The organism is Thioclava sp. 'Guangxiensis' (genome assembly GCF_045348365.1).
GTDB lineage: Bacteria > Pseudomonadota > Alphaproteobacteria > Rhodobacterales > Rhodobacteraceae > Thioclava > Thioclava kandeliae.
On sequence record NZ_CP155822.1, the window covers coordinates 2,432,592 to 2,489,188 of the forward strand.

At 61.4% G+C, this 56,597-nt stretch carries 52 protein-coding genes (2 of these 52 cut by a window edge); 28 read left to right on the forward strand and 24 right to left on the reverse strand.

The window, feature by feature from the left end:
- The 4 genes in view from ABEB22_RS12020 to ABEB22_RS12035 are tightly spaced (at most 49 nt apart) and all read left to right on the forward strand, a layout consistent with a single transcriptional unit that may run on beyond the window.
- Positions 1 to 713, forward strand: partial view of a murein L,D-transpeptidase gene (locus tag ABEB22_RS12020; RefSeq protein WP_406870385.1) — the 3' end only. The gene continues 925 nt to the left of window position 1, outside the view; only the last 713 of its 1,638 coding nucleotides appear in the window; its start codon lies off the left edge, out of view; it ends in the stop codon at positions 711 to 713.
- 49 nt (positions 714 to 762) lie between these two features.
- Positions 763 to 1,863, forward strand: a complete 1,101-nt coding sequence (locus ABEB22_RS12025; protein ID WP_406870386.1) for a UDP-3-O-(3-hydroxymyristoyl)glucosamine N-acyltransferase — start codon at positions 763 to 765, stop codon at positions 1,861 to 1,863.
- 7 nt (positions 1,864 to 1,870) lie between these two features.
- On the forward strand, positions 1,871 to 2,149 hold the full coding sequence (locus ABEB22_RS12030; protein WP_339112594.1) for an acyl carrier protein: 279 nt from the start codon (positions 1,871 to 1,873) through the stop codon (positions 2,147 to 2,149).
- Positions 2,150 to 2,152: 3 nt separating this feature from the next.
- On the forward strand, positions 2,153 to 3,358 hold the full coding sequence (locus ABEB22_RS12035) for a beta-ketoacyl-[acyl-carrier-protein] synthase family protein (protein WP_406870387.1): 1,206 nt from the start codon (positions 2,153 to 2,155) through the stop codon (positions 3,356 to 3,358).
- 45 nt (positions 3,359 to 3,403) lie between these two features.
- On the opposite strand, the gene ABEB22_RS12040 is transcribed toward ABEB22_RS12035, so the two are convergent.
- On the reverse strand, positions 3,404 to 4,084 hold the full coding sequence (locus tag ABEB22_RS12040; protein WP_406870388.1) for an invasion associated locus B family protein: 681 nt from the start codon (positions 4,082 to 4,084) through the stop codon (positions 3,404 to 3,406).
- A gap of 478 nt (positions 4,085 to 4,562) precedes the next feature.
- On the opposite strand from ABEB22_RS12040, the gene ABEB22_RS12045 reads away from it, so the two are divergent.
- Positions 4,563 to 6,110: a helicase HerA-like domain-containing protein gene (locus tag ABEB22_RS12045; RefSeq protein WP_406870389.1), complete on the forward strand. Its 1,548-nt coding sequence runs from the start codon at positions 4,563 to 4,565 to the stop codon at positions 6,108 to 6,110.
- Positions 6,111 to 6,113: 3 nt separating this feature from the next.
- On the opposite strand, the gene ABEB22_RS12050 is transcribed toward ABEB22_RS12045, so the two are convergent.
- Complete coding sequence (locus ABEB22_RS12050) at positions 6,114 to 6,413, reverse strand: DUF6477 family protein (protein ID WP_350935696.1); 300 nt, start codon at positions 6,411 to 6,413, stop codon at positions 6,114 to 6,116.
- 206 nt (positions 6,414 to 6,619) lie between these two features.
- On the opposite strand from ABEB22_RS12050, the gene ABEB22_RS12055 reads away from it, so the two are divergent.
- On the forward strand, positions 6,620 to 7,624 hold the full coding sequence (locus ABEB22_RS12055) for a DUF6456 domain-containing protein (protein WP_406870390.1): 1,005 nt from the start codon (positions 6,620 to 6,622) through the stop codon (positions 7,622 to 7,624).
- A gap of 46 nt (positions 7,625 to 7,670) precedes the next feature.
- On the opposite strand, the gene ABEB22_RS12060 is transcribed toward ABEB22_RS12055, so the two are convergent.
- Entirely contained in the window at positions 7,671 to 9,176 is a 1,506-nt protein-coding gene (locus ABEB22_RS12060; RefSeq protein ID WP_406870391.1) for a catalase, read from the reverse strand.
- Between the two features lie 107 nt (positions 9,177 to 9,283).
- Here ABEB22_RS12060 and ABEB22_RS12065 point away from each other — a divergent pair, with 107 nt between their 5' ends.
- The 5 genes from ABEB22_RS12065 to ABEB22_RS12085 all read left to right on the forward strand — a co-directional run bounded on the left by ABEB22_RS12065 (position 9,284) and on the right by ABEB22_RS12085 (position 15,475).
- Positions 9,284 to 10,225, forward strand: coding sequence for a LysR substrate-binding domain-containing protein (locus tag ABEB22_RS12065; RefSeq protein ID WP_339112588.1), 942 nt, complete (start codon positions 9,284 to 9,286; stop codon positions 10,223 to 10,225).
- 152 nt (positions 10,226 to 10,377) lie between these two features.
- Complete coding sequence (gene lipA / locus ABEB22_RS12070; protein ID WP_339112587.1) at positions 10,378 to 11,328, forward strand: lipoyl synthase; 951 nt, start codon at positions 10,378 to 10,380, stop codon at positions 11,326 to 11,328.
- Entirely contained in the window at positions 11,276 to 11,707 is a 432-nt protein-coding gene (locus ABEB22_RS12075) for a DUF4186 domain-containing protein (RefSeq protein WP_350935688.1), read from the forward strand. Before lipA ends, ABEB22_RS12075 begins: the two co-directional genes overlap by 53 nt.
- A 122-nt stretch (positions 11,708 to 11,829) precedes the next feature.
- A complete protein-coding gene (locus ABEB22_RS12080) occupies positions 11,830 to 14,595 on the forward strand; it encodes a Hint domain-containing protein (RefSeq protein WP_406870392.1) in 2,766 nt (921 codons plus the stop codon).
- Between the two features lie 28 nt (positions 14,596 to 14,623).
- The gene (locus tag ABEB22_RS12085; protein ID WP_339112584.1) at positions 14,624 to 15,475 is read left to right on the forward strand and encodes a bestrophin family ion channel; all 852 of its coding nucleotides are present in this window, start codon (positions 14,624 to 14,626) and stop codon (positions 15,473 to 15,475) included.
- A 58-nt stretch (positions 15,476 to 15,533) separates the two neighbouring features.
- On the opposite strand, the gene ABEB22_RS12090 is transcribed toward ABEB22_RS12085, so the two are convergent.
- Positions 15,534 to 16,706, reverse strand: coding sequence for an ROK family protein (locus ABEB22_RS12090; protein WP_406870393.1), 1,173 nt, complete (start codon positions 16,704 to 16,706; stop codon positions 15,534 to 15,536).
- A gap of 177 nt (positions 16,707 to 16,883) precedes the next feature.
- Between ABEB22_RS12090 and ABEB22_RS12095 the strand changes: the two genes are divergently transcribed.
- Genes ABEB22_RS12095 through ABEB22_RS12120 form a run of 6 tightly spaced genes read left to right on the forward strand, consistent with a single transcriptional unit; the run spans position 16,884 to position 23,603 of the window.
- Complete coding sequence (locus tag ABEB22_RS12095; protein ID WP_406870394.1) at positions 16,884 to 18,191, forward strand: ABC transporter substrate-binding protein; 1,308 nt, start codon at positions 16,884 to 16,886, stop codon at positions 18,189 to 18,191.
- On the forward strand, positions 18,191 to 19,165 hold the full coding sequence (locus tag ABEB22_RS12100) for a sugar ABC transporter permease (RefSeq protein ID WP_350936154.1): 975 nt from the start codon (positions 18,191 to 18,193) through the stop codon (positions 19,163 to 19,165). Before ABEB22_RS12095 ends, ABEB22_RS12100 begins: the two co-directional genes overlap by 1 nt.
- Positions 19,162 to 20,064, forward strand: coding sequence for a carbohydrate ABC transporter permease (locus ABEB22_RS12105; protein WP_406870395.1), 903 nt, complete (start codon positions 19,162 to 19,164; stop codon positions 20,062 to 20,064). The genes ABEB22_RS12100 and ABEB22_RS12105 overlap by 4 nt, the downstream gene beginning before the upstream one ends.
- A 30-nt stretch (positions 20,065 to 20,094) precedes the next feature.
- Positions 20,095 to 21,162: an ABC transporter ATP-binding protein gene (locus tag ABEB22_RS12110; RefSeq protein ID WP_406870396.1), complete on the forward strand. Its 1,068-nt coding sequence runs from the start codon at positions 20,095 to 20,097 to the stop codon at positions 21,160 to 21,162.
- 36 nt (positions 21,163 to 21,198) lie between these two features.
- Positions 21,199 to 21,960 carry a sugar phosphate isomerase/epimerase family protein gene (locus tag ABEB22_RS12115; RefSeq protein WP_406870397.1) on the forward strand — a complete coding sequence of 254 codons (762 nt, stop codon included), beginning with the start codon at positions 21,199 to 21,201 and terminating at the stop codon, positions 21,958 to 21,960.
- A complete protein-coding gene (locus ABEB22_RS12120) occupies positions 21,957 to 23,603 on the forward strand; it encodes a GMC oxidoreductase (protein WP_406870398.1) in 1,647 nt (548 codons plus the stop codon). Before ABEB22_RS12115 ends, ABEB22_RS12120 begins: the two co-directional genes overlap by 4 nt.
- Before the next feature lie 47 nt (positions 23,604 to 23,650).
- Here ABEB22_RS12120 and ABEB22_RS12125 read toward each other — a convergent pair whose 3' ends face one another.
- From ABEB22_RS12125 to ABEB22_RS12135, 3 genes are all read right to left on the reverse strand, one after another.
- Entirely contained in the window at positions 23,651 to 24,910 is a 1,260-nt protein-coding gene (locus ABEB22_RS12125; protein WP_406870399.1) for an amidase, read from the reverse strand.
- A gap of 100 nt (positions 24,911 to 25,010) precedes the next feature.
- Positions 25,011 to 26,114 (reverse strand): LLM class flavin-dependent oxidoreductase, encoded by a 1,104-nt coding sequence (locus ABEB22_RS12130; protein ID WP_350935666.1) that lies wholly within the window; start codon positions 26,112 to 26,114, stop codon positions 25,011 to 25,013.
- A 52-nt stretch (positions 26,115 to 26,166) separates the two neighbouring features.
- Complete coding sequence (locus tag ABEB22_RS12135) at positions 26,167 to 27,687, reverse strand: MFS transporter (RefSeq protein ID WP_406870400.1); 1,521 nt, start codon at positions 27,685 to 27,687, stop codon at positions 26,167 to 26,169.
- Between the two features lie 245 nt (positions 27,688 to 27,932).
- Between ABEB22_RS12135 and ABEB22_RS12140 the strand changes: the two genes are divergently transcribed.
- From ABEB22_RS12140 to ABEB22_RS12150, 3 genes are all read left to right on the forward strand, one after another.
- The gene (locus tag ABEB22_RS12140; RefSeq protein WP_406870401.1) at positions 27,933 to 28,622 is read left to right on the forward strand and encodes a cysteine hydrolase family protein; all 690 of its coding nucleotides are present in this window, start codon (positions 27,933 to 27,935) and stop codon (positions 28,620 to 28,622) included.
- Between the two features lie 8 nt (positions 28,623 to 28,630).
- On the forward strand, positions 28,631 to 29,539 hold the full coding sequence (locus ABEB22_RS12145; RefSeq protein ID WP_406870402.1) for a nitrilase-related carbon-nitrogen hydrolase: 909 nt from the start codon (positions 28,631 to 28,633) through the stop codon (positions 29,537 to 29,539).
- Positions 29,540 to 29,847: 308 nt separating this feature from the next.
- Positions 29,848 to 30,771 (forward strand): LysR substrate-binding domain-containing protein, encoded by a 924-nt coding sequence (locus ABEB22_RS12150; RefSeq protein WP_350935659.1) that lies wholly within the window; start codon positions 29,848 to 29,850, stop codon positions 30,769 to 30,771.
- A 60-nt stretch (positions 30,772 to 30,831) separates the two neighbouring features.
- On the opposite strand, the gene ABEB22_RS12155 is transcribed toward ABEB22_RS12150, so the two are convergent.
- The 4 genes from ABEB22_RS12155 to ABEB22_RS12170 all read right to left on the reverse strand — a co-directional run bounded on the left by ABEB22_RS12155 (position 30,832) and on the right by ABEB22_RS12170 (position 35,099).
- A complete protein-coding gene (locus ABEB22_RS12155; protein WP_350936152.1) occupies positions 30,832 to 31,827 on the reverse strand; it encodes an ABC transporter ATP-binding protein in 996 nt (331 codons plus the stop codon).
- Between the two features lie 53 nt (positions 31,828 to 31,880).
- Positions 31,881 to 32,714: an ABC transporter permease gene (locus ABEB22_RS12160; RefSeq protein WP_350935656.1), complete on the reverse strand. Its 834-nt coding sequence runs from the start codon at positions 32,712 to 32,714 to the stop codon at positions 31,881 to 31,883.
- Entirely contained in the window at positions 32,711 to 33,610 is a 900-nt protein-coding gene (locus ABEB22_RS12165; protein WP_350935654.1) for an ABC transporter permease, read from the reverse strand. Before ABEB22_RS12165 ends, ABEB22_RS12160 begins: the two co-directional genes overlap by 4 nt.
- Positions 33,611 to 33,770: 160 nt before the next feature.
- A complete protein-coding gene (locus ABEB22_RS12170) occupies positions 33,771 to 35,099 on the reverse strand; it encodes a PotD/PotF family extracellular solute-binding protein (RefSeq protein ID WP_406870403.1) in 1,329 nt (442 codons plus the stop codon).
- A gap of 343 nt (positions 35,100 to 35,442) precedes the next feature.
- Here ABEB22_RS12170 and ABEB22_RS12175 point away from each other — a divergent pair, with 343 nt between their 5' ends.
- Together ABEB22_RS12175 and ABEB22_RS12180 are read left to right on the forward strand one after the other, a co-directional pair.
- A complete protein-coding gene (locus ABEB22_RS12175; protein ID WP_406870404.1) occupies positions 35,443 to 36,498 on the forward strand; it encodes a sugar phosphate isomerase/epimerase family protein in 1,056 nt (351 codons plus the stop codon).
- Positions 36,498 to 37,622, forward strand: coding sequence for a Gfo/Idh/MocA family protein (locus ABEB22_RS12180; protein WP_406870405.1), 1,125 nt, complete (start codon positions 36,498 to 36,500; stop codon positions 37,620 to 37,622). The genes ABEB22_RS12175 and ABEB22_RS12180 overlap by 1 nt, the downstream gene beginning before the upstream one ends.
- A gap of 51 nt (positions 37,623 to 37,673) precedes the next feature.
- Here ABEB22_RS12180 and ABEB22_RS12185 read toward each other — a convergent pair whose 3' ends face one another.
- Positions 37,674 to 38,615 carry a hypothetical protein gene (locus tag ABEB22_RS12185; RefSeq protein ID WP_406870406.1) on the reverse strand — a complete coding sequence of 314 codons (942 nt, stop codon included), beginning with the start codon at positions 38,613 to 38,615 and terminating at the stop codon, positions 37,674 to 37,676.
- Positions 38,612 to 39,367, reverse strand: a complete 756-nt coding sequence (locus ABEB22_RS12190; RefSeq protein WP_406870407.1) for a hypothetical protein — start codon at positions 39,365 to 39,367, stop codon at positions 38,612 to 38,614. Before ABEB22_RS12190 ends, ABEB22_RS12185 begins: the two co-directional genes overlap by 4 nt.
- 32 nt (positions 39,368 to 39,399) lie before the next feature.
- Here ABEB22_RS12190 and ABEB22_RS12195 point away from each other — a divergent pair, with 32 nt between their 5' ends.
- The gene (locus ABEB22_RS12195; protein WP_339112564.1) at positions 39,400 to 39,801 is read left to right on the forward strand and encodes a hypothetical protein; all 402 of its coding nucleotides are present in this window, start codon (positions 39,400 to 39,402) and stop codon (positions 39,799 to 39,801) included.
- A gap of 242 nt (positions 39,802 to 40,043) precedes the next feature.
- Here ABEB22_RS12195 and ABEB22_RS12200 read toward each other — a convergent pair whose 3' ends face one another.
- The 3 genes from ABEB22_RS12200 to ssb all read right to left on the reverse strand — a co-directional run bounded on the left by ABEB22_RS12200 (position 40,044) and on the right by ssb (position 42,632).
- A complete protein-coding gene (locus ABEB22_RS12200; RefSeq protein ID WP_406870408.1) occupies positions 40,044 to 40,856 on the reverse strand; it encodes a flavin monoamine oxidase family protein in 813 nt (270 codons plus the stop codon).
- 291 nt (positions 40,857 to 41,147) lie between these two features.
- Positions 41,148 to 41,915, reverse strand: a complete 768-nt coding sequence (locus ABEB22_RS12205; protein WP_406870409.1) for a nitrilase-related carbon-nitrogen hydrolase — start codon at positions 41,913 to 41,915, stop codon at positions 41,148 to 41,150.
- Positions 41,916 to 42,110: 195 nt separating this feature from the next.
- Positions 42,111 to 42,632 (reverse strand): single-stranded DNA-binding protein, encoded by a 522-nt coding sequence (gene ssb, locus ABEB22_RS12210; RefSeq protein WP_406870410.1) that lies wholly within the window; start codon positions 42,630 to 42,632, stop codon positions 42,111 to 42,113.
- 220 nt (positions 42,633 to 42,852) lie between these two features.
- Between ssb and ABEB22_RS12215 the strand changes: the two genes are divergently transcribed.
- Complete coding sequence (locus ABEB22_RS12215) at positions 42,853 to 43,467, forward strand: lytic transglycosylase domain-containing protein (protein ID WP_406871151.1); 615 nt, start codon at positions 42,853 to 42,855, stop codon at positions 43,465 to 43,467.
- A gap of 71 nt (positions 43,468 to 43,538) precedes the next feature.
- Here the strand turns inward: ABEB22_RS12215 and ABEB22_RS12220 are convergent, their stop codons facing one another.
- Positions 43,539 to 44,090, reverse strand: coding sequence for a YSC84-related protein (locus ABEB22_RS12220; RefSeq protein WP_339112559.1), 552 nt, complete (start codon positions 44,088 to 44,090; stop codon positions 43,539 to 43,541).
- Positions 44,091 to 44,232: 142 nt separating this feature from the next.
- On the reverse strand, positions 44,233 to 45,240 hold the full coding sequence (gene hemB / locus ABEB22_RS12225) for a porphobilinogen synthase (RefSeq protein WP_339114506.1): 1,008 nt from the start codon (positions 45,238 to 45,240) through the stop codon (positions 44,233 to 44,235).
- 141 nt (positions 45,241 to 45,381) lie between these two features.
- On the opposite strand from hemB, the gene ABEB22_RS12230 reads away from it, so the two are divergent.
- On the forward strand, positions 45,382 to 45,912 hold the full coding sequence (locus tag ABEB22_RS12230; protein WP_339112558.1) for a component of SufBCD complex: 531 nt from the start codon (positions 45,382 to 45,384) through the stop codon (positions 45,910 to 45,912).
- Between the two features lie 63 nt (positions 45,913 to 45,975).
- The gene (gene mfd, locus ABEB22_RS12235) at positions 45,976 to 49,428 is read left to right on the forward strand and encodes a transcription-repair coupling factor (RefSeq protein WP_406870411.1); all 3,453 of its coding nucleotides are present in this window, start codon (positions 45,976 to 45,978) and stop codon (positions 49,426 to 49,428) included.
- A 33-nt stretch (positions 49,429 to 49,461) separates the two neighbouring features.
- Here the strand turns inward: mfd and ABEB22_RS12240 are convergent, their stop codons facing one another.
- The 5 genes from ABEB22_RS12240 to ABEB22_RS12260 form a co-directional block, all read right to left on the reverse strand.
- The gene (locus ABEB22_RS12240) at positions 49,462 to 50,685 is read right to left on the reverse strand and encodes a multidrug effflux MFS transporter (protein ID WP_406870412.1); all 1,224 of its coding nucleotides are present in this window, start codon (positions 50,683 to 50,685) and stop codon (positions 49,462 to 49,464) included.
- A 122-nt stretch (positions 50,686 to 50,807) separates the two neighbouring features.
- On the reverse strand, positions 50,808 to 51,455 hold the full coding sequence (locus tag ABEB22_RS12245) for a DsbA family protein (protein ID WP_406870413.1): 648 nt from the start codon (positions 51,453 to 51,455) through the stop codon (positions 50,808 to 50,810).
- Positions 51,456 to 51,517: 62 nt separating this feature from the next.
- Positions 51,518 to 51,853 (reverse strand): hypothetical protein, encoded by a 336-nt coding sequence (locus ABEB22_RS12250; protein ID WP_339112554.1) that lies wholly within the window; start codon positions 51,851 to 51,853, stop codon positions 51,518 to 51,520.
- Positions 51,854 to 52,029: 176 nt separating this feature from the next.
- The gene (locus tag ABEB22_RS12255) at positions 52,030 to 52,149 is read right to left on the reverse strand and encodes an entericidin (RefSeq protein WP_339112553.1); all 120 of its coding nucleotides are present in this window, start codon (positions 52,147 to 52,149) and stop codon (positions 52,030 to 52,032) included.
- Positions 52,146 to 53,987, reverse strand: coding sequence for an extracellular solute-binding protein (locus ABEB22_RS12260; RefSeq protein ID WP_406870414.1), 1,842 nt, complete (start codon positions 53,985 to 53,987; stop codon positions 52,146 to 52,148). Before ABEB22_RS12260 ends, ABEB22_RS12255 begins: the two co-directional genes overlap by 4 nt.
- Positions 53,988 to 54,453: 466 nt before the next feature.
- Here ABEB22_RS12260 and ABEB22_RS12265 point away from each other — a divergent pair, with 466 nt between their 5' ends.
- Both ABEB22_RS12265 and ABEB22_RS12270 read left to right on the forward strand, forming a co-directional pair.
- Positions 54,454 to 55,227: a 3-hydroxybutyrate dehydrogenase gene (locus tag ABEB22_RS12265; RefSeq protein ID WP_339112551.1), complete on the forward strand. Its 774-nt coding sequence runs from the start codon at positions 54,454 to 54,456 to the stop codon at positions 55,225 to 55,227.
- A 115-nt stretch (positions 55,228 to 55,342) separates the two neighbouring features.
- Entirely contained in the window at positions 55,343 to 56,392 is a 1,050-nt protein-coding gene (locus ABEB22_RS12270; RefSeq protein ID WP_339112550.1) for a patatin-like phospholipase family protein, read from the forward strand.
- 3 nt (positions 56,393 to 56,395) lie between these two features.
- Here the strand turns inward: ABEB22_RS12270 and ABEB22_RS12275 are convergent, their stop codons facing one another.
- Positions 56,396 to 56,597 carry the end of a DUF502 domain-containing protein gene (locus tag ABEB22_RS12275; RefSeq protein ID WP_406870415.1) on the reverse strand. Its footprint extends 470 nt past the window's final position, so 202 of the gene's 672 nt are visible here — the last part of the coding sequence; its start codon lies beyond the right edge, outside the window; the stop codon is at positions 56,396 to 56,398.

The window sequence follows — 56,597 nt, forward strand, 5'->3', positions numbered from 1 at the left end:
TCAATATCGCCGATTTCTCGGTCAGGGTTGTAGATGACGACAAAACCACGTTCAAATCGGTAACGGTCGTCGGCCAGAGCACGCCAGACCGCCAGACGCCGGAATTTTCCGATATGATGGACCGTATGGTGATCAATCCGGCATGGCATGTGCCGCGGTCTATCGTGACCAAGGAATATCTTCCTATGATGCAGCGCAATCCGAATGCGGCGGCACAGCTGCAGCTGGTGGATTCGCGCGGGCAGGTGGTGCCGCGTGGCGCGGTGAATTTTAGCCAGTATACCGCCAGCAGTTTCCCCTTCGCCATGCGCCAGCCACCCTCGCAGCATAACGCTCTTGGTTTGGTGAAGTTCTTGTTCCCGAACAAGTATAACATCTATCTCCATGATACGCCGTCGAAATCTCTGTTCTCGAAAGAGCAGCGCGCTTTCAGCCACGGCTGTGTGCGTGTGGGCGAGCCATTTGAACTGGCCTATACGCTGCTCGCGCCCCAGACCGACAACCCCAAGGCCTATTTCCAGCGCATTCTCGAGAGTGGCAACGAGACAACCGTGAAGCTGACACCGCCGGTGCCCGTGCATTTGGTCTATTTCACTGCATGGCCGAATGCGAAGGGCAAGATCGAGTATCGCCGCGACGTCTATGGCCGCGATGCACGCCTTTACGCCGCCTTGCACAAGGCCGGGGTGGAATCTGCCGCGCTGACGAATTAAGTCAGGGCAAAGGGCCGCAGGACGGCCCGCAAGATGGAAAGGCAGAGTTATGGCACATCGCGTTGACGCAATCGCGCAGGCACTCGGGGCAAGATTCGAGGGTGACGGGACGCTGACCGTGTCGGGCGCCTCCGAGCCGTCCAGCGCGAAAGCGGGTCAAATCGCTTTGGCTATGGATCCGAAATATGCAGCGGGCTTGGCCAAAGGTGAAGCTCGCGTCGCAATGCTCTGGGAAGATGCGGATTTTTCTGCGTTCGACCTCGATGCGGCCATTTTTGTGCCGCGCCCACGTCTTGCGATGGCTGGCCTGTCGAAAGTCTTCGATCCGGGTCCGGAAATCGCCCCGGGTATCCATCCTTCGGCAGTGATCGACCCGAGTGCCGAGATCGGCGAGGGCGCGGCAATCGGTCCCTTCACCTATATCGGGCGCGGCGTGAAGATTGGCGCGCAAGCCCGTATTTCCGCTCAGGTTTTCATTGCTGAAGGGGTGCAGATTGGCGACGATGCGCTGATCCATTCAGGTGCGCGGATCATGTCCTATGTCAGGATCGGCGACCGGTTCATCTGCAATCCGAATGCTGTCTTGGGCGGGGATGGCTTTTCCTTCGTGACGCCCGAAAAATCCGGCGTCGAGGAAATCCGCAATACGGTTGGCAAGCGCGAGGAGATTCACGCGCAACACTGGACCCGCATCCATTCTCTGGGAACCGTGATCATTGGCGATGATGTGGAAATCGGCGCCAATGCGACGGTCGATCGCGGAACGGTGCGCGCCACCAAAATCGGAAACGGGACAAAACTCGATAACCTCGTTTGTGTTGGTCATAACGTCCAGATTGGCGATGACTGTATGATGTGTGGTCAGGTGGGCATCGCGGGATCGGTAAAGATCGGGAACCGTGTGGTGCTTGGCGGGCAGACCGGCGTATCGGATAATATCTTTATCGGTGATGATGTTATTGCCGGAGGTTCAACCAAGATCTTCACCAATGCACCGGCAGGGCGGGTGTTGCTCGGCTCTCCTGCGGTCAAGATGGAGACACAGGTCGAGATCCAGAAATCCATCCGCCGGCTGCCGAGATTGTTTGCACAATTCGCCGATCTTCGTAAAACTGTTGCAGAGCTGAGAGACAACAAGGGCACCGAGTAATCATCTCATGAGGTCTGACGTGCAAGAGCAAATCATCTCCATCATCGCGCGCGAAGCTGTCATGGCACCCGCCGATGTGCAGCCGGATATGACGCTTGAGGATCTGGGGCTCGACAGCCTCGGGCTCGTCGAAATGATTTTCGCGATCGAGGAGACTTTCGATATCTCAGTGCCTTTTAACGCCAACGAGCCGAGCCAGTCCGAGTTCGATATCTCTTCGGTCGGTGCGATCGTCAACGCCGTTGAGCGGATGATTTGCGGCCAGAAGGGCGAGGCCTTCGTGTAAGCCATGCAGCGCGTTGTCATTACCGGCGCTGGCACTGTCAACGCGCTTGCCTTGGATGTTCCCGGAACATTGCGCGCCATGCGAGAGGGGCGCTGCGGGATAGGGCCGCTCGATATCCCTGATCTCGACCGGTTGCAGGTGCGGATCGGGGCGCAGATCACGGGGTGGGATGCGGAAGCCCGTTTCAGCCGCGTGCAGCTCGGCCTCTATGACCGGTTCACCCAGTTTGCGTTGGTGGCAGGGCAGGAAGCGATGTCGCAAGCTGGTTTAAGATCGGTCAGCAATCCTCTGAAATGGGGGTGTATTATGGGAACGGCTGGTGGTGGGAACAGCACCGTGAACGACGCGTTCCACACGGTTTTCGCTGAAGGCAAAAGCCGTGTTCATCCGTTTACCGTGCCTCGTTTGATGAATAATGCCGCCGCCTCGCATCTGTCGATGACGTGGAACCTGCAGGGCCCGTGCTTCTCGGTCGCCACTGCCTGTGCCAGCTCCAACCACGCCATCGGGCTGGCCTATCAGATGATCCGCTCGGGTATGGCGGAGGGAATGTTGGCAGGCGGCTCTGAATCCATGCTGAATTTTGGCGGGCTCAAAGCGTGGGAAGGGCTCCGCGTGATGTCCAGAACCGGGTGCCGGCCATTTGCGAAGTCCCGCGACGGGATGGTGCAGGGCGAGGGCGGCGCCGTCTTCGTGCTCGAAAGCCTCGAGAGCGCCAAGGCCCGTGATGCCTCGATTTTAGCCGAGATCTGTGGTTTCTCCATGACGTCGGATGCAGGCGACATCGTCATGCCCTCGCTCGAAGGGGCCACGCGTGCCATAAGTGGTGCACTTGCCGATGGCGGTATAGCGGCCGATCGCGTGGGCTATATCAACGCGCATGGTACCGGCACTGCAGCCAATGACAAAACCGAATCCGCAGCCATCCGAAGCGCTTTGGGAACACAGGCGGATTATGTTCTGGTGAGTTCGACAAAGGCCATGCATGGTCACTGCATAGGTGGCACTGGCGCGATCGAAGTGCTGGCCTGCCTCATGGCGCTGAACGAAGGCGTGATCGCGCCGACAATCAATCATGATACACCCGATCCCGATTGCGACCTCGATGTCGTGCCGAACGAAGCCCGTGAGGCATCGATCGATATCGCACTCTCCAACGCTTTCGCCTTTGGCGGTATGAACGCGGTGCTCGCGCTCAAGCGGATATGAAAAAGGCCGCCACGGACGGGCGGCCTTCACGGGGATTTTCCTGGCTTACTGAGCTGCCGCAGGCTTGTCTTTGGCCTGCGCCTTGGTGTTCGAGGCTTTCACCTCGTCATAGGCGGCCGTGAAGCCTGCAAGCGAGATCGCCACATTGACTTTCTGGTTCGGTGCGGCGACCGGAACGATAGTCATCTCGATCTTGCTGCCCTTTTTATATTGCGTCAGCTCGTCGGCAGTCAGACCGATACGGGCAAAACAGCCCGCCTGCGCGCAGAAGGTGAAGGGGTAGACCTTAGGCTCGTTACTATCGAGCTTCATCACCATATTCTGCGTCAGCAGCGTTTCGAGCGGCACCATGATGGTCGCACCGACAGCCGCGCGATTGTTCTCGGGCAGGGGGAACATCGAGATATCGGCGACATTATTGCCGCTCTGGTCTTTCAGGAGTTGATAGAGCTGGCAGGGGTCGGAGCCGTCTTCGGTATGGACGCATTGCACTTTCCAGTCGCCATGAGTCGAGGCGATATAGGTCGTGCCGGGGCCGTCCTTGGCAGGGGCTTGAGCGGCCGGAGCCGCTGCATCGGGCGCACTCGCCGCAGGCGCATCGGCCGCAGGCGCGGTCGGAGTTGCAGGAGCATCGGTTGTTGGCGCAGTCGTATCCTGTGCCATAGCGAAAGAGGCGGACATGCTCAGCGCGGCGGCGAACATCAATGTCTTGTTGAGATTGGTCATACTGCCTTTCAATCCTTCATTCTGGCCGGTTCGGGGCCGTCGGCTCACGCATATCACGGTGCGTTGGGACTGTCAGGGCAAAAACCTTGTGATCACCTGTGGACGACAGAGATGTGATCTGGGTAAGGTGTTGTTTAAATGAAGAAAAGGGCCCGATATTTCGGTGCCCTTTTCAATAGGTTCCCCCTGTCGGACTTGGCCGACTTCGTTCTTTGATTGGACGCTACGAGGCGGACACAATGTCGTCAACAGGGTTTGTGTCATTCGCACGACATGGCTTCGATTTTTTGGTCGATTGCACAAAAAAAAGCCGCACTTTGAAAGCGCGGCCAGTCTGACAGGGAGGAAAAGTCGGAAACTGGCGCGATGCGCAGCTGATCCGACAAATATGACATTGCCCCGAATTGGCTAATTTTCCGTTGTTGCACAGGAGCGCACGACATATTTTCAATTAAGATTTTTTGCCGGAGGCCCTGTAATGACTGCATCCCGCCCAGAGACTGCCATAAACACGCTCGTTGGTGACGCCCTTTTCATCGGCGGTGGCGGACCGGATTACGGGGTCGTGCAATCGCTGCGGCTCGACAAGGCCAACCGTCACGGGTTGATCGCGGGAGCCACGGGGACGGGGAAGACCGTGACATTGCAGACCCTTGCAGAAGGGTTCAGCGATGCGGGCGTTCCGGTCTTTCTGACCGATGTGAAGGGGGATCTGTCGGGGCTTGCGGCGGCGGGTGCTCCCGTGGACAAGCTGAAATCGGCATTCGAGGCACGCGCAGCGCAGATCGGCTTCGATCTCTGCTATCGGAGCTATCCGGTCGAGTTCTGGGATATCACAGGTGCTAAGGGCATACCTGTGCGGATGACAGTGTCCGAGCTCGGGCCAGTTCTGCTATCGCGGCTGCTGGATCTGTCTCCTGCTCAGGAAGGGGTGCTGCATATCGCCTTCCATCTGGCCGATGAAGAGAAGCTGGCGCTTCTCGATCTCTCGGATCTACGCGCCATGCTTCACCATGTGGGCGAGCGCGCGAGCGAGCTGACCATGCGTTATGGCACTGTCGACAAGCGTTCGATTGGCGCGATCCAGCGGCAGCTCCTGATGCTGGAAAGCGAAGGGGCCACCGGATTTCTGGGCGAGCCGGCACTCGAGCTGGCAGATATGATCCGCATTGCAGAAGACGGGCGCGGGCAGGTGAATATTCTGGCGGCAGACAAAGTGATCAATACGCCCAAAACATATGCAACCTTCCTGTTATGGTTGCTTTCGGAGCTTTTCGAGACCCTGCCCGAAATCGGGAACCCCGAGAAGCCGGTCTTCGTACTGTTTTTCGACGAGGCGCATCTTCTGTTCGATGACGCGCCGAAGCCGCTTCTCGACAAGGTCGAGCAGGTTGTCCGACTGATCCGCTCGAAAGGGGTTGGCGTCTATTTCGTGACGCAGAACCCGACCGACATTCCGGAGGATGTGTTGTCCCAACTCGGCAACCGCGTGCAGCATGCGTTACGCGCCTTTACGGCCAAGGACCACAAAGAGCTGGAGCAGGCGGCCAAAACCTATCGGGCGAATCCGGATTTCGGGATTATCGAAGCCATTCGAGATGTCGGCACAGGCGAGGCGGTGACGTCGTTTCTCGATTCAAAAGCCGTTCCGGGACAGGTGGAGCGTAGTCTGATCCGCCCACCCGTTTCGCTGCTCGGTCCGGTGCCTGCGGCAACCCGTGAGCGCGTGATCGATCAAAGCGCGCTTTATGCCAAATACCGGACGGCGCTCGACCGTGAGTCCGCAGCCGAACTCCTGCAGGCGCGTATGGTCGCGGATGATCCGCAAGCGCCCCGGAGTGCCCCGGAGAGCCTGAGCCGTGGCCGCCGCTACAGGGGTGCAAATTCTCCCGAGGCAAAACCCCAACGCCGGAGCAGTTCCGATACGCTCATGGAAACCTTTGGAAAAAGCATTGTCCGCCAGATCGGCACCCAAGGCGGAAAGGCCATCGTGCGCGGGATATTGGGCTCGCTTTTCCGCAAGTAACCGCTAGAGCGCGCGCAATTGCGCCGTGTCCCGCGCTTCCCAAATGATCGCGGCAAGTAGTTCGATATGGCGCGCAGGGTCGTATTTGCGCCACTGGGTGGCAACGCGGCGACGGACACTGTCAATTTCGGCCTCTTTCTCGAGGAGTTGCGTCAGAATGTCTGCTGTATTTGTGATCTGGTAGAGAACCATGATCCTGCGCAGATCGCGCTCCGGTTTATACAAAGCCGCACCTATGCGAGCTGCGCGCACCAGAAGTTTCGGGCGTTTGAGCTTCTCCAGCCGATTGTCGAATTCTGTCACTTTTACCTCCATCCAAAGATGAAGCAGTCTGAATACAACTCTAGGTAGTGTTGCGTATTATTGTGAAGGACCGTTCGCAGGCATTGGTAATCTTTATACTATTCACGACGAACATTCTCTCGAAACATAGTTAACTAGATGGCTTTGCGATTATTTTCTAGCACTTATTCAACCTGCGCGTGCCATCCAGTTTTGGGAGAACCGAAATGCATTCTGACCTGCGTCATGGCTCGATACCGAATTGGCTAACGACTTACGCAAAGCTTTATCTCACCCATGTCGAGGAAGGCGTCTCCATCCGTCAACTCGCACGCGAGGAGGGCTGCCATGCCTCTACGATTCTTCGCCGGATCCGCCGCATAGAGGAGCGGCGGGAAGATCCGCTCGTCGATCAGGCGCTTGACCACATCCGCGAAGGCGCGCCGGTCGCAACGCCCGAAGTCAGGGATCCGGAGCGCCCCGACACACCGGCGTTTCTGGCTGAGGCGCGGCGCGTTCTGCAGCGGTTGACCGAACTTGGTGCATTGCTGATCATGGCCCCGAATATGGAGAAGGCGGTCGTGCTGCGTGGCACGGTGCGCCTCCTTGTGGTGGACGTCGCGCAGGCCGAGACCTTCGCGCTTCGGGGCTGGATCGCGATCAAGCACAAGGGTAGGGTCACCAGCTACGAGATCACCCGCAGCGGACGGGACGCACTGCGCAGCTTGGCGGACGATACCCCGAGAGGCCGCCGCCGCGACGGGCCGGAGGGCGTGGACCGCAAGCCGGTCGTGAATACTTCCGAAAGCCCGCTGGCAGTTCTGGCACGCCGCCGTGATCGGGATGGCAAGCTGTTTCTGGAGCCCCAGCTTGTGGCGGCGGGCGAGAGGTTGCGCGAGGATTTCGAACTGGCGCAGATGGGACCCCGCGTCACGCAGAATTGGGACCGGTTCCTCACGGCAGGCGTTTCGGGCGGGTTCTCGGTGCAGGGCAATCTAGAGGCGGGATCCGAGGCGGCCAAGCTGCGGGTCGGCGCGGCGCTTCAGGATCTGGGGCCGGGGCTTGGAGATATTGTGCTGCGCTGCTGCTGTTTTCTCGAAGGGCTGGAGACGACCGAGCGCGATATGGGGTGGTCCGCGCGCTCCGGCAAGATCGTGCTGCGCATCGCGTTGATCCGGTTGCACCGCCATTACGAGGAACGCTATGGCGGAAAAAGCCCGCTGATCGGATAAAAAAGGCCGCCGGAGAATCCGGCGGCCTTTTCCTTTTCTCGCGCCCTTACTTGGTCGGCACGGGACTGTCATTGGTGACTGGCACCGCGTTCACGTCGCTGCCATCTGTCGCCAGCGCCTTGCGCACGCCTGCCTCGTAATCGGGATGGACACGGCCCAGCACGGCCAGCCAACGCTCGGTCACAGCTTCCGAACAGGGGCCCATCGCCTCAGCCATGTTGTGATGCAGGCGGTCACGTTCGGCATCATCCATTACCTCGGCATAGAGCGCGCGCGGCTGGATATAATCGGCGTCGACATCATCCTGCACATAGCGGTCGGCATCGCCATTGATCCGCAGCGGCGGCTCGGCAGCTGCCGGATCGGCAACGGCCGCGCTTTCATACTGGTTGGGCGAATAGTAGGCATCGGGATGGCCGGTCTCGGCGGGGAAGAACCGCATCGGACCATCCTTATGGTAGTGATGCACCGGACATTTGGGCGCATTCGCAGGCAGAGCCTCGTAATGCGTGCCCAGACGGTAGCGATGTGCATCGGCATAGGAGAACACCCGCGCCTGCAGCATCTTGTCGGGGCTGTAGCCGATGCCCGGCACCTTGTTCGAGGGCGAATAGGCCGCATTCTCGACCATCTGGAAATAGTTGTCGGGGTTGCGGTTCATCTCCAGAATACCGACCTCGATCAGCTGATAATCCTTATGCGGCCAGACCTTGGTCAGATCGAAAGGATTGAAATCAAGGTTCTCGGCTTCTTTCTCGGGCATCACCTGGATCATGAAGCGCCATTTCGGGAAGTTACCTTCTTCGATCATGTTGAAGAGGTCTTCCTGATAGCTCTCGCGCGTCTTGCCGATCAGCGCCTCTGCCTCGGCATTGGTATAATGCTTATGGCCCTGCAGGGTCTTGAAGTGGAATTTCACCCAGAAGCGCTCGCCATCCGCATTCCACATGGAATAGGTATGCGAACCATAACCGTTCATATGGGCGGGGTTCTTGGGAATACCACGGTCCGACATCAGGATCGTCACCTGATGGATACATTCAGGGCTACGGCCCCAGAAATCGAACATCGCCTCGGGCGAGCGCAGATTCGTGCGCGGATGGCGTTTCTGGGTATGGATGAAATCGGGGAACTTATAGGCGTCGCGGACGAAGAAAACGGGGGTGTTATTCCCCACCATGTCCCAGTTGCCGTCTTCAGTGTAGAATTTCAGGCTGAAGCCACGCACGTCACGCTCGGCATCGGCCGCGCCCATCTCGCCGGCCACCGTCGACCAGCGCGAAAGAACCTCGGTCTGTTTACCGATTTCGGAGAAAAGCTTGGCGCAGCTATATTTCGTGATGTCATTGGTAACCGTGAAGGTGCCCTGCGCGCCCCAGCCCTTGGCATGGACGGTGCGTTCGGGGATCCGCTCACGGTTCTGATGGGCCAGTTTCTCGATCAGCTGGTAATCCTGCATCAGGACAGGACCGCGCGGGCCTGCGGTCTCCGAGGTCTCGTTGGACACCCAAGGCGCGCCGGCACTTGTGGTAAGTTTTGTGCGGTCTGACATTTTTTACTCCATCAGCGGTTTTTATTTGGCTTCCTACGACGGAACTATGTAGCGGTCGCGTGATAAAGGGAAATCGGTAATACTATGAGTAATGATAAGGCACCCTTATGAACATCACCCTGCGCCAACTGCAATACATGTTAGCCCTGGAAAAATTCCGGAATTTTTCCAGGGCCGCTGAATCCGTGCATGTAACGCAGCCCGCGCTGTCGATGCAGATTCGCGAGCTGGAACAATCCCTTGGACTGACATTGGTCGAGCGGCGGCCACGCGACATACGGCTGACGCGGGCAGGGCGGATGGTGATCGACCATGCACTCCGCATCGATGCCGAGCTGAAATCGCTCGAGGCCGATCTGCGCCGCGGGCAGGGACAGGTGAATCTCGGCGTCATTCCGACGGTTGCGCCCTATCTGATGCCGCGCGCATTGCCCAAGCTGCAGGCGGTGCAATCGGGCTTCCGGCTGCGCGAGGCGCAGACCCACGAGTTGCTGGAAGACCTGCGCAAGGGGCGTCTGGATGCGGCTGTCATCGCGACCCCTGCGCCCGATACGGAGGAAATCACGCTCTTCGAGGACCATTTCCTGCTGGCGGGCCTGCCAGAGGCGCTCGAACGGCTCGAGGGGATCAGTCCCGATGCGCTCGATCCGGGCGAGTTGTTGCTGCTCGAAGAGGGACATTGCCTTGCCGACCAGACGTTGAAGATCTGCAATGTGAATCGCGATGCGCGATCGGTCGATCTGGGCGCTGCCTCGCTCACGACGCTCTGTGCGCTGGCCTCGGGCGGCATGGGCGTGACGCTCATCCCCGAAATCTCGGCTGTGGCAGAACAGCATGCCAGCCCGAAACTTGCGGTGACGCGCTTTGCGAAGGAACCCGGTCGCGTGTTGCGGCTGGTGCGCCGCGCTGATGCGGTCGATGATGGTGAATGGTTCGAGTCCGTGGCGAACATCCTGCGCGAGGCGGGTCAAAGCGTTCTGGATGATGCGCGCCGCGATATTCCGGTGCAACCCGCCGCGCCGCGCATGAAGATGCAAGCCGCACAATAACCTCGCATAACCGGCATGCCGGAGCCTTTTCCGGCATGCCACAGACGCAACCGTGCCTTTCCACGAGGGAGAGGCAAACTGTCGCACTCTCCGTTGCATTCGGTCCCGTTTCGGAATATGGGGGTGGGCAAAGCCGAAAGGATACCCATCCCATGCGCGATCTCAAAATCCCCGACCAGCGCCACCCGGAAAAGGCACACCGGCCCGATAACGCCCAGCCGAAGAAACCGGACTGGATCCGCGTGAAGGCCCCCACCTCGGCCGGCTACAAGCAGACCCGCGACCTGATGCGCGAGAACAAGCTCGTCACCGTTTGCGAGGAAGCGGGCTGCCCGAATGTCGGCGAGTGCTGGAGCCAGGGTCACGCGACGATGATGATCATGGGGGATATCTGCACCCGTGGCTGTTCCTTCTGCAATGTCGCGACCGGTCGTCCCGATGCGCTCGATGTCTTCGAGCCGGGCCGGGTCGCGCATGCGGTCGAGAAGCTGGGTCTTAACCATGTCGTGATCACCTCGGTGGACCGTGATGATCTGGAAGATGGCGGGGCCGAACATTTCGCCCAGACCATCCGTGCCATCCGGCACCGCAGCCCCTCGACCACGATCGAGATCCTGACGCCCGACTTCCTGAAATGCACGCCCGACGTGCTCGAGAAGGTCGTGGAGGCGCGCCCCGATGTGTTCAACCACAACCTCGAGACCGTGCCCTCGCTCTATCCGACCGTGCGTCCGGGCGCGCGCTATTTCCACTCGCTGCGCCTTCTGCAGCGGGTGAAAGAGCTTGATCCGGCGATGTTCACCAAATCCGGCATCATGGTGGGTCTGGGCGAGGAAGCGCAGGAAGTGCGCCAGGTGATGGATGATATGCGCTCCGCCGATATCGATTTCCTGACCATCGGCCAATATCTGCAACCCACGCCGAAGCACCATGCGGTGGCCAAATTCGTCACGCCCGACGAGTTCAAATCCTACGAGAAATCCGCCTATTCCAAGAACTTCCTCATGGTTTCGGCGACGCCTCTCACGCGCTCGAGCTATCACGCGGGCGATGATTTCGCGCAGCTGCGTGCCGCGCGTCTGGCCAAGCTCGGCCGCGCCTGATCCCGTGCCCGCGCAGGCGGATCTCTTCGCACGGCTGGCCCGTTCAGCCTTCAGATCCCGTTTTCATCTAGGCCCGCGCGAGCGGGCCTATTGCAACGCGAAAGGGCGGAGCACGATAGAGCGCCATGCCCGCGACTTCATCGCACAGCGTATCGCGCCAGCCCAGCCGAGAAATGACGGCAAGCAGACGCCCATGCGCGGACATCCGGTCTTCATCGCCCAGCACGCCACCGCCTGCTGCTGCCGTGGCTGTATCGCCAAATGGCACCAGATTGCTGCGGGAATTCCGCTCGGGCCCGATGAGCAGAGCCGGCTGGTCATTACCTTGATGACCTGGATTGACGCGGAAATGGGCCACCAACCCGCGCCTCCGCTTTGAAATAAAGGCAAAATTTTGGAAACTAGGCAGAATTTGACAGAATAAGTTAACCAGACTTTCGAACATTTGGGGAACAATGGCCGCAGGGCAATCTGCGCCAGTTTGACTCGAAGTGAGATGGTATGGCCACTTATACATTCGTTGGATATAGCACGAGCGATTTCCAACTGGTCAGCGGCGGTTACCGGCTGCGGCCGGATTGGGAAGCTGCGACCAACGGCCTGACCTATACCTTCACCGATGATGACACGCAGATCTCGGGCGATACCGTCACCGATAACGTCAGTAACGATACCAGCCAGCAGACCGTTGTCATCCGCGATTCCAGCGGGACGATCGTCAATTCCGGCACGGCCTATATCGAGGATGCGTATAACTATACCGACGCACAGGGCAATCCGCAGACCTTCTATACGATCAAGATCGGCAATACGGTCGTTGGGTATCTCGCAAGCTCCGAGATCCAGCCCGGCGTTGTCATGTCGCCCAGCTCCACGATCAATACCGCGGGCGTCAACTATTCCGCGATCCATTCCGCCACCTACAGCTCGACCGGCAATAACACGATCACCGGCGCCTCCTACGGTGACTCTCTGGCCGGCGGCGCGGGTGACGATTCCATCTCGTCGGGTGCGGGGGCCGATACCATCTCCGGCGGCACCGGCAACGATACCATTCTCTACGGGCAGGGCGGTGCCACCTCGCTCGATGGTGACAGTGTCTCGGGCGGCGACGGGAACGATTCCATCGATGATGTGAGCGGCGATCCGAACTGGGTCTATAACGACACGATCGATGCGGGTGCGGGCAACGATACCGTCTGGTCGGGCAGCGGCAACGACTCGATCCTCGGTGGCACGGGCGATGACCGCCTCTATGCGGAAGGTGGAAATGACACCGTTTACGGTGGTAGCGGTAATGACTGGATCGGCGGCGGCGCGGGCAACGACCTCATCTATGGCGAGGCGGGCAGTGACACCATCCTCGGCGATGATGGCAATGACACGATCTATGGCGGGGATGGTAGCGACCATATCGCAGGTGGCAATGGGAATGACAGCCTGCTCGGTGGCGCCGATGCCGATACCTTCTATCTGAGCGATAACTGGGGCGTCGATACGATCCTCGGGGACAACACGACGACCACAGGCTCCGATAACGACAGTCTGAATTTCTACTACATGACGCATGGCGTCACCATCACCGCAACCGACTGGGAAGACGGTACGGCAACTGATGGCACCAGCTCGCTGACCTATGACAATATCGAGGGATATCGCGGCTCGGAATATAACGACTCACTGCGCGGCGATGCCGATGGATCGGGCTTCTATGCCGATATGGGCGCGGGCGATGATACCGTCGGCGGCGGCTCCGGTGATGATACGATCTATGGTGGTGCCGGCAATGACAGCCTCTTCGGGGGCGATGGCAACGACTATATCGAAGGCGGTGACGGCAATGACGGCCTGAACGGCTGGAACGGCAATGATACGCTCTGGGGCGGTGCGGGCCAGAACACCCTCTGGGGCGAGGCGGGCAACGACCTCTTCGACCTGCGCTCGACCGATGGTGGCAGCAGCATCTTCGGTGGCACCGACTATGACACGGTCTCCCTCTCGGGGGCGGCGGCGAATGTCACATGGACCTCCGATACCGGCGGCGTCGGCACGATCTCCTATGATGGCGGGGTCACCACCACCTATTTCTGGGAAATCGAGCAGATCGACGGCTCAAGCTATAGCGACAATTTCAATGCCGCTCTCGCGGGTAGCCCCGTCCATATCCTCGCCGGAGCGGGTGACGATACGATAACTGGCTCTGCCGGCAGTGACACACTGTCTGGCGGCACCGGAAATGACAGCATCACCGGCAATGCCGGTGATGATACGATCACCACCGGCACCGGTGCGGACCGGTTGATCCTCGATGATGGTTTCGGCAACGATGTCGTCACCGATTTCGACATGACCGATGATGGCGCAGGCCGCTCGATCGACCAGCTCGATGTTTCGGCGCTGACGGATGCCGAGGGTAATCCGGTCAATGCATGGGATGTGGTGATTACCTCGGACGGGGCAGGCGGCTCGATCCTGACCTTCCCCAACGGCGAGACGCTGAGGCTGCAATCGGTCGACCCTGCCTTGCTGTCCACCGCGCCGCAGCTCTACTCGGTGGGCATCCCCTGTATCGCCGCTGGCACTCTTGTGGCCACACCTGCCGGTCCGCGCCCGATCGAGACCCTCATGGCAGGTGAGGAAATCATCACGCATGACGGCTGCGCGCGTTTGGCATGGTGCGGTCAACGAAGCCTTGGCCCTGCGGAGCTTGCCGATCGCAGGCTGCGTCCTGTCGAGCTGCGCGCGCAGGCTCTGGGGCAAAGCGCGCCGTTGGTCGTGTCGGGACTGCATTGCCTCTGGCTTCGGGTCGATGGCACGTCGTGCCTGATCCGCGCCCGCCATCTGGCCGAGAGCGGCTGGAACGGCGCGCGGATCATGAATGGCAAACGGCAGATCACCTATGTCCATCTTCTTCTCGAGCGCCACGCGGCGATCCTTGCCAATGGTGTCTGGGTGGAAAGCTTCTGGCCGGGCCCTATCGGTTTCCGCGCACTGTCGCGCAGGGACCAGATAGCCCTTCTGGGGGCCCGTCCTGATCTTGCCGCGGCCCTGCTTGGCAATCGTCCGGTCGAGGAAGTCTACGGGATGCGCCTCGCCCCCGTTCTGCCTCGCCGCGCCGTTACCCGAGGCGCCCTCGCACGCTGGTTCGGCGCGCCACGCCCCCCCCCTGAGACAATTTGCCCTGCCTTCGTAGACATCCCGAGCCTTGTGAACGGACGCGCAGCTATTTACCGCAACGCGCATAGTCCACGCCATGCCGGCGCGTGATCACTCATTCAGGCAAAAGGGGATCATCGTGATCGTCCGCAAACGCCCCACATTTCTGGGGTTGTTCTTTATTCTGCAAGGTTCGGTAATCCAGATCATCTGGCCCCAAATCCTGCTTGTATTTCTTATCGGTATCGGGGTTATCGCGGGCCACGACTACTTTCCGTCCTATGTGACGGGGCTCGATCCGTCGCCTTTCGCGCTGATCGGGATCGCGCTCTCGATCTTCCTGAGCTTCCGCAATGGCGCCTGCTACGACCGCTGGTGGGAGGCGCGCAGACATTGGGGCGTCATGATCCAGTCCTGCCGCGACATCCAGCGCCAGACCAGCCATCTGCCCGATAATGACGACCGGCGCGCGCTGTTCCACGCACTTATCCGTTTCGGCCATCTCGCCGAGGGACAGCTGCGCGGGCGCAACCCCTATTGGGAAACCGATGCCGCTCTGGCCGAGGCGGAACAGGCGATCGGGCGGATGGAACGGGCAGGGCATCTGACCCATGTCGAAGCCTTGGTGCTGCATGAAAGCATCGCGCGGATTGCCGCGTCCATTCTGGCCTGCGAGCGGCTGGCCAATACGCCGGTGCCCTTCGCCTATTCGCTTCTGCTCCATCGCACGGCCTATATCTACTGTATCATCCTGCCCTTCGGCTTCGTGGATACGCTCGGCGCGATGGCGCCTTTCGTCGCGGCATTGGTGGCCTATGCCTTCTTCGGTCTGGATGCGCTGGCCGAAGAGCTGGAACAGCCGTTTTCCGACCGTCCGAATGCCTTGCCGCTCAGCGCCTATGCCACAGCGATCGAGATCGCATTGCGCCGCGCTTTGGGGGAGACGGAGCTGCCGGAGATGCCCGCGACGGTCCGCTATGTCCTGAGATAGGCCGGTCCGCCGGTTCTTGCATAAGCAGACACTGTAGGCGGCCCCGAAGGGCCGCCGCTCACCCCTGCAGACGCAGGCCGGAGGGTATGACCGGATCCTCCCCGAACAGCAGATCGAATCCCAGATCGGCCGCACCGCGTATGGCCGCAATCTCCTCCAGCGGGCCGTCCTCGATGCGCAGGAGCGCCGCGAGGGCAGGCGGCATGCGTCTGGTCAGGCTTTCCCGTATCCCTGCCTGCAAATGCCCGCCCGCACGTCCCAGCACCCCGCCGACCATCACTACATCAGGGGCAAGCGCAATGACCGGACCGGTCAGCGCCTCCCCGAGATTGCGTCCGGCCTCGCGCAGGGCAATGATCGCCTCGAGATCCCCGTGCTCGACCAGCTTTGCCAGGGCAAGGGGATCCGCTACGGGGCGCGCCACCGTCGAGACCTGCCGGACAAGCGCGGGGTTCGAGGCCACCGCTGCGACGCAGCCCTCACTGCCGCAGACACAAGGCATCCCCGCCGCAGCGGCCACCGGTATATGGCCTATTTCTCCCGCCCATCCCTGCGCGCCACGGTGCAGCTCACCCGAGAGCGCCAGTCCCGCACCGATCCCGATATCAATAAAGACATAAAGCAGGCTCTCGTCGGGCCTCGCCTGCAGGCGTGCCCCCAGCGCCATGAGATTCGCGTCATTCTCGATCAGCACCTCCATGCCCATTATTTCGGCAAGATTTTCCGGCAGCACGCCGACTTTCGACCACGGCACGGTCCGCGAGCGCCCGTGAACCGGCCCCGGAACACCCAGCACGAGCGCGGCGATACAGGAACGGTCTATGCCGGTTTCGGCAACGAGCCGCGCCAGCATGGTCTCGATCTCGCGCACTGTTCCTTCTGCCGTAAAACCATGCGGCAGGGCCGAGCGGGCCTCCCCCAGAACCTTGCCGCGCAGAGTCGAGATCACTCCCATCAGCGCATCCGGTCCGAACCGGACGATAAAGAAAAATCGCCCGTTCGGATTGAGTTCATAGAGGTTTGAAGGGCGTCCACGTTCCGCACGCGGCGCGTCACGGCGGGCAAGCCAACCCTGATTTTCGAGATCTTGCAAACGGGCTGCGACGGTATTGCGCGACCAGCCGGTTTCGACCACCAGCTGGGCGCGATCCTTGGCCTGATCGCGCAGCGCGCGAGCCAGCTGCCGGTGTCCTGAATCGAGCCGTGCGAGAGGCTCTGCATGCTTGGCCATAGACGCTCCTACTGAGGTTTTTTCAGCCCTAACGATAAATGTTCAATATTGACGCATTAATGTCAATCGAGGTCATAATTCAAGTATCGTCCGATTTCCCGGATCCGCAAGCCCGGTTCTAAACGCCCGGGTCCATGCGCCCCGACGAGGGGTCCATCTTCACTGGAGTGACTGACCGTGATTAAGCCAACCCGTTATCTTGCAACCACCTCGCTGCTGGTCCTGACCGGCATCGCTCCCGCTTTTGCCCAGGACAATCCCTATTACGATGCCGCCGTCGCCGAGGCCAAAAAGATCGCCGCGGGCAAGGATCTTGCCGGCAGTCTTGAAATGATCGGGCAGGCCTCGGGTGCCGAGGGCCAGACGCTGCAGACCGTCTATGATGCCTTCAAGGCAGGCACGGGCGTTGATGTGCGCTATACCGGATCGCCCGATACGGCCACCGTGGTGCAAAGCCGCGTTCAGGCCGGCAATCCACCGGATGTCGCCGACATCGCTCTGGGGGCCGCACTGAACTACGCCAAGGAGGGCGTGACACTCGATCTGTCATCTTTCATGGGTGACGAGCTGTCGGCGAATTACAATTCGATGCTCCTCGATACCGCCACCTATGAGGGCAAGACCTTCGGGATTTTCCAGCATATGAACACCTTCATGGTCTGGTATAATCCCGAGACCTATACCGGTCCGAACCCGCCCGAAAGCTGGCAGGCGCTCTCGGACTGGGCCGACGGGGAGGCCGCCAAGGGCAATCCGGTCTGGTGTGCGGCGCAAGGCGCGGGAGGCTCGTCGGGCTTTCCGGGCGCGCAGATGGTCGACAATATTTTCCTCAAGACCTATGGCCCCGAACTCTATGCCCAATGGGGCAAGGGCGAGCTGGCCTGGACCTCGCCGGAGGTCAAAGGGGCGTTCGAGGAATTCGGGCGCACCATTGGCGCGGCCGATCATCTCTCCGGTGGACCGATCGGCGCGATTTCGACCCCGATCTCGGTGGGCTATAACGGCCTGACCTCCACGCCGCCCACCTGCCAGCTGGCGCTCTGGGCCGCATGGGTGCCGGGGCTGATCGGTGAAACCGCCAAACCGGGCGAGAATATCGATTTCTTCCGTGTGCCCGCCGCCGATCCGGCCTTCGCCAATTACGAGCTCTATCAGGCCTCGATCTCGGTCGGCCTGACCGATACACCCACAACCCGCGCCTTCCTCGAATTCATGGCCTCCGATGCGGCGCAGAGCTATCTGGCCTCGCAAAACCGCTGGCCTGTGGCAAACAAAAACGTGCCTGTCGATGCCTATTCCAGTGTGACCCTGCATGAGGTCGCCCAAAAATTCTTCGCCAATCCCGATGTGGAATTCGTCGCAGGCCCCAACACGCTGAACGCGCCGGCCACCTCCTCGGCCTATTACAAGGCGGTCGTGGGCTATATGCAGAACCCCAAGAAGCTCGATAGCCTTCTGCAATCGGTTCAGGCGACCGTCGAGTGATGGAGAGCCTGTCCTATATCCCCCTGCTGATCGCCATAGGGGCGATCGGCCTGCCGGTCCTCGTCTATGCGGGGCTCGGCATGGGCGAGGCGATCCTGTCGATACTGCCCATGCGCACGGGCCGCGGGTTGCGCCCCTGGGTCTGGCTCTCGCTGCCGATCCTTCTGGTGCTGCTGATCCTCGTCTATCCGGTGATCGTGACGCTCATTACCTCGCTCAAGGGCGCGCGCGGCACCGAATGGGTAGGCGGGGCCAATTATGTCTGGGCTTTTTCGGGCGAGATGGTCGATGTGGTCTGGAACAACGTGATTTGGCTTATCGGCTTTCCGCTGGCGGTGCTGGTGCTGGCGCTGCTGAGTGCGGTCCTGTTCGACAAGATCTCCTACGAGCCGCTGGCGATGACGGTGGTCATCCTGCCCACCGCGATCTCCTTTACCGCCGGTGCGGTGATCTGGACGCAGATGTATTCCTACCAGCCCGCGATGATGGCGCAGATCGGCACGTTCAATGCGGTGCTGAAACTCTTCGGGATCGCGCCCGTGCCATGGCTGATCCAGCCTGTGGTCAACAATCTCGCGCTGATCTTCATTGCGGTCTGGCTGCAACTCGGGATCGCCACGCTGATCCTGTCGGCGGCGATCAAGAATATCGGCACCGATATGGTCGAGGCCGCGCGGCTCGATGGGGCGGGCGAAGTGCGGATCTTCTTCTCGATCATCCTGCCCAATATCCTGCCCTCGATCCTTGTGGTCTTCACCACCATGATCATCGCGGCGCTGAAGGTCTTCGACATTGTCTATGTCATGACGAACGGCAATTTCGGCACCGATGTCATCGCCAACCGGCTCTATTACGAGTTGTTCTCGGTCAATGACCTCGGCCATGCCAGCGCGATCGCAGTGATCTTGCTGTTCTGCGCGCTGCCCATAGCCTTCATCAATATCTTCCAGTTCAAAGCGGAGGCCGCCCGATGAGCATGGCCACACCCGAGATCGACCACCTCTCCGAAAGCCGTGTGCAGGGACAGGCCGCGCGCCGGACCCGGCAGCTGAAAAGGCTGGCGCTCCACGTGCTGATCATCGGTTTTCTCATATTCTGGTTCATGCCGGTGCTGGCGCTCTTTGTCAGCTCGGTCCGCCCGCAGGCCGATACCGCGACCTCGGGCTGGTGGATGGCCTTCGTGCGGCCTTTGCTGAGCGCGCAGAATTACGCCATGGCCATCGACCAGCTGAATGTGGGCGCAAGCCTCGCAACCTCGGTGGCCATCGCGATCCCGACAACGGTGCTGACGGTGCTTTTATCGGTGATCGGCGCCTATGCTTTGGTACGGATGAATTTCGCGGGCCGCACCTCTCTATCGCTGATCCTCGTGGCGCTGCTGGTCACACCGCCGCAGATCACGCTGGTCCCGCTTCTGAAATTCTACAATAGCGTCGGCTTTTCGGGAACCATCCCCGGGATCTGGCTCTATCAGGTGGGCTTCACGCTGCCCTTCGGCATTTTCCTGATGCGCGGCTTCATCGCGTCCATCCCGCGCGATCTTTACGAAAGTGCCAGCCTCGACGGCGCGACCGAACTGCGCACCTTCATCTCCATCGTGCTGCCGCTCTCGCGCCCGATCATGGCCTCGCTAGGGATCATGGCCTTCCTGTGGAGCTGGAACGACCTCCTGATCCCGCTTCTGTTCATGGGCGGCTCGGCGATGTCACCGCCGATCACCGTAAACCTCGCAGGGCTGGTCGGGCAGACGACACAAGGGCAGGGGCCGCTGATGGCCGCCACCTTCCTGTCGGTGCTCGTGCCGCTGATCCTCATCCTGTCCGCCCAGCGATATTTCGTCCGCGGCATTCTTGGCGGCGCTGTGAAGGGCTGAGCGCCCCGCGCCTGCATGAAGGAGACTGATATGTCCACTGTAACCATTCGCGACGTCACAAAGACCTATGGCACCCAGCAGGTGATCCATGGCGTCGATATCGAGATCGAGGACGGCGAGTTTGTCGTGCTGGTCGGCCCCTCGGGCTGTGGCAAATCCACCCTGTTACGCATGATCGCGGGGCTCGAGGAGATCTCGGGCGGCGAGGTGGCTATCGGGCCTCGCGTCGTCAATGATGTGGTCGCGCGCGACCGTGACATCGCCATGGTGTTCCAGAGCTATGCGCTTTATCCGCATATGACCGTGGCCGAGAATATGGGCTTCGCGCTGAAACTGGCGAAACTGTCGAAATCGGATCGGGCCGCGCGGATTGGCAAGGCGGCCGAGATCCTCGGCCTCGGACCTATGCTTGGCCGCTATCCCCGCCAGCTCTCGGGCGGGCAGCGCCAGCGGGTGGCCATGGGCCGCGCCATCGTGCGCAACCCGCAGGTGTTCCTGTTCGATGAGCCGCTGTCCAATCTCGATGCCAAGCTGCGCGTCGAGATGCGCTCCGAGATCAAGGCGCTCCAGCACCGTCTGAAGACGACGACGATCTATGTCACCCATGATCAGGTCGAGGCGATGACCATGGCCGACAAGATCGTGGTCATGCGTGACGGGCTGGTCGAACAATGCGACACGCCGCTCAACCTCTATGATGCGCCCGCCAATATGTTCGTGGCGGCTTTCATCGGCTCGCCCTCGATGAATTTCGTAAAGGGCCGGGTCGAGCACCGCGAGGGCACCCCGATCTTTGTGAGCGAAGACGGCATCGTGCTGCCGCTTGCCGCGGGCTGCACGGTCGCCCAAGGCACGCCGGTCATCTACGGTTTCCGCCCCGAACATATGGTGCTGTCGGATACCGGCATCCCCTGCGGGGTGAAGCTGGTCGAGCCCACCGGCTCGGAAACGATGGTCTTTCTGGCGATGGGCGGCACCGCCATCACCGGCGTCTTCCGCGAGCGTGTGGCGGATGCCGAGGGCGCGACCCTGAAAGTGCTGCCCGACCCCCTGCGCGCCCATCTCTTTGATCCCGAAACCGAACTCCGGATCGGCTGATCCGCGAAAGGACTTCTTATGTTTCCCAATGGTGATATGTCATTCCAACTCTTCTCCTCGCGCGAGGCGGAGAGCTTCGATGAGCAACTGATGCTTCTGAAAGAGCTTGGCTATACCGATGTACAGCCGTTCTTCTTCGGTCCCCCCGAGGATATGGCCGAAGTCGAGCGTTCGGCGCAGGCGATCAGGGACCACGGGCTGACCGCCAAAACCGGCCATTTCACACTCGATATCTTCGACACCGATCCCGATCTGGTGGAACGGATCGCCAAACTTTACGGCATGTGGCTGGTGGTGGTGCCCTATATCAACCCCGAGGATCGCCCGACGACCTCTCAAGGATGGCGCGCGCTTGGCGAGAGGCTTGCCGCCCACACCGAGGATATGAAGGCGCGCGGCCTGACATTCGCCTATCACAACCACGAGTTCGAGATGGTGCCTCTGGAAGATGGCAGCTATCCGATCGAGCATCTTCTGGGCGAGAGTGTCCCTTTCGAGCCAGATCTGGCATGGATGGTCGTGGGCGGCGCGGACCCGATGGCGTGGATCAAACGCTATGCGGGGCGCATTCCTGCCGTGCATGTGAAGGATATCGCCCCCAAGGGCGAGGCGCTCGACGAGAAGGGCTTTGCCGATTTCGGCTGTGGTGTGATGGACTGGCAGCCCCTCTGGGAGGCCTGTGTCGCGGCCGGATCGCAGCTGATGATTGTCGAGCATGACCAGCCCTCGGACTGGCGGCGCTTTGCCACGCGCTCGGCCGAGGGGCTCAGGCGCATTGCCGAAGGGGTGCACGCATGAGCCGCCCCTATGATGCCATCGTCGTGGGCTCGGGCGCCTCGGGAAGTTTTGCCGCCCATGAGCTGACCGCTCAGGGCCTGCGGGTCCTCCTGCTGGAGGCGGGGCGCGAGGTCACCAGATCCGAGTTCGACCCCGCCAAGAAAAAGCCTGTGCCGCCCATCAACATCATGGAGCGCGCCCGCGCCACGCTGGGCGGGCAGGGTGTGCAGGCCAAAGCGGCTTTCTTTCGCGGCATGCTCGCGCCCTTCTATGTGAATGACCGCGACAACCCCTATACCACCCCCAAGGACGCGCCTTTCGTGTGGATCCGCGGCCGTCAGGCAGGTGGGCGCACCCATACATTCGGGCGGGTGCTGATGCGCTGGTCGGATGACGATTTCAAGGCGAAATCGGTCACCGGCAAAGGCTGCGACTGGCCCGTCAGCTATGCCGATATGGCGCCCTATTACGACGAGGTTGAACGCCTTCTGGGGATCTATGGCGATATCGATGGCCTGCCCCAGAACCCCGATGGCATCATGAAGGGCCCCGCGAAGATGAGCCCCGCCGAGATCGATTTCAAGGCGCGTGTGAAGGCCAAATGGCCCGAACGCGAGATCATCAGCTGGCGCTCGGTCGCGCCCACGCCCGAGCGCGTCTTCGCGCCTCTGGCGGCCGCCAAGGCCACGGGCCTGCTGACCATCCGCTGGAACTCGGTCGCCCGCCGTGTGCTGACCGAGAACGGTCTCGCCACGGGGGTCGAGATCACCGACACGCGCACGGGTGAGGTGCTGGTGCTCGAGGCCGCACATATCGTGATCAGCGCCTCGCCGATCGAGAGTATCCGCCTGCTCTGGCATTCGGGGCTCGGCAACCGCCATGATCAGCTCGGGCGCTATTTCATGGACCAGCTGCCGATGCTCGCGATGGGCCACTACGCGCCGGTGAAAGGGCAGTGGACGGGCGATGACAGCCTGCCCAAGGACGCCTTCTATGAGCCCCAAGGCGGGATCTTCATCACCCGTTCCTCTGGTGATCCGAAAACCCGTGGCCAGTTCGATTTTCAGGGCGGTATCGGACGCTCGCCCGTGGGGGCCGATGATCCGGCGAAACTGCTATTCTTCGGCTTCGGTCAGATGCAGCCAAATGCCCGGAACCGCGTGACGCTCGATCCCAAGGTCAAAGATCGCTGGGGGCTGGCGGGGGCGCATATCGTCTGCCGCATGTCCGCCGAGGACGAGGCGCTTTTAGAGCGGCAGGAGGCATTCTTCCTCGAGACGATCAACGGCGCGGGCGGCGAGGTGCAGTTTCTGGGCTCGGCCAAGCGCATTCGCGAATGGGGCAAGGGCGCCTATCCGGAGGCAGGTCCCCTATCGCGTTTCCTCTTCCGGCGCTATTTCAAGGATGTCATGGTCATGGGGGCGGCCATCCATGAAACCGGCGGGGCGCGGATGGGGACAGATCCTGCAAGCTCGGTGGTGAACCCGATAGGCCAGCTCTGGGAGGCCCCCAACGTGCTGGTGACCGATGCCAGCACCTTCTGCGGCTCGGGCGTGACCGGCACCACGCTGACCATCATGGCCCAGACCGTGCGTGCCTGTCGCCATCTCGCGCAGTCGAGCAACAGCCTTCGGGCCGAGCCGGAACTGGCGGAGGCCAACTGACAGCAGACAGGCCGCGCCTTTACCGGGCGCGGCCCCAGGCCCGTCTTTCACAGATAGGGAAGCAGTTTCGGCGCAGCCTCCAGAAGACGCCGGTCATCGGCGCGCCTTGCGATCAGCGACACACCAAGCGGCAAGGTCTGACCCGATACGGGCAGGTTCAGGACCGGAAGCTGCAGCGCGGTCCAGAGCGCGTTGAACCGCGGATTGCCCGCACCGCGCCCGAGCGGGGCGAAGCCCGGCGCAGAGGGCGCGATGATGAAATCGACCTCCTCGAGCATCGTCTCGACCGTCATCCGGTGACGGGCCAGCGCATCATAGGCCTCGAAATTCTGGCGCTGGGTAAACCCCTCGCGCAAGTCGACCCGGGCGTGGAAATCGTCATGCAGAAGCGTGCCACGCGCGCGGGCCAGATTGAGAAAGGCCGATGCGCCCTCGCAATGCTGCACAGAGCGGTGCAACGCATCCAGCTCCGCCATGTCTGCCGGAAGGTCGAAGGGAGTGATATCGGCAACCGGTGCCAGATCTTTGGCCAGACCATCAAGCACCGCGCGCATCTCGGGGGCCAGTTGATCGGCATAGGGGGTGGGGCATAGGCCGAGCCTCAACCGGCCTTCGCGCAACGGCGCGGCCTCGGGAAGATTGTAGACATCGGCCAGAAGCACCAGATCGGTGATCTCGCGGGCAAACAGACCGACCGTATCGAAGCTCACCGCATAGCGTTTGACTCCTTCGGTCGAGATAAGCCCCCAAGAGGGTTTGAGCGCTGGGATGCCGCAAAACGCGGCAGGACGGATCGTGCTGCCTCCGGTCTGCGTGCCAAGTCCCAGCGGCACATGGAAATCGGCGACCGCGGCGGCGGTGCCAGCCGAGGAGCCGCCCGGGGTGCGCGCGGGATCAAAGGGATTTGCGGTCATCGCATCGCGCCCACAGGCGGCAAATTCGGTGGTGTCGGTCTTGCCCAGAATAATCGCGCCTGCGGCCCGCAACAGCTCGACACAGGGCGCATCGGCAGCAGGGCGGAAGCCGCCATAGAGCGGCGAGTTATGGGTCGTGGGCAGATCGCGCGTCTCGATCATATCCTTCACCGCCACCGGAACCCCCGCCAGAGGGCGCGGGTCATCTGCGGTAATCGCCGCAGCCTGTGCCTCGGCCTCGGGATTGAGGCTGATCCATGCTCTCACCATCGGATCACGCTGCGCGATCCGGCCAAGACAGGCGCGGGTAATTTCAAGCGCTGTGCGTTGACCTGAACGGATCTGGTGACGGATCTCGGTGGCCGAAGGCAAGGAAAACGAGAGATCTTTCATGGAATACTCCTGTAAGGCGCCGCTTAGGATCTTGCGCCGAAAGGCGTAACCGCCGGGCAAAGGCTCCGGCGGTTACGAGGTCTCGTAGCAAGGGCAAAGATCAGGCGGCGAAAGACGCTTTGCGCGCGGCGCCATTGCGGGTCTTCATCAGGGGCTGGATATACTGTCCGAACTGTTCCATCCCGATGATGAAATCGTCGAAGGTCAGCATGATCCCCTTGAGGCCCGGCACGCTGGCGATCTCGTCCAGCATCGCGGCCACCTGCTCGTAGGAGCCGATAAGCTTGAGCATGCCGGTGGGTTGCGGGTTGTCGATGGCGCGCACGAGCGCGGCTGCCGTCGAGCCGTCCTTGGCGACCTTGTCCTGGCCGGCCTGCGAGGCCTGCCATTGCAGCGCCTCGATATCGGTGCCCTGTTTGTAGAGCTCCCATTTGTCGAAGGCGAGCTTCTCGGTGCGGTCGGCGATGATCATCAGCAGCAGGAAGGCTCCGGTATCGCGGCCATGACGCTGGGCTGCGGCATTCACGCGGGCCACGGTGTCACGCGAGGCGGTGGTATTGTTCAGATCGCCACCCGAGCCCACGAAATTGTAATCGCCATATTTGGCCACGAAATCCATGCCGGCCTCGGATTGGCCCGCCCCTACGATGGGGATGCGATTATTGGTCGGCAGCGGCTCGAGGACGCAATCATCCATCTGGAAGAAATCGCCTTTGAAATCTGACCGACCGGTGGCCCACAGCTCCTGCATGACCTGCACATATTCCCCCGCATAATCATAGCGGCGCGAGAAATGCTCGGGGGTCAGCTCCAGTCCCATCTGCGAATATTCCTTGGGCTGCCAGCCGGTGACCATATTCACCCCCACACGGCCCGGAGCGATACTGTCCATCGTCACGGCCATCCGCGCGGTAATCGCGGGCGGCAGGGTCAGCATCGCGCAGGAGGCAAAGAGGTTGATCCTCTGCGTCACCGCCGCGATGCCCGACATCATGGTGAAACTCTCCAGCGCCTCGTTCCAGTAGCGTGACGGCCCGTTATAGCCGCGGAACTTGATCATGGAGAGCGCGAAGTCCAGACCGAAATGCTCGGCCCTTTGCGCGATCGCCTTATTGAAATCGAAGCTGGGGCGCGTGGCGGGCGAGGTGGTGGAAATCAGCCAGCCTTTGCCGCCGATGGGAAGGAAGACACCGATCTGGGTCATGGGGAGGGTCCTTTCGCTCTGTGTCGGATGGGCCGGCACGCGTTGTCCGGCGTCAGGCGGCCGTATCGGAGGCACGCTCGGGGGCGCGCTCACCGGCCTTGGTCGTAGTCTCTATCGATCGCGCAATCGCGCCAATCGACTTGTTCTCCTTCTCGGGGTTAGTTTTTCTCAGCGGCGCTGCGGCGGGCTCCTGCCTGCCCCCCGCGCGTGTCATCAGCAGTGGCAGTGACAGCAGCGGCAGCACGGCCATGATCAGGAAGGCATGGTTGAAATCGCGCATACCCACCCCCGCGGCCTCTCCCTGAAGCGCGCTCAGGAGGGCGGCGGAGAGCGAGATCCCGAGCCCCATGCAGAGCTGCTGGATGACACCTGCTGTCGCGGTGGCCGAAGACAGCCGCTCTGCGGGAAGTCCGGTGAAGGTAATCGATTGCACCGAGTTGAAATAAAGGATGCGCACCGCCCCCGCGAGGAAGGACATGCCCACCAGCGCCATGACCGGCCAGCCGGTGCTGACGGTGGCATAGGCGGCCATAGAGAGACTGCCCGCGACTGTCAGCGCCACCAGAGTGCGACGGAACCCCAGCCTGCGGATCACATGTTTGAGCACCGGCTTCGAGGCCAGAGAACTGAAGGCCGCGAGCGCCGAGATCAGCCCCGCCTGCAGCGGACGGAAGCCCAGACCGAGCTGCAGGAAAAGCGGCAGCAGGAACGCCATCGCGTTCAGCCCCGCGCGGCCCAGCCCGCCCGCAAGCACACCGATGCGGAAATTCTCGAAGTGGAAGAGGGAAATATCGAGCGCCGGTTTCTCGCGCGTCCGCGCATGGCGGGTATAGACCCAGAACACGAGAGCGGAGACCGGCAATAGCGTCAGACCGATCCCGCCCCACAGCCCGAGCGCCTCGATGGCCAGCTGGAAGGTCACCAGCGCGAGCCCCGCCAGCAGGAAGCCACGCGTGTCGAAGCGGCCTGCGGCAACAGCAGGCAAAGGCGGAACGAGCCGGAGCACGCCGAGGATGGCCGCGATGGCAAGCGGCGTGTTCACCACAAACAGGAGCCGCCAGTCGAACATCTCGACAAGCACCGCCCCCAAAAGCGGCCCGATGAGCGGCCCGACCATCGTCGGGATCGCAAGCCATGTCATCGCATCGATCGTGCGCCCGGGCCCGAAGGCCCGCAGCACGATCAGCCGCCCCACAGGTGTCATGAGCGCCCCGCCGAACCCCTGAAGCATCCGGCACGGGATCATCAGCCCGAGCGTGGGCATGAAGGCGGTCAGGACCGAGCCCGCCATGAAGATCAACACGGACAGGCAGAACAACCGCCTCGGCCCGAGCCGGTCGGAGAACCAGCTGGCCACCGGCATGAACACCGCAAGCGCCAGCAGATAGGCGCTTACCAGAAGATGCAGCGACAATGGCGAGCGCTGCAGGTCGGCGGCAATTCCGGGAATTGCGACGGTCAGGATCGTCGTGTCGATGCCCTGCATAAGAAAGACAAGCGAGACGGTACAGGCAATGGCGATACGGTGACGTTCCGATCGTGTCGGCACCGCATGGGGATCTGGATGGGTCATAGGATCTAGATCCGCCCAACCGCCCACCGGGTCAAAGGAGTTAAACTTTGGCACGGCGCAAGGTTTTCTCATGCCGGAGCTGGCAGCCCCGCCGATGAGCCCCTCGGAGGCCCGCCCGACAGACCAGCAGGCCGCGGGCTGAGTGTTTCTCAGCCCGCGGAACAGAAATCCGCACTATCTGTCCGGGTCGCGCCGCGCCTAGGCTTTGTGCAATGCCCGTTGAGGGGCCCGAAAAGGAGAGCGACATGAACAAGGTCTGGGAAAATTTTCTGACCGAGGATGACAGGAAACTTCTCGCCGCGCGCCATAATCTGCGCCAGCCGCACGGGCCGGGCAAAGTCAATGCGTTGCTTGTGATCGACATGCAGGTGACTGCGATGGGCGAGGACCGTCCGATCCACGAGCAGATCGACCGCTTCCCCGGCGCGTGCGGCCCGCATGCGTGGAAATCCATTCCGGTGCAGCAACGTCTGCTGGCGGCGGCACGCGCATCCGGCATGCCGGTAATCTACTCCAAACATGTCTTCCACGGCTATACCGGCATGGCACGCGCCGAAAGCGGGACATTTGCCGCAACCGATTTCCGCTCCGAGATTCCGGCCGAGGTAGCGATGGTCGAAGGCGACATTCTCGTCGAGAAACAGACGCCGTCGTGCTTTGCCTTCACCAATCTGCACCTGATCGCGCAGGAGAAGGGCATCGACGGCTTCCTCGTGGTCGGAAACTCCACCTCGGGCTGTGTGCGCGCCACCTGCGTGGATGGCGAGGCGATGGGCTACAAGATGCAGGTGATCGAGGAGGGCGTCTTCGACCGGATCGAGATGAGCCATGCCGCAGCCCTGTTCGACATGCAGTTCAAGATCTGCGATGTGATCGACGAGACCTCGGCGATGGAGATCATCGAGGGCCCCGACACGCTGAGAAAATCGGCCTGAGGCCTGCCATGACCACGTTCAAGGCCGCAGCCCTGCAGATGGGTCCCGCAAGTGCCACGCCCGACGAGACGGTCGGGCGTATCCTGTCGCTCATGGGCGCCGCGGCAGAGCAGGGCGCCGAGATCGCCGTCCTGCCCGAGCTGGCCCTCTCGCCCTATTTCGCGGCAAAGGTGCAGGACATCTCTGAATGGGACGATGTCCGATCCGTCACTGCTGCGATGGGCCGGATCGGGCAAAAGGCGCGCGAGACGGAACTGGCCATCGTCGTATCGCATCAGGAGCCCACGAAGAACGGGCTCTATAACTCCATGAGTTTCCTCGGACGGGATGGTGCCACCAAGGGCGTGTTCCGCAAGGTGCATATCCCCGGCCAGTTGGACCCCGATCCTGAGAAGGAGATCACCATCCTCGAGAAGCGCTATTTCCAGCCGGGCGATCTGGGCTTTCCGGCCTATCCGCTGGAACTTCGGGGCGGGGCGCGCTGTGCGGCGGGCGGGCTGATCTGCTATGACAGGCGGTTTCCCGAGAGCTGGCGGAGCCTTCTGCTGAACGGGGCCGAACTTTTCTGCTGTTCGTACAATACGCCGGTGATGAATGGCGGCACGCTCGAGGCCGCGCGCCATGCCAGCCAGTTGGCAATCACCGGTGGCGCCTATTCCAACGCGACATGGACCATTGCCTGCGGCAAGGCCGGCGAGGAGAACGGCACCACCTTCATCGGCGCGAGCTTCATCTGCGGCCCTGACGGAGTGATCGTGGCGCAAGCCGCGACCATGGGAGACGAGGTCGTGTTGGCCGAGGTGGATATGGCGCAGCAGACAAAGATCCGCGACCGCTGGGCCTTTATCGAGAACCGGATGCCGGGATCCTACAGGCTGGATCGGGCGGCCGCCACCGAAACCCGCGGCGCCGCATGAGCCGCAGGACCGACATGCAAGAGGGCGCCTCCGGGCGCCCTTTTCCATACCGGCCCCTCCCGCCTGCGAAAGCCTCTGCCCGCGGCCGGAAAGGGCTGTGCGACAGCCCCCTCGGACAGGCCCGAAAACGCGCCTGACCCCGCCCATAAAAGGCCGAAAAATCATGCGATTTCCGACTATTCTGCCGGATTGCGGGCATAGTCCGGACTGCGGGCGCAAAGGCCGCCCACAGGCGCGGCGGCAGGCTTTACCGAGGCCCCAAACGGGCGCCTAATGCAGGAGAGGGAAACGTCATTGAGGTGATCAATATGCGCAAAAGAATTCCACTCAACGCGATCCGGGCCTTCGAGGCGACCGCCCGCAATTCCTCCGTTGTGAAGGCCGCAGACGAGCTGTGCGTGACGCCCACCGCCGTCAGCCACCAGATCCGCCAGCTCGAGGAGTTCCTGCAGGTGCGGCTGTTCATCCGCAAGAACAGCCGGATCGAACTCACGACCGAGGCGCGCGCCAATGTGCACCGTATCGGTCGCGGGCTCGATCTGATCAATGACGCTATCCTTGCGCTGGAGGCTTCAGATTATGACGAGCGCCGCCGTTTGACGGTCTCGGCCTCGACCTCGGTGGCCACCTTCTGGCTGATCCCGATCCTGTCGGAATTCACACGGCAATCGGAGGAGGTGGATGTGACGATCAAAACCTTCCTCACCCGCAAGGAGGCCGAGGAGCAGGAAAGCGATCTGCGGATTGTCAACTGGTTGAGCCAGCTTGACTGCCATAGCGAGCCGCTGCTCGAAGAAGAGATCATCCCCGTCTGCTCGCCCGAGCTTGCCGCGCGATTTGGCAATGACAGCCGCACCATATTGCAAAGTGCACCGCTGGCCCATGTCGATCGCGCAACGGGCGGCATGGACGGGACCTATCCGGACTGGGCGCGCTACCTTGCCGATTTCGGCATCAGCCGCAAAGGTGTCGCCCACGGGTCGCGCTTCAATCAGGCAGGCACGGCGATGGAGGCGGCAAGCGCGGGGCTTGGGGTTATTCTGGGCCGCTCGCTGCTGATCGCCGATGCGCTCGAGAAGGGACGGCTCGTGCCCGTGGCCGACCCCTATCACATCCGTTCGCCCTATTATCTCAATGCCTCGTGGAAGCAGATGGAGAGCGAGCCGCTGGTGCAATTCCGGACATGGATCACCGAAAAGGTCCGATCCAAAGAACTGGCCAGGGTCGCCTGAGCGGTCCGGACCACTTCATGCCTGACGAGGGGCACATCGACTGATATGCCCCTCGTCCGTTCAGCCCTGAAGCGGATGTTCGTCTGCCGCATTCCACGAGAGGGTGCAGGCGCTGCCCAGTTCGAGCGCATGGTCGAAATAGACGGCTGTCGGGACCAGCGCGGTCAGATCGTCATGGCCCGCAGCCTCGAGGGTGATGCGCACCGATGTGCCCTGATACTCGATCATCGCGACCTTGCCGTCGAGCGCGCGCATGCCAGCGCGTTTACCGATGACGCATTGATCCGCCCTTACCGAGGCCCGACCCGTCGCGGTCTCCACCACATTGTGCCCGCCCAGAAACTTGGCGACAAAAGCGTTTTGCGGGGTCTCGAATACCTCTCGGGCGGTGCCAGCCTGCATAATGACCGCATTGTTCATCACCACGACCAGATCGGCCAGTGCCAGCGCCTCGTCCTGACTATGGGTGACATGGATGAAGGAAATGCCCAGTTCCTTCTGGATCCGTTTCAACTCGGCCCGCATCCGGATACGCAGGAACGGGTCGAGCGCGGAGAGTGGCTCGTCGAGGAGCAGAACCTTGGGGCGGGTAATCAGCGAGCGCGCGAGCGCCACCCGCTGCTGCTGGCCGCCCGACATCTGGTTGGGCAGACGGTCGGCGAGATGGTCCATCTGCACAAGCTGCAGATACTCCCGCGCGCGGGCGCGACGTTCCAGCTTGGAAACGCCCTGCACCTTGAGCGAGAAGGCCACATTATCGAGTGCCGTCAGATGCGGAAAAAGCGCATAATCCTGAAACATCATGGAGGTTCCGCGTGCCACGGGGGCCGCCTTGGTGATTTCGGCGCCATGGATGAGGATCGCGCCATCACTAACCTCCTCATGGCCCGCCAGCATCCGCAGCGTGGTGGATTTTCCGCAACCCGAGGGACCGAGAAGGCAGCAATAGGAGGCGCGCGGGATCCGCAGCGAGATCGCATCGACCGCCGGTGCGCCATGGCCGTATCGCTTGGTGACGGCCACAAGCTCCGCGTCGAAACGATGGCCCTGTGTCACCTGCCGGAGCGCGGGTGCGGGACGACGGGCGGGGGTGAGATCATGCGCAAGGCTCATAGGGGTTTCCTCATGCTACGGCGTTTTGCGATATGCGACATCACAAGCAGCGAGATGATGATCAGGGAGAAGGAGACCAGTGTCGTCATCGTGCCGATCGCGAACAGCACCGGCGTGGAGGCAGCGTTGAGAAGGCCCATGACTTCCATCGGCAGGGTGTTTCCCGTGCCGACATTGAGCGAGGTGCGCATGGTCTCCTCATAGGATGAGGTGAAACCCGCCATGCCGATCCCGATCACACCGGGAAGGATGATCGGCAGGATCACCCATTGGAAGCGCTGGCGCGCGCTCGCGCCCAGATCAGTCGCGGCTTCCTCGTAGCTGGTGTTGAAGCGGCCAAGGATGATGAACATGATCAGTAGGCCGAAGGGCAGGGTCCATGTCAGCTGCGCGCCAATACCGGAGGTGAACCAGTTGCTCTGCCAGCCCAGCATGTTGAAGGATAACGCGATCCCGAAACCGATGAAGATGCCTGGAAGGACCATTGAGGCAATCGCCGAATAGAAGACGAAATTCGCCCCCGGAAAGCGGCGCCGATAGGCCAGTCCCGCGGTGACCGAAATCACGAGTGTCAGCGCCCCCACACAGACGGCCAGCCGGATCGAGCGCTCGAAGGCGGTGGGGATATCGCCAAGCCCCTGACCCGAGCCCGAGAACAGCATGCGGAACCAGTCAAGCGACCAGCCCACCATCGGGAAGGACATACCGCCATCGGGCCCCTGGAAGGACAGGATATAGAGGCAGGCCATCGGCGCGTAGACATAGGCGATGAAGAGGACGGTCAGCGCGCCCAGAATATAGAAGGAGAGCGGTCTGCTGCGGCGGGTCATTGGCGCAGCTCCTTGCGGATATCGGCAAAGCGCAGCAGAGCCAGAACGATGGTCAGCACCACGAACAGCAGCAGCACCGATTTGGCCGCAGCGGGCGGATACATGAAGGCGTTGAGATCGGTGATGATCGACATGCCCACCGTGTTCACCTGACTGCCGCCCATATATTTGACCATGAACACATCGCCCATCACGGCGGTCACAATAATCACCGTCCCGATGGCAAGGCCGGGCCGCACCAGCGGGAAGATCACATCGCGCACGATCTGCCATTCGGAGGCACCGGCATCCTCGGCGGCCTGAATGACCGAAGGTTTGATCTTGGCCATGGAGTTGAGCGAGGTCGCGATCATCGGCATGGTGAGCATCTGGACATAGGCCACGATCACGGCAAATTCCGAATACATCAGCCAGCTCACCGGCTGGTCCACAAGGCCCAGCCCCATCAGCGCCTGGTTCACCAGACCCTCACGGCCCAGAAGCGGCACCCAGGACACCATGCGGATCGGCCCCGAGGTCCAGAACGGGATGGCGATGGCCGCCACCAGCAGGGTGCGGACCCAGTTGGTGCGGATGTGATAGGCTAGGAAATAGGCGATCGCGAAGCCCAGCGGCGCACAGATACACCAGACGATGATCAGGAATTTGAAGGTCTTGAGATAGAGCGACAACGTCAGATCGGAGGTCAGCGTATCGATCCATGTCTCGAGATAGAGTTCGGGGAAGACCTGCGCGAAATTGTAATCGAGGAAGCTGACCACGAAGATCAGCCCGAGTGGCACCAGCACGAGGGTGATATAGACAAGCGCCATCGGCGTGACCTGCAACACGGAGACAAGCTTCGGCGAGAGCCCGCGCGAGGGGAGGATGCGGGGGAGACGGGGACTGGAAAACATGGCAGGGCTCTGCCTCTTCTGGCTTGGAGACGCATCGTCCCGTGGCGGGGCGATGAGGCGCATTTACAAAAGACATTCCCGAGGCAGGGCCCGAGGAGCGCCCGAGGCAGAGCCTAGGGCGCAGGGCGCGCGGGAGGGCCTGCGCGCCGCTGTCGAGGCCTCAGGCGGCGAGGAAGCTCTGCCACTGGCGGGTCAGGTAACGATCCTCGTCCATCACCGTGTTCCAGATGCCGATATTGCCCATCCGGTCCCAGAGCGAGCCGCCATCACGGGTGATACCGGCCTTCTCCATGACCTTGCCGAACGGGTTGAGGATGTCTTCGGTCGCCGGTTTGCCCTCGTACCAGTAGCCGTATTCGTTGTCGGACATGAAGGCTTTCACATTCTCGGGCACCGAGTTGTAGAAGCCCTGCCGCGAGATGAACGCCCCCGCCCAGCCGGAATTGACCCAGTTCATATATTCGATCGCGCAATCGCGCTTGAGCCCTTCCAGATGGCTCATGGCGGTCATCATGATATACCAGCCGCGATAGCCTTCCTTCATGCCGTTATATTTACAATCGATGCCGCGGGTGCGCACCTCGGTCACGGCGGGCGACCACATCGATTGCAGCACCACCTCACCAGAGGCCATCAGCTGCACCGACTGGTCGAAATTGGTCCAGAACGAGCGGAACTGGCCGGATTTCTTATAGTCGATCAGTTTCTTGATCGTGGCATCGATCTCGGCCCGGGTCATATTGCCCTTATCGGCATAGTCGATCTCGCCAAGCGCCTGAAGCGCCATGGCGCTATCGGCAATGCCGGTGGCGGTGCCATCCTGCAGCGCGACCTTTCCGGCAAATTCGGGATTGAGCAACTCCGCCCAGCTATCGACCGGACGCCCGATCAGATCGGGACGGACGCCCAGCGTATCGGCATTGTAATACATCGGCACGCCGACCAGCCATTCGGTGGGGGCCAGCGAATAGTCTTTGGCGTCCTGCGTGGCCCAATACTGGGTCTTGATCGGCGCCATCCCCTCCATCGTGGCGGAGGTGCCATCGGGGTATTTGCCCGTGGTCAGCAACGGAATGGTCTTGTCGAACCATTTGTAATCCGAGGTCTTCACCGGCATCAGCACGCCACGGCCCTGAAAATATTTCAGGTTGGTATTGGGCATATCGGTCACATCGACCGAATTGGGCTGGGTGAGCAGCCGGTTGATATGGGTCGTCTGATCCGGCGCGGTCTGCATCTCGACCCTGAAGCCCAACTCCTCGTTCGCGCGCGCGCCGATCTCGGGGATGGTGGAGTAGGACTGGCCGATATGGGTGATCGTAATGTCCTTGATATTCTGCGCCCAGATCATGGGCGCGGGGAAGCCCGTGGCCACGGCGGCAGCGGCGCCCGTTTTCAGCAGGGCGCGGCGCGAGATCCCTTTTGTAGCGGAGGCTGCGGGAGACGGTCCGGCGGCACCGTGGCCTTTGGTGCAATCCTTATGGGGCATCTGGTTCTCCTGATGGAACTTGGTCAGTGGTCCGGCGAAGGGAGGGCGGGCCGGAAGGATCGGCCCCGTTTGTCGGGGCATCTTGTAGCGATGCCCTTAGGATCGGCCCCGAGAGCCCCGAACCGCAAATGAGAAAAATTGTGACGGCAGATGAAATAACCTCGCGTTTCAAAGGGCGGGTTTTCTGTTTCACTCGCGGGGCTGCGCTTTATGGTCCCATACGGGGACCCGCATCGGGTGCCGGCCGGCATGTTCGAGCAAGGTTCACGGCGCCTCCGATCAGGGGCATCCTGACGGTTATGGAACGCGGCCAGGGCCTGCCCCCGAACAGGAGACGGAAGTCATGAAAACGATCAAGGGGCCCGGCCTCTTTCTGGCACAATTCGTAGGGTCGCATGCGCCCTTCAACGACTGGCCGGCCATCACCAACTGGGCTGCGCAGACCGGCTATCACGGCGTGCAGGTGCCCAGCGGCGAGGCGGGGCTGATCGATCTCGATCTTGCCGCAACCAGCCGGACCTATTGCGACGACTGGAAAGGACAGGCCGAGGAAAATGGCGTGACAGTCACCGAACTGTCCGCGCATATCCAGGGCCAGCTGGTGGCGGTGCATCCAGCCTTTGATCTGGCCTTTGACGGCTTTGCGCCGGTGCCGCTGCGCGGCAACTCCCGCGCGCGTCAGGCATGGGCCGTCGATCAGGTGATGAAAACCCTGACCGCCTCGAGACATCTCGGGCTGACAGCGATGGCCACTTTTTCGGGGGCGCTGGCATGGCCCTATCTCTATCCGTGGCCGCAACGTCCCGCGGGACTGATCGAGCGCGCCTTCGATGAGCTGGCCGCACGCTGGCGTCCCATCCTCGATCATGCCGAGGAGTGTGGCGTGGATGTCTGCTACGAGATCCATCCGGGCGAGGACCTTCATGACGGGGCCAGCTACGAGATGTTTCTCGAGCGCGTGGGCGGGCATAAGCGCGCCTGCCTGCTCTATGATCCCTCGCATTTCGTGCTGCAATGTCTCGATTATCTACAATATCTGGATATCTATCGCGACCGGATCCGCATGGTCCATATCAAGGATGCCGAATTCAACCCGACCGGCCGTCAAGGTATCTATGGCGGCTTCCAGTCCTGGCTCGACCGCGCGGGGCGTTTCCGCAGTCCGGGCGACGGTCAGGTGGATTTCGGGGCCATCTTCTCGCGACTGGCCGCGATGGATTTCGAGGGCTGGGCCGTGGTCGAATGGGAATGCTGCCTGAAACACCCCGAGGATGGGGCGCGCGAGGGAGCGCAATTCGTGAAAGACCATATCATCCGCGTGACCGAACGCGCATTCGACGATTTCGCAGCGGCGGGGCTTGATGATGGCGCCAATGCCAAGATGCTGGGGCTTGCGTGATGGAGCGGATCAGGCTGGGAATGGTTGGCGGCGGGATCGATGCCAATATCGGTCGGGTGCACCGCCATGCGGCATGGCTTGACGGGCAGTTCGATCTGGTGGCCGGTGCACTTTCCTCTACCCCCGAGAAATCGCGCGCCAGCGGTCGGGCGCTAGGGCTCGCAGGCGACCGCTGCTATGGCTCTTTTGCCGAGATGGCCGAGGCAGAGGCCGCGCGCGAGGACGGGATCGAGGCGGTAGCGATCGTCACGCCGAACCATGTACATGGCCCCGCCGCAGCGGCCTTTCTGGAACGTGGCATCCATGTCATCTGCGACAAGCCGCTGACTGCGACGATAGAACAGGCGCAGACGCTCGAGCGGGCCGTGCGTGGCTCGGACGCCCTGTTCATCCTGACCCATAACTACACCGCCTATCCGATGATCCGGCAGGCAAGGGAGATGATCGCGGCCGGAGAATTGGGGGCGCTGCGGGTCGTGCAGGTGCATTACGCGCAGGACTGGCTGGCCCAAGCGGGGCACGGCAAACAGGCCGAGTGGCGCGGAGATCCGGCCCGTGCAGGGCTTGGTGGGGCAGTCGGCGATATCGGCACCCACGCCCATAACCTCGCCTGTTTCGTTTCCGGTCTGCCGGTAGAGCGGCTCGCCGCTGACCTGCAGGCTTTCGTGCCCGGACGGGCGGTGGATGATAACGGCCATGTCCTGCTGCGGTTTGCGGGTGGGGTGCGGGGGATGCTCTGGTGCAGTCAGGTGGCGGTTGGCCACGAGAACGGATTAAGCCTGAAGATCTATGGCGATGCGGGCGGGCTCGACTGGTCGCAGGAAGAGCCTGACCGGCTCTGGTTCACCCCCTACGGCCAGCCCAAGCGTCTGCTGACGCGGGGCGGCGCCGGTGCCACCGCTGCGGCACGGGCGATCAGCCGCGTGCCGGGCGGCCATCCCGAAGGCTATCTCGAGGGATTTTCCAATCTCTATACGGAAGCCGCCACCGCGATCCGCGCCGCGCGCCATGGCAGCCGCGATCTCGGGCTGCTCCCCGGGCTCGAGGAAGGGCTCGCAGGGATGCGCTTCATTACCGCCTGCGTCACCTCTTCCGCGCAGGATGCAACCTGGGTGACGCTCTAGCCGCGCGACTGCCCGCATCCTCCCATGATCCGTGGAAACGGGTATCGAGGCTCAGGAGACCTCCGAGATCTCGCCGGGCGTCGGCCTGCGTTCGAAATGGGAAAAGACCGCCGGTCCCAGATAGATCGGGGCCTGCATCGCGGCCACAAAAAGCGCCAGATGCGGGTCGAAGGGCAGGGCCGCCAGAACCAGTCCCGTATTGCGGTTGCCAAAGACCAGACCAAGCGCGCGGCCCCCGCCGCTCAGCTGTCCTGCGACCCAGCGCAGCGCCAGATTGCCGCCGATATTCAGGATCAGTGCCAGCGCCAGATAGATCGCGGCACGCGCAGGGTCCTGCGCGACCAGATGCGCCATTCCGCCGATCAGCGGGATCAGGAAGGCCAACATGAACAGCGCGGCAATCCCGTTGAGCGCATCTGCTCCCTGCCGGATGCGTTCCATGCCGAGCCATGCCTGAAGGGCGGCGCCAAGCGCGATGCCACCGGCCAGCATTCCCAGAAGACGCAGGGCGACCTCGCTGATGGAGCCGGTAAAGTCGAGCCCCGAAAGCCAGAGGCTGAGCGGCATGGTGAGCGGAGCCAGAAGCGTACCCAGCAGCGTGATCCGCAATGCCTGCGGAAAGTCGTAGCGCAGCATCAGCGCGAGGTTCGGCGCGGAACTGAGCGGCGGGGCAGCGCAGAAGGCCGCAACCGGCAGGGCGATGGCCAACGGCCACGCCACCCACAGCCCCGTGAGCCGGAAGAGCAGCGCCAACCCCAGCTGGCTTGCCGCCAGAAACAGCACGCCGCGCAGCACCGCCATCCACCCGAAGACCCGCGCAATCTCGACGCGGGTAAAGGGCTGGCGCATGATACCGAGCGCCGTAACCGAGATGACCAGAGGCGCCAGCACAGGCCGCAGGGCCTCGGGCGAGACGGGCAGGAACGGGATGACACAGAACCCCGTAAAGAGCAGAGCCCGCGCATGTCGGCCCAACCAAGTAAGAAGGATCATGGCTCGCCCTTTCTAAGAGTGGGTCGCGATGTGGCGTGCTCGGGCAAGAGCGCGAGACTGGCGAGCATCGCGATCATGATGGCACATATCGGATGCCTCGTGCAGGCAATATAGCCCGGACCATACTGCGTCCACCCTTGCAGCAAGAGGATGCCCCCCTCCAATGCCGTAATCTGCGCCAGTGCCTCGGGCGCGCCGGTAAAGCCCATCGCAAGCGTCAGGAAGCCGGCACCCATCGGGATCGGGGCGATGGCGGGGAACCGCAGGGCCGAGGGCCGAGGTTTCGCGCATGGAGACCTCCTGCCGACCGTGCCCAGCATCGCCGCCGACAGAATGGGCGCGCCCGCCACCATTGCAATCTTCAAGATCCCGAGCGGCGCGCGGTCCTGCCCCTGCGAGATATCGTGGATATTGTGGCTCGAAAGCGGCGCCTGGATCGCATATCCTGCAAAGAACAGCGCCAAGACTACGGTCATCGCAGAGACCCGGATCTCGGAGCTGCGGCGCAGCGGACGGTATGTCCTGATCCCCTTGATGACGCGGACATGCACGGTTCGCCAGAACATATCTGCCAGCGCCATCCGCGAGGCGGCCGCCATGGCATGACCCGCATATTGTGCGGATCGCAAAAACACCGGCCCCAGCCAGAGGCAGACCATCTGCGCAACGATCAGACATAAGATGGCGATCAGAGCGACAGGGACACCGGGAGTGGCGGTCGAATAGAGCAGGTCGAGACCCCGTCGTATCAAGCTGCTCTCCTGCTTCTGCCCCGGGCCGGGGCATGGTCGAGCTCAGGGAAACTCTGGCTCCTCCTTGCCGCGAAAACGCTCCGGTCTGCAAGAGCACGCATCGGGCGGAAGAGAGTAGCGGATCGGCCTCCATAGCCCTTCTTCCGCGACGGACGGCCGATCTCGAGGCCGCCCGACAGCTCTTCGGCCTTGTCGCAGCCGCAGGTCCGGGCCATATCGAGCACCCGCGCAGTGGTCATGTTACGGGCGCGGCATTTCACGTCTTCGGTATGGATCGAGAGGAGACGCCCACCGATCCGTGGCTCGACCGGTTGCACCGCAGGTTTGATCCCGTCGTCTTTGAAGAGCGAGCCCTTGGCATGAATATTGATCGAGGGAACGCCGCCGATGCGGGGGGCACATCCTCGGCAAAGCTGACGCCATTCTGGGTCTGATGAGATATCCCGGGATAGGCCACCGGTCTATCCCGGGTCTCGGCGCGGCCCATGCCAGCCAAGGCGATGCTCGGGCCAAGGGCGGTTGCGAGCGGGGATGTTATGGGATGTCCTTCTCTCTCTTGGTTAGATGATCCGGCCTTTTGCAACCGGGGTCTTTGGCCCTGCGCACGAGCTTGGCAGATGTTCAACCTGACTGGAATGCGGTTTAGCCGTGGCACCCCATGACAAAAACTCATCTGTCATAGCTCACTCCGATGACTGGCGGCGCTTGTTCCGCAACGGGTATGGGCCCATAGAGCGGATAGAGTTTCCCCCGGTCCGGGGCTATCGGGCGTCCAGCTGACACCGTCGCCGGCCAGAAACAGCCCGCGTTGGGCTTCGGGCATATGCTCCTGCATGAAATGGCCATAGATGCGGTGGTTATAGCGGTAATGACCGGGCAAAGCGCCCTTGAAAGCGCCGAGGAAGTTCTCGTCCGCCTCCCAGCTGACGCAGATCGGCGCGCCGCGGATATGGGAGGCGATATCGACATCGGGATAGATCTTGGCCAACGCCTTCAGCGCCAGATCCACCCGTTTTTCGGCCGGAAGCGGCAGCACCTTCAGCGCGTCGGTCATCCACGAATAGCTCAGGCAGATTACGGCGGGCTTATCCGGCCCGTTATCGAAGAAATAGGTGCCACGGGTATGACGGTCGGTCAGGGTCATCGACATGACGGGCCTGCCCGTCGCATCTGTATCGTTCCAGAAGGGACGGTCCACCATCACGAAGGTCTTGGCCGCCTGCATATAGCGGGTGCGGTCGAGCGCCATCCATAGCTTCTGGTCAAAGAGGCTCTCCTCGACCTCGATCGCGGTGGTCAGAAGATGGGTCTGGCAGTTGCTGAGCACCGCAGCATAAAGCGTCTCGCCTTCAAGCTCGATCACGGTCGAACCTGCCGCCGGAGTCAGCGGGTTCGGGCAGGGGGCGGTTTCGCACCCCATGAGGTCCAGATAATGGTAGAAAGTGCGCGAGGAGACCGGAAAGCGCATCCCGCCCAGTTCGACCACCACGCCACAGGCGCCCTCGAAGACCTGTGAGCGAAGCCGCCAGCCGAAGGCTGTGGGAGCGGCGGCAGTCGCAAACTCGAGCAGCCCCGCGACCCGCGAAGGCAGATCAATCTGTCAGGCGCCACGGTCGGTCTGAAACCAGAGCGTAGAAACACAGTCACGCCATACTTCGCCCGAAGCGGGATCAATGCCCGGATCTCTCCCCGTGAACCCCACCGAAGATGCCGAGTTCAACCAATGGCTAGATCGCCAAGCCCACGCGTTCCGCATCCCCGAAAAGACGTATCCCGGCAATCACCTTGCCTGCCCTCCGCGCAGATCCGCGATCTGGGTGGACAGATATTCTCCTTCAAAGAGGTTATCGCCGATCTCGGCGATCAGCAACGCATCGCCAAGACCGGCTTTCGCAACCGGCTGTCCATCGGGGCTGCAGATGATCGAAAGCCCGCCAAAGCACAGACCATGCTCCTCGCCACTGTAATTGGCATAGGCCACGACCATACGGTTTTCATAGGCGCGGGCAGGGACCAGAAGATCGGGCACATGCGCATAGCCTATCGGATTGGCCGTCGGCACCAGGAGTATCTCCGTGCCCTGCCGCGCAAGCGCACGCGCATGTTCGGGGAATTCTATATCGTAACAGATGAGAAGACCGAAATTCCGACCCCGATAGCGGAAGACGACCGGTGCCTGTTGCCCATGAGAGAAGTTTGCCTGCTCCATCGCGCCGAAAAGCTGGATCTTGCGGTAATGGGCGAGGCGCGTGCCATCCGGCGCAATCACGGAGACAGAATTGTAGATCCCGTCCGTGCCGCGCTCGGCCCAGCCGTAAACAATGGCAATCCTGTTGTTTCGGGCCTGTTCTGCGACATAGGTGGCCCAGATCCCGTTCAGGGGCTGGGCCTGCTCTCTGTGGCCATCGGGACGGTTATAGCCGGGAAGGGCAAGCTCGGGGAGAAGAAGGAGATCACATCCCGAAAGGGACGCCTGTCTGGCATCCCGCGCGATCCGCGAGAGCCTGTCTTCCACGCAGCATTGCCATTGCGAAACCGCGATTTTCATAAGCAGTCCTCCAACGCGACCCAAAAAGAGGCAAGGGATCTTGGATACTTGCGCTCCGGAACTCCCGCCGAAGCGGCATTTGATGGGGCGTCTCAGGGCCTGGATTGCGCCTCAACCGGAGAGAATGGGGCGGGTGTCTCCCTGCCGGTTGAACGGCAGGGAGAGTATTCGGGATTCAGCCCCGGAACGGGGATCTCAGAACGGGATCTCGTCGTCGAAATCGGGACGGCTGGAGCCGCCGCCGCCATGCGAGGGGCCGCCATAACCGCCCGAGGACGGGCCATCGTCATAGCCACCCGAGGAGGGGCCACCATAGCCGCCACCGCTCTGGCCGCCGCCATAGCCGCCGCCCTGACCGCCATCATTGCGGCCATCCAGCAGTGTCAGCTCGCCACGATAGGGGCGCAGCACGACCTCGGTCGAATAGCGGTCCTGACCGGACTGGTCCTGCCATTTGCGGGTTTCCAGCTGGCCCTCGATATAGACCTTGGACCCCTTGCGCAGATATTGCTCGGCGATTTTGGCCAGCGGTTCGCTGAAAATCGCGACCGAATGCCACTCGGTGCGTTCCTTGCGCTCGCCTGTCGCGCGGTCGCGCCAGTTTTCCGAGGTCGCGATCCGCAGGTTGCACACTTTCCCGCCATTCGAGAAGCTGCGCACCTCGGGGTCACGGCCGAGGTTACCCACGATAATGACCTTGTTGACCGATCCTGCCATCAAAAAACCTCCGCTGGCTGACCGACATGCGCTGCATGCCGCGTGATTCAAATTGGTTCGGCTGGGTATAACAGACCGCGCCCGCATGCAAAGCAGGAAACCGACGCGGGCGCGGTGAATTCGGAAAGCGGCCCTCTTTCCCTTGCGGCACACAGAAAGGGTTTTCATCTGCCCCGTGATGGGTATAGTCCTGCCTAAGCAAAAAATCCGGGGACAGATGATGATACGAAAAGGGACCGTCGCAGCGATCCTTGCGCTCACCGCCTGTGCGGCCATAGCGCCCGTTTCCAGCGCCTATGCCGAAGGGCTTCGGCTGAATGGAGCATCGAGTTCGAACCGCGTCCAGCTGTTCAGGAACCAGACCAGCATTCTCGACAAGCGGGCGGCGGGACAATATGCCCATAGCTCGCGTCTGCGCCCCGATGGTAAGACCGTCGCCGCCGCTCTGATCCCGAGCTATAGCGGAAAATATCGCGGCAAATATATGTCTGCCGCGCAGCAGGCCGCCCAGAAAAATGGCATTCCGACGGATCTGTTCCTACGCCTGATCCAGCAGGAAAGCGGCTGGAATCCCAATGCCGTCTCCCATGCCGGCGCGCGTGGTCTGGCCCAGTTGATGCCTGCAACAGCAGCCAAACTGGGGGTCGATATTGCCGATCCGGAGGAAAATCTTGATGGCGGTGCGCGCTATCTGCGCATGATGTATGATCGCTTCGGCAACTGGCGCCATGCTCTGGCGGCTTATAATGCGGGTCCGGAGGCGGTGGCCAAATATAACGGTATTCCGCCCTATCAGGAGACCATGAACTATGTGAAGGTCATTCTGGGAAGCTGATCAGGCAGCTACGACCGGACATTAAAAAAGCACGCGAAAATCGCGTGCTTTTCTTTTGGAATACATGGATTTTACGGGATGATGCGGGTGTATTTTGCACCGGCCAGCGAGGCCCCCGCGATCAGACCTGCCTGACCGAAGACCAGCGCGATCACAGGTGCGCGCGAGGTCGTGGTATCGGTGCCCAGCGAGCCGCCACGATCGGGGAGTGCATATTTCGCATCCGCGCCAATCTGCCAGCCATCGGCGCGACGGAACCCCGAAAGCGCCTCGGGGGTCATGAAGAACAGCGCATGGGCATATTGCTGCGCGCCGATCTGGAAACCCACGGAGGCCGATGTGATCGCGTAATAATCCACGGTTACGCCGTTGATGCGCAGCGCGCCGCGCCCGTAGGCGCCACCTATACCGAAACCGGCTTCGGTCACCAGCGGCATATAGAGCACGCCGACCGCCTTATCCATCAGCTCCTGCGTGCCGGGGTAGCGGCTGATCAGGAAGTTCCGCGTTGCATCGACGCGCGCATCGATCTGGGGCCCTGCATTGGAGCCCACACCATTGCCACAGGCCGCCAGCCCGCAGGCGGCGCCGCCCATTGCCAGAAGGTTACGTCTGGAAATCATCTCACTGCCTCTCGCTCGATTTTGCATCGGGCTTGACCGCCCGTCTTGATGGGACATGCCCTTGGTTCCCTGAAAGAGTAGCCCGAAAATTTGACCCTGTCACTTCCCATCGGATGAAACCAGCCTATATCCAGAGGCTTGTTCAGCCGCCATTGGCCAATGCGCGGGCAGCCGCCGGTGCGAAATAGGTCAGCACCCCGTCACATCCCGCACGTTTGAACCCGATCAGGCTTTCAAGCATCACTTTGTCATGATCGAGCCAGCCATTGCGGATTGCAGCCATCGCCATCGCGTATTCGCCCGAAACCTGATAGGCGAAGGTCGGCACACCGAACTCGTCTTTCACACGGCGGCAGACATCAAGATAGGGCTGCCCCGGCTTGACCATCACCATATCGGCGCCTTCGGCCAGATCGCGGGCGACCAGTCGCAGCGCCTCATCGGAGTTTGCGGGATTCATCTGGTAGGTTTTTTTGTCCCCCTTGAGCGCGCCGGAGGCACCAACCGCGTCGCGGAAGGGGCTGTAATAGACGCTGGCGAATTTCGCCGAATAGCTCAGGATCGAGACATCGCGGCCATAGCCCGCATCCTCGATCGCCTTGCGCATCGCGGCGATACGGCCATCCATCATATCCGAAGGCCCAAGGATATCGGCCCCGGCCTCGGCCTGCGCAAGAGCCATTTTCACAAGCGCCTCAACGGTTTCGTCGTTGAGGATGATCCCGTCTTTCACCAGCCCGTCATGGCCGAGCGAGTTATAGGGATCGAGTGCGATATCGGTCATGATCGCGATCTCGGGGACGCGCTTCTTGATCTCGCGGATCACGCGGTTGGTGATATTCTCGGGGTTCCACGCCTCTTCGCAGGTCTCGGTCTTCACCGAAGGATCGGTATAGGGAAAGAGACAGAGCGCCGGAATGCCCAACTGGGCGGCTTCCTCGGCGGCGCGCACAGCCCCCTCGACGGTCTTGCGGAAGACACCGGGCATGGAGGGCACCTCGACATCCGCCCCTTCGACATCGGTAATGAAAATCGGCCAGATGAGGTCTTTGACGCTCAGGCGGTTTTCTTGCACCAGATCGCGCAGCGCAGCCGTGCGGCGCAGCCGGCGCATACGGTTATGCGGGAAGGAGGGGAAAAGAGGTGTCATCATAAGTCTCCATTACTGTCGCTGACGTGCCATGCAGACGCCAGAAACTCAAGCCTTTTGGGTCCATGGATGCTTCCCTCTATGCGTTGAATCGGCTAGGAAAAGGACACATCCACGCGAGCCAGTAAAAAGAAGACAAAAGTGGACCTTAGCCAGACGCTCTTTTCGCTGATCGATATGCGGTCATTTTCCAGTATTTGGTATTGGGTGATCCTTGCTGTCGCGTGGTCTACCGCCTCGCATTTCATCATGGGCGTGCCCTATGATCTGGTTACGCAATATCGGCGCGACACCAGCCTGGCACCCGATCTCGTGGCGCTTGGCGGCGTGAACGCGCGTCGCCTGCTGCGTTTTGGCCGCGCGCGCACGGCGCTTACGGCGCTCTGGTGGTGTCTGACGAGTTTTCTTGTGTTCAGCGGGTTCTATTACGGGGCCGAGCTCGCGCAGGCCTGCCTGTTTTTGGTGGTGCCATTGAGCGTTGTGATGATCATGGCGATGCGTAATGCCGCCACCCTTGCCGCACTGGCAACGCGCGCGGAGGCAGGGCAGATCGCCGATTTGCTGCATCGCATCCGCTTCCGTGTGCAATTGCTTGGAATGGCCTCTATTTTTCTCACCGCCATCTGGGGAATGCTGATCAATCTTCTCCATCACAGCATTCGACTTTGGTGAGCACGGCCCCTATCTAACCCCCGACCGGCGCGCACGGCGCGCAACAGACAAAGGCTGCACAAGATGACGCATTTCGTTCTTTCCGGCGCCCCCGAGGGCTATGACGCCAGATTGCTTCTGCGCGAGCTGGAACGGGGTCAGAGCGTCGTGCATGTGGCACGCGATGACCGCAGGCTCGAAGCGATGCGGCTCGCGCTCGGCTTCTTTGCCCCCCATATCACCGTGTTGAGTTTTCCGGCGTGGGACTGTCTGCCCTATGATCGCGTCTCGCCCAATCCCGAGATTTCCGCGGCGCGGATGGCCACGCTCGCGGCCCTGCAAACGGGAGTTCCGGGACCCTTCGTGCTGCTGACGACAATTTCGGCTGCCATGCAGAAAATTCCTGCACGTCAGGTGCTTGCCGAGAACTCCTTTACCGCCAAGGTGGGCGGACAGCTCAAGGACGAGGCATTGCGCGGCTTTCTGACGCGGATGGGGTTCTCGCCGGTGCCGACGGTCTCGGAGGCGGGAGAATTCGCCGTGCGCGGCGGCATCATCGACATCTATCCACCCGGTGAAGGCGGTCCGGTGCGGCTGGATCTGTGGGGTGATGTGCTCGATGGGGCACGCCGGTTTGATCCGGCCACCCAGCGCACGACCGAGAAGTTGACCCGGATCGAACTGGCGCCAGTATCGGAAGTGATCCTCGACGAGCCTTCCATCACCCGTTTCCGCCAGAATTACCGGATCGAATTTGGCGCGGGCGGCGCGGAGGATCCGCTTTACGAGGCGGTCTCGGCAGGGCGCAAACATGCCGGAATGGAGCATTGGCTGGGCTTTTTCCACGAGAGGCTCGAGACGATTTTCGACTATCTTCCAGAGGCTTCGGTCATGCTGGACGACCAGACTACGGTGTTGCGCGACACCCGCTGGGAGCAGATCTCGGACCAGTATGACACCCGCCGCGAGGCGATGACGCGGCGCGATCGGGTGGATAGCGTCTATAAACCGGCCGCGCCCAAACTTCTCTATCTGGATGATGCAGCATGGCAAGAGGCGCTGAAAGACCGGCGCGTGATTGCGTTTCAGGTGCTGTCGGCACCGCCTGGCCCCGGCATTCTGGATGCGGAAGCGCGGATCGGGCGCAGCTTCGCGCCAGAGCGTCAACAGGAAGAAGTGAGCCTTTTCGGTGCCTTGCGAGACCATATTCAAGCACGGCTGAAATTCGGGCCGGTGGTGATTGCCTCGTGGTCCGAAGGCGCGCGCGAACGCCTGCAGGGGCTGATGGAGGATGAGGGTCTCCAGATCGCACGGCTTATCACCGATGCGCGCCAGATCGGTCCCGGGGTCAACCTGACGGTCTGGACGCTGGATCAGGGATTCGAGGCGCCGCCCAAGGGCGATGATCCGGCGCTGACCGTGATCTCCGAACAGGACGTCCTGGGCGACCGGCTGATCCGAAAACCCAAAAAGAAACGTAAAGCCGAGAACTTCCTGACCGAAGCTCAATCGCTGTCTCAAGGGGATCTGGTGGTCCATGTGGATCATGGGGTCGGGCGTTATAAGGGGCTCGAGACGGTTTCTGCCCTGGGCGCGCCTCTGGATTGTGTGCTTTTGGAATATGCCGGTGGCGACAGGCTGTTCCTCCCGGTGGTCAATATCGAGCTGCTCAGCCGGTTCGGGCATGAGGACGGGCTCCTCGACAAGCTCGGTGGCGGCGCATGGCAGGCCAAGAAAGCGCGGCTGAAAGAGCGTATCCGCGAGATTGCCGACAAGCTGATGCGGATCGCGGCGGAGCGCTATCTGCGCAAGGCCTCCATTCTCGAGGTGCCGCATCACGAATGGGAAGCCTTCGCCGCGCGCTTTCCCTATAGCGAGACCGATGACCAGTTGGCGGCCATCGAGGATGTTGTGAACGACCTGAAATCCGGCACACCGATGGACCGGTTGGTGGTGGGCGATGTGGGCTTTGGCAAGACCGAAGTGGCGATGCGCGCCGCCTTTATCGCCGCCAGTGCGGGCGTGCAGGTGGCGATCATCGCACCCACGACGCTGCTGGCCCGCCAGCACTACAAGACCTTTGCCGAACGGTTCCGCGGCACGGCGATCAATGTCCGGCCCCTGTCGCGCTTTGTCTCGGCCAAGGAGGCTGCAGCCACGCGCGCAGGGCTGGCGGATGGATCGGTCGATATCGTCATCGGCACCCATGCGGTGCTGGCCAAGGCGGTGAAGTTTATGAACCTTGGCCTCCTCGTCATTGACGAAGAACAACATTTTGGCGTTCAGCATAAGGAGCGCCTCAAAGAGATGCGCTCGGATATCCATGTGCTTACGCTGACGGCAACCCCGATCCCGCGCACCCTGCAACTTTCGCTGACCGGAGTCAGGGATCTATCGGTCATCGGCACGCCGCCTGTGGACCGTCTGGCAATCCGCACCTATGTCTCGGAATTCGACACCGTCACCATCCGCGAGGCACTTCTGCGCGAGCGTTTCCGTGGCGGGCAAAGCTTCTATGTCGTGCCGCGCATCACCGATCTGGCCCCGATAGAAGACTTCCTGCGCAACGAGGTGCCCGAGGTGACCTTCATCACCGCGCATGGGCAACTGGCGGCGGGTGAACTCGACGAGCGGATGAATGCCTTTTATGACGGTAAATATGATGTCTTGCTGGCCACAACGATCGTTGAATCGGGCCTCGATATCCCGACTGCCAATACGATGGTCATCCACCGCGCCGATATGTTCGGCCTGAGCCAGCTCTACCAGATCCGCGGGCGGGTCGGGCGGTCCAAGATGAGGGCCTATTGCTATCTGACGACCAAGCCGCGCATGCCGCTGACACCGCAGGCGACCAGACGGCTGCGGCTACTGGGCTCGCTCGACAGCCTTGGCGCAGGGTTCAATCTTGCAAGTCAGGATCTGGACTTGCGGGGCGCAGGCAACATCTTGGGTGAAGAGCAATCCGGCCATATCAAGGAAGTGGGCTATGAGCTTTACCAGTCCATGCTCGAGGAAACGATCTCGAAGCTGAAATCGGGCGAGCTGGGCGAGGATGTGTCCGATGGCGAATGGTCGCCCAATATCAATATCGGCGTTCCGGTGACGATCCCCGAGAGTTATATCCCCGATCTGGATGTGCGTCTGGGTCTTTACCGCCGGTTGAGCCAGGTGGTGACCAAGGTCGAGATGGAAGGCTTTGCCGCCGAGCTGATCGACCGGTTTGGGCCGCTCCCCAAGGAGGTGAATACGCTCCTGCTGGTGATCCGCATCAAGGGCATGTGCAAACGGGCCCATATCGGCAAGCTGGATGCCGGACCGAAAGGCGTCACGATCCAGTTCCATAACGATAAGTTCCCCAATCCCGCAGGCTTGGTCGATTATCTTACGACGGAACGTGATTTGGCGAAGCTGCGCGACAACAAGCTGATGATCCGCCGCGACTGGACCAATGACGCCGACAAGATCAAAGGCACATTTGCAATTGCCCGCGATCTGGCAGCCAAGGTGCGCGAGGCCGAGAAGGCGAAGAAATAAGAAAGCCGGGGATTTCCCCGGCTTCTCTATTATTTACACGTCGCTGTTGGTCCGTGTCATGAGGATCGCGGCGATCCCCGAACAGAGGCAGGTCGCAATCACCAGCGGCATCACGGTGCCGTTGAAGGCCAGCCCGACAGGTGCCGCAATCAGCACTGACCCGAGCGTCGAGAGCGCGGTGATGACCGAGGCCGCCATGCCCGCCAGATGGCCCATATTCTGCATAGCCAGCGCGTTGAGATTGCCGAAGGTAATCCCCGCCATCGCGAAAACCGACACGAAATAGAGGAAGAACACCGCAAAGCCCCAACCCGATTGTGGCATGCCGGAAAGCTCGAGCCCCAGCATGACGAGCGAGATCACCACTTGGACCCGGTAAGCCACCGACACGATGCGGCGCATCCCCAGACGCACGACGAGGCGCGAGTTGATGAAGGAGAAGCTGCCTGCCATCAGCGCGCCGAGCGCGAACCAGAGCGGGAAGCGGTCGGTCACGCCATAGGCCTTGTAGAGCTGCTCGGCCGAACTGACCGCCGAGAACATCTGCGCAAAACCGAGCGTCATGATGATGATGAAGAGGCGCACCTGACTGTCGGAGATCACTTCGACGGCCCCGGCCAGAAGCGGCTTGAATTTCAGCGGGCGGCGACGCTCGGGGGGCAGGGTTTCGGGCTGGCGCAGGAAGAGCCAGCTGACCCCAATCAGGCCGAAGACGCAGAAGACATAGAAGATCGCGCGCCATTCGGAGAAAGCGATGATCACCGCACCGATCGAGGGCGCGAGGGCGGGCACGATGATGAAGATCATCATGATGATCGAGGTGACCTGCGCCATCTCTCGACCCGCATACATGTCGCGCACCAATGCCATCGGCACCAGACGCGGGGCGGCGGCACCAAGCCCCTGGATGAAGCGCGCGAACAGAAGCGCTTCCAGCGTTTGCGCGGAGGCCGCGATCAGTGCCCCGATGATATAGACGACAATCCCGCCCGCGATCGTGATCCGGCGCCCGAACGCATCCGAGATCGGCCCGACGAAGAACGTGCCTGCACCGATCCCGAAGACGAAGGAGGTCAGCACGAGTTGTGCGCGGTTGACATCCTCGGGGGTAAGGGCTGCGGCGATATCGCCGAGGGCAGGGAGCATCGCATCGATCGAAAACGCGACGGTTGCGATCAGGGAAGCCAGCATGACGGTGAACTCGCGCAGCGACAGGGTTCGGGCCGTCTGGGCAACGCTGTGGTCCAGATGAGTCATGAATATCTCGATAAATGGGGTAGATTCTAAGGCTGACTATAGTAAGCAGCCTCAGGTCGTCCATCTTTAAGCCCGCGCAAAAAGGCACAGGCCCACACGGAAATGTGCGAGAACTGAAACGCTCAGTTCAGAACGGTGCCATCCGGTGCGCCCGACAGTTCGTCGATCACCTGAAGCCAGAGCTCTTTGGGTTGCGCGCCCGAAATGGCGTGGGTGTTCGAGACAATGAAGGTCGGCACCGCAGTGATCCCGCGTTCGCGCGCATGGGCGTCACGGGTGGCGATGGTGTCGCAATCGGCATCGCTCGCCAGAAGCCGCGCCGTCATCTCCGCATCGAGCCCCGCATTCTTGGCGATTTCCACCAGCTCCCGCAGATCGCCGATATCACGCCCCTCATACCAATGGGCGGTCATCAGCCCCGACATCACCGCCGTGCCACGTTCCTCGAGCCCCGCCCAATAGACCAGACGCAGCGCATCAAGTGTATTGGGCTGGCGGATCACTTTCAGGGGGTCGAGCGGCAGATTGTCGGCCGCGGCGATATCCAGAAGCTGCTGGTGCATCCTGACCGCGCCGTCCTGACCGAATTTGGCCTGCAGGTAATCGGCGCGGTTCATGCCCTCGCGCGGCATCGCGGGGTTCAGCTGGAAGGGGTGCCATGCCAAACGGAACGGATGGTCGGGCCGCTCCGCCAGCGCACGGTTGAGCCGCTCGTAGCCGATCAGGCAGAAAGGGCAGACCGGGTCGGCAAAGATATCTAGCGCGATCATGAGGTTCTCCTAAGGCATATCAGCCCTCTGTCTCAGGCCGCGCGCGGATGGTCAAGGGGGGCTCAGGCCGAGCCATCCTCTTCCTCGTCATCACCGAAGCTCTCGTCACGGTCATACTCGTCCTCGCCTTCGCCGACATATTTGGACGAGTTGCGCATGGACTGATTGTCATGGGTGGGATCCATCACAACATCCGAGGGCAGCTCGCCCGCAAGCCATTCGCGCAGCTGCTCGACCACATCCTCGGGCTCCTCGCCCGTGGCCTCGACAATCGCCGCGATGAAGGCGCGCCGGTCACCGTCGATCTCCTCGAGATCCTCTTCGGTCAGCTCCGGCCAGCGGTCGATGATCGCTTCGTTGAACGCGGTCCAGTTTTCTTCGACATGTGCCCATTTCATGGCAGCCTCCTTCGTCTCGGCGTCACGCGCGGTGGCGCTCCATTTCCTTGAGGAGACAAGCCGGAACGCTCTGGTCCGGTTCCAAAAATTCTCACGCTCAGGCGCGGATTTCCGCCATAGGAAAAGGGCCGGTGCCCGCGGCACGGCCCTTTCCGATCCTGCTGCATCCGAGGCTGTCAGTACATCCAGCCCTGAACCGTGCGCGCACCGCCCGAGACATCCTCTCCCATGCCCGCAACCGTGTTGCACGCGCTCAGGGAGACCATCAGCAAGCCAAGCAAAACGAGTGTTTTCATTTTTTCGCCTCATACCACCAAGTATCGGGCATGAAGCCCGGCCAATCACCGTAAACCGGCAGGGTTTCCGGATAATGAAGGCTGGATTTATGCGCAAGCCTCGAGGTCTTGGAATACCATGCGGGGATCACATAGCGGCCTTCGGTCAGGATCCGGTCCAGCGCACGCACGGCAGCCACATAATCCTCGCGATCGGTGGCCTCCAGCATATGGGTGATCATCGCTTCTGCCGCGGGGCTGTCCATGCCCATCCAGTTCCAGCTACCGGGCTGCTCGACGCCGTTCGAGCCCCAATAGAGCATCTGCTCGTTGCCTGGGCTCAGCGAGAGCGCGCGCCAATACCATGTCATATCGAACTGGTAGTTCCGACTGCGCTGCACATATTGCGCGTCATCGATCGTGGTCACAGTGGCCTCGATACCCACGCGCTTGAGCGCCTGAACATAGATATCGACCACCGATTGCGGATCATAGGGGCCGCTGCCATAGCCGCCGCCCTGACGCAGCAGGATCTCGAAGCGGAAGGGCTGGCCCTGCGGGTTGCGCAGAACCCCGTCCTGACCAACCTCCCAGCCCGCATCCGAAAGGAGTTTCAGTGCCTTACGGGTGTTCTTTCGATTCATTTCGCGGCCATCCGAAACCGGCAGGGGATTGCCCTCCATCGTTCCGGGCGCAAGATCCTTGGCGAAGGGTTCAAGCAGCGCCTTCACCTTGCCGGTCGCGGGCCCTTCCTGCATGCCTAGATCGGAATTGGAAAAGAACGACGTCACACGGGGTTCGGCGCCATTGTTCAGTGTTTTGTTGATGAACTCGAAATTGAACACCTCGGTCAGCGCCTCGCGCACGCGCCAATCCTTGAAGAGCGGATTACGGGTGTTCATCACCAGCCCGTCAATGCCGGAGGGGCGGGCATTGGGGATCTCGTCCTTGACGATCTCGCCCGATTGGGCTGCCGCAAAATTATAGCTGTTCTGCCAGCGGGCATCGCTGGCCTCGCGCCACGCATCTACATCTCCGGCTTTAAAAGCTTCGAAGATCACATTGCCATCCTTAAAATAATCGTGACGGATCTCAGCAAAATTCCAAAGGCCGTGATTGAAATTCACATCCTTGCCCCACCAGTTGGGGTCTTTCTTGAAGCTGATGAATTTGCCGTTCGACACCTGATCAACCACATAGGGGCCCGAGCCCACGGGGATCATATCGGTGGTCGCCTCGAAATCCTTGCCCTCCCATTGCGCCTTTTCCAGAATGGGACGCATCCCCATCAGAAGCGCTAGCTCGCGGTCGGGCGCGTTGAACGTGATACGGACCGAGCGCGGGCCGGTCTGGGTGATCTCTTTCACCTTGGCCCAGGCGTTGCGATAGCGCGGGTGTCCGCTTTCGCCGAGCGTCTTGTAAGACCAGATCACATCCTCCACCGTCACGGGCTTGCCATCGGAGAAATGCGCCTCGGGGCGGAGGGTGTATTCCACGTAGCTGCGCGCATCATCGGTCTCCACCGATTGCGCCAGAAGGCCATAGAGGGTGAAGGGTTCATCGATCGAGCGCGCCATCAGCGACTCGGTCACATACTGGGTGATTCCCGTCGCCGGACGGCCCAGCAGAATCCACGGGTTGAGCGAATCGAACGTGCCAACCTCACCCAGTTTCAGCGTTCCGCCCTTGGGTGCATCGGGGTTGGCATAGGGAAGATGGTCGAAATTATCGGGCAGGGCGGGCGCACCAGTCATGGCGATCGCATGCTGCGGTGCTGCAAGCGCCTCATGCCCAAGGATTAAAGGGCTTGCGGCAAGCATAGCGCCCAAAAGCATGCGTCTGAGATCGGGGTTCTGCATCGCGATAATTCCGTTTCTGCTCGTGTTATTTACAGGAAATCTAACCGAGCAACGGGACTTACGCAATTTTCCCTTTGAAACTGCGCGCAGAACGGCCTATAACAAACTCACTGCTCGATAGGTTTCTTGCCTGTATGAAACCTGCCTCATGACTTAGCGCCCGCCTTGTGCGGGCGTTTTTTTTGGTCAATGCGGCTCCTTGCTCAGTTCTCGCTGCAGTTGCATCCATTAATGCCATGAACGCGCAGGTTTTTTGAACTGGAACAATTCAAGGATGCGCCAAATGGTCTTGGCGTCGCATCGACGAAGCAGTTTCAGATGATGGGCTGCTTTTGCTTGATGCGATTCGCGAACGCAAGCAAAAAAAGCCGCACTCCTGCGTGATATTGTGGATTTTAGCGTGATTGGACCTTGCCAGATTCGGCTCTAGGATGATGATCAGGGATATTATCCAGAGGAGGGCCAGATGAGCCTTAAGGGAAAATCTGCAGTTATTACCGGATCTAATTCGGGAATTGGTCTCGGCGTTGCGCGAGAGCTTGCACGCGCGGGCGCAAATGTTGTTCTGAATTCTTTTACCGACCGGCCCGAGGATCACGATCTCGCGAAAAGCATCGCACAGGAGTTTGGCGTTGAAGCCCGCTATATCAAGGCCGATCTCTCCAAGGGCGCGGAGGCGCGCGGACTGATCGAGCAGGCGGGGCATTGCGACATCCTCGTCAACAATGCCGGCATTCAGCATGTGGCCCCCATCGACGAATTTCCCGTCGAGAAATGGGATACGATCATCGCGATCATGCTCAATTCGGCCTTCCATACCACGGCCGTTGCTCTGCCGATGATGCGCAAGGCGGGTTGGGGACGGGTGGTCAATATCGCCTCGGCCCATGGCCTGACAGCCTCGCCATATAAATCGGCCTATGTCTCGGCCAAGCACGGCGTTGTGGGCATGACCAAGGTCGTAGCGCTGGAAACCGCGAAAGAGGCGATCACCGCCAATGCGATCTGCCCGGGCTATGTGCATACGCCGCTCGTCGAGGCGCAGATCCCCGACACCGCCAAGAAATACAACATGACCGAGGAAGAGGCGGTCGAGAAGATCATCCTCGACCGGCAGCCCTCAAAACAGTTCGCGACTGTCGAACAGATCGGCGGCACGGCGGTTTTCCTGTGCTCGGAGGCTGCGGCACAGATCACCGGCACCACGATTTCGGTCGATGGGGGCTGGACCGCATTATAAGATCAAAAAGGGGGTCCCCTTTTTTTAGCGAGTTCTGCGGTCTTTCGGGGCCGATCACGGTGTTCAAACCGCTTCGGGCGGGTGCTTACAGGCTTTGCAACATTCGGGGGCTTCGATGGAAAGCAGGCGGATCAATCTCGCGCTACAGGGAGGTGGGGCGCATGGCGCCTTCACTTGGGGTGTCCTTGACAGGTTGCTGGACGAGGACTGGCTGGAAATCGCCGCCATTTCCGGCACCTCGGCAGGTGCGCTGAATGGGGCCGCGCTGAAATCGGGGCTGGCGCAGGGTCAGGGCCGGATCGGGCGGGAGGCCGCACGCGAGGCGCTGGCATGGCTCTGGGGTCAGGTGGCCGAGGGTAGTGACCTGCGCACCGACCGCTGGATGTCGGCTTTTCTGCCCTATCCCGATACCGTGACGCGTTGGCTCGATCTCTTCACGCCGTCCTTCTACATCGAAAACTGGCTGCGGCTCTTTTCGCCATACGACTCGGGACCATTCTATATCAATCCGTTAGAGCGCGTCGTGCGCGATCTGGAATTCGAGAGCGTATGCTGCAAGGATGGCCCTGCCTTCTATGTCTCGGCCACCAATGTGCGCACCGGCAAGATCCGCGTATTTTCGGGCGCCGAGGTAACGCCCGATGCGCTTCTGGCCTCGGCCTGCCTGCCCAACCTGTTCCGTGCCATCGAGATCGAGGACAAGGCGACGGGGCGGCACGAGGCCTATTGGGATGGTGGCTATACCGGAAACCCCGCGCTATTTCCGCTCTTCGAGCCGCAATATCCGCGGGACATCCTGATCGTGAGCATCAATCCGATGGCGCGCGACAGCGTTCCCACGACGCCGCAACAGATCGAGGAGCGGATCACCGAGATCTCGTTCAACACCTCGCTCCTGCGCGAATTGCGCGCGATCAATTTCGCCCGCCGTGTGATCGCCGAGAAACATCTGCCCGAGGGCACGATGAAGGATGTGCTGATCCATATGATCGCCGATGACGAGACTATGCTCTCGCTCGGGCAGAGCTCGAAGATCACACCGAGCTTCGGGATGCTCGACCGGCTGAAAACCGCAGGCCAGCATGCCGCAGACCGGTTTCTGGAGGCCCATGCCGATAAGATCGGACGCGAGCCCTCCGTCAACCTGTCGGAGCTTTTCGGTTGAGTTTCAGCGGGTTTGTGGCTGTTCTTTTTCCGACGGATAGACCAGACCCGCCGAGATGATCAGCTTGGCCGCATCCTCGATCGGCATATCCAGATAGGTGATCTGCGACTGTGGCACGAACATCAGGAAGCCCGAGGTCGGGTTGGGGGTCGTGGGCATGAAGACCGCAATCAGCGGGTCTTCGGGGTTATCGGCAAGCCGCGCG

What these genes read in the sequence shown, in the direction of transcription:
- ABEB22_RS12025 (WP_406870386.1), top strand. Translation starts at nt 763, where the DNA reads ATGGCACATCGCGTTGACGCAATCGCGCAGGCACTCGGGGCAAGATTC.
- ABEB22_RS12030 (WP_339112594.1), top strand. Translation starts at nt 1,871, where the DNA reads ATGAGGTCTGACGTGCAAGAGCAAATCATCTCCATCATCGCGCGCGAA.
- ABEB22_RS12035 (WP_406870387.1), top strand. Translation starts at nt 2,153, where the DNA reads ATGCAGCGCGTTGTCATTACCGGCGCTGGCACTGTCAACGCGCTTGCC.
- ABEB22_RS12040 (WP_406870388.1), bottom strand. Translation starts at nt 4,084, where the DNA reads ATGACCAATCTCAACAAGACATTGATGTTCGCCGCCGCGCTGAGCATG.
- ABEB22_RS12045 (WP_406870389.1), top strand. Translation starts at nt 4,563, where the DNA reads ATGACTGCATCCCGCCCAGAGACTGCCATAAACACGCTCGTTGGTGAC.
- ABEB22_RS12055 (WP_406870390.1), top strand. Translation starts at nt 6,620, where the DNA reads ATGCATTCTGACCTGCGTCATGGCTCGATACCGAATTGGCTAACGACT.
- ABEB22_RS12060 (WP_406870391.1), bottom strand. Translation starts at nt 9,176, where the DNA reads ATGTCAGACCGCACAAAACTTACCACAAGTGCCGGCGCGCCTTGGGTG.
- ABEB22_RS12065 (WP_339112588.1), top strand. Translation starts at nt 9,284, where the DNA reads ATGAACATCACCCTGCGCCAACTGCAATACATGTTAGCCCTGGAAAAA.
- lipA (WP_339112587.1), top strand. Translation starts at nt 10,378, where the DNA reads ATGCGCGATCTCAAAATCCCCGACCAGCGCCACCCGGAAAAGGCACAC.
- ABEB22_RS12075 (WP_350935688.1), top strand. Translation starts at nt 11,276, where the DNA reads ATGATTTCGCGCAGCTGCGTGCCGCGCGTCTGGCCAAGCTCGGCCGCG.
- ABEB22_RS12080 (WP_406870392.1), top strand. Translation starts at nt 11,830, where the DNA reads ATGGCCACTTATACATTCGTTGGATATAGCACGAGCGATTTCCAACTG.
- ABEB22_RS12090 (WP_406870393.1), bottom strand. Translation starts at nt 16,706, where the DNA reads ATGGCCAAGCATGCAGAGCCTCTCGCACGGCTCGATTCAGGACACCGG.
- ABEB22_RS12100 (WP_350936154.1), top strand. Translation starts at nt 18,191, where the DNA reads ATGGAGAGCCTGTCCTATATCCCCCTGCTGATCGCCATAGGGGCGATC.
- ABEB22_RS12105 (WP_406870395.1), top strand. Translation starts at nt 19,162, where the DNA reads ATGAGCATGGCCACACCCGAGATCGACCACCTCTCCGAAAGCCGTGTG.
- ABEB22_RS12110 (WP_406870396.1), top strand. Translation starts at nt 20,095, where the DNA reads ATGTCCACTGTAACCATTCGCGACGTCACAAAGACCTATGGCACCCAG.
- ABEB22_RS12115 (WP_406870397.1), top strand. Translation starts at nt 21,199, where the DNA reads ATGTCATTCCAACTCTTCTCCTCGCGCGAGGCGGAGAGCTTCGATGAG.
- ABEB22_RS12120 (WP_406870398.1), top strand. Translation starts at nt 21,957, where the DNA reads ATGAGCCGCCCCTATGATGCCATCGTCGTGGGCTCGGGCGCCTCGGGA.
- ABEB22_RS12125 (WP_406870399.1), bottom strand. Translation starts at nt 24,910, where the DNA reads ATGAAAGATCTCTCGTTTTCCTTGCCTTCGGCCACCGAGATCCGTCAC.
- ABEB22_RS12130 (WP_350935666.1), bottom strand. Translation starts at nt 26,114, where the DNA reads ATGACCCAGATCGGTGTCTTCCTTCCCATCGGCGGCAAAGGCTGGCTG.
- ABEB22_RS12135 (WP_406870400.1), bottom strand. Translation starts at nt 27,687, where the DNA reads ATGACCCATCCAGATCCCCATGCGGTGCCGACACGATCGGAACGTCAC.
- ABEB22_RS12140 (WP_406870401.1), top strand. Translation starts at nt 27,933, where the DNA reads ATGAACAAGGTCTGGGAAAATTTTCTGACCGAGGATGACAGGAAACTT.
- ABEB22_RS12145 (WP_406870402.1), top strand. Translation starts at nt 28,631, where the DNA reads ATGACCACGTTCAAGGCCGCAGCCCTGCAGATGGGTCCCGCAAGTGCC.
- ABEB22_RS12150 (WP_350935659.1), top strand. Translation starts at nt 29,848, where the DNA reads ATGCGCAAAAGAATTCCACTCAACGCGATCCGGGCCTTCGAGGCGACC.
- ABEB22_RS12160 (WP_350935656.1), bottom strand. Translation starts at nt 32,714, where the DNA reads ATGACCCGCCGCAGCAGACCGCTCTCCTTCTATATTCTGGGCGCGCTG.
- ABEB22_RS12165 (WP_350935654.1), bottom strand. Translation starts at nt 33,610, where the DNA reads ATGTTTTCCAGTCCCCGTCTCCCCCGCATCCTCCCCTCGCGCGGGCTC.
- ABEB22_RS12170 (WP_406870403.1), bottom strand. Translation starts at nt 35,099, where the DNA reads ATGCCCCATAAGGATTGCACCAAAGGCCACGGTGCCGCCGGACCGTCT.
- ABEB22_RS12175 (WP_406870404.1), top strand. Translation starts at nt 35,443, where the DNA reads ATGAAAACGATCAAGGGGCCCGGCCTCTTTCTGGCACAATTCGTAGGG.
- ABEB22_RS12180 (WP_406870405.1), top strand. Translation starts at nt 36,498, where the DNA reads ATGGAGCGGATCAGGCTGGGAATGGTTGGCGGCGGGATCGATGCCAAT.
- ABEB22_RS12185 (WP_406870406.1), bottom strand. Translation starts at nt 38,615, where the DNA reads ATGATCCTTCTTACTTGGTTGGGCCGACATGCGCGGGCTCTGCTCTTT.
- ABEB22_RS12195 (WP_339112564.1), top strand. Translation starts at nt 39,400, where the DNA reads ATGGTCGAGCTCAGGGAAACTCTGGCTCCTCCTTGCCGCGAAAACGCT.
- ABEB22_RS12205 (WP_406870409.1), bottom strand. Translation starts at nt 41,915, where the DNA reads ATGAAAATCGCGGTTTCGCAATGGCAATGCTGCGTGGAAGACAGGCTC.
- ssb (WP_406870410.1), bottom strand. Translation starts at nt 42,632, where the DNA reads ATGGCAGGATCGGTCAACAAGGTCATTATCGTGGGTAACCTCGGCCGT.
- ABEB22_RS12215 (WP_406871151.1), top strand. Translation starts at nt 42,853, where the DNA reads ATGATACGAAAAGGGACCGTCGCAGCGATCCTTGCGCTCACCGCCTGT.
- ABEB22_RS12220 (WP_339112559.1), bottom strand. Translation starts at nt 44,090, where the DNA reads ATGATTTCCAGACGTAACCTTCTGGCAATGGGCGGCGCCGCCTGCGGG.
- hemB (WP_339114506.1), bottom strand. Translation starts at nt 45,240, where the DNA reads ATGACACCTCTTTTCCCCTCCTTCCCGCATAACCGTATGCGCCGGCTG.
- mfd (WP_406870411.1), top strand. Translation starts at nt 45,976, where the DNA reads ATGACGCATTTCGTTCTTTCCGGCGCCCCCGAGGGCTATGACGCCAGA.
- ABEB22_RS12240 (WP_406870412.1), bottom strand. Translation starts at nt 50,685, where the DNA reads ATGACTCATCTGGACCACAGCGTTGCCCAGACGGCCCGAACCCTGTCG.
- ABEB22_RS12245 (WP_406870413.1), bottom strand. Translation starts at nt 51,455, where the DNA reads ATGATCGCGCTAGATATCTTTGCCGACCCGGTCTGCCCTTTCTGCCTG.
- ABEB22_RS12250 (WP_339112554.1), bottom strand. Translation starts at nt 51,853, where the DNA reads ATGAAATGGGCACATGTCGAAGAAAACTGGACCGCGTTCAACGAAGCG.
- ABEB22_RS12255 (WP_339112553.1), bottom strand. Translation starts at nt 52,149, where the DNA reads ATGAAAACACTCGTTTTGCTTGGCTTGCTGATGGTCTCCCTGAGCGCG.
- ABEB22_RS12260 (WP_406870414.1), bottom strand. Translation starts at nt 53,987, where the DNA reads ATGCAGAACCCCGATCTCAGACGCATGCTTTTGGGCGCTATGCTTGCC.
- ABEB22_RS12265 (WP_339112551.1), top strand. Translation starts at nt 54,454, where the DNA reads ATGAGCCTTAAGGGAAAATCTGCAGTTATTACCGGATCTAATTCGGGA.
- ABEB22_RS12270 (WP_339112550.1), top strand. Translation starts at nt 55,343, where the DNA reads ATGGAAAGCAGGCGGATCAATCTCGCGCTACAGGGAGGTGGGGCGCAT.